Origin of the sequence: Acinetobacter sp. YH12236, assembly GCF_013417645.1 — a bacterium.
In the GTDB taxonomy this organism is placed as follows: domain Bacteria; phylum Pseudomonadota; class Gammaproteobacteria; order Pseudomonadales; family Moraxellaceae; genus Acinetobacter.
On the sequence record NZ_VPDM01000029.1, the window covers coordinates 1 to 42,510 of the forward strand.

A 42,510-nucleotide genomic window follows, 5' to 3' on the forward strand; every position below is an offset into this window, starting at 1 on the left:
TCAAACGAACAAATAGAGCAGATAGAGTTTGCACTCAACCATCGTCCTAGAAAAACACTAGGTTGGTATACACCGAGTGAAGTTATGGCTGGTTTTTATACTGTTGCACTTGCCGCTTGAATCCGCCATTCATAAAAGAAATAAAACTAGATGAAAAGGAGAAAGCAACTATTCCCGTGAGTCCAAGGATTCGTGTAGAAACTCTCGAAGAATTAAGAGCAGAGTTATTGTTCATGCTTGCTCAAGCAATACTGCGAAGTGAACTATTGCCCGTATTAAGGGTGAGGCACCAGTATGTGAAGGAATTGGGCTATTCTAATCATATTGGGTTTAAAGGAGGAGATTGGTTTACCATAACGTTTCTGCCTGTTCATAACAGTGACTACTGCGACAAAATTTATTTTGTCTCAACACCTGGGCAGAAGAAAGATTGTTTTCAGCTGGTCGAGTTTGATGAAGTTTCAAATCATCCAGTTGAATATGCAGTGAAATGTACAGAGATGGATTTAAGTTTCGAAGAACAAAAAGCTTATGGCTTATTTCGTTCGAGTTAAAGCAAAAAAGTCCCTTTTTGACTTAACTCTCGTAACGGACAGAGCGATCCAATTGCTAGCCTAGCAATTCATTCTTTCAATCATAAGGTAGGCTTACCGTGGTTACTCTTACTTGCTCAAAGTCGGTATTAAATATTATTAATTATATTAGGTTGTAAGTTCACTTAAGTCAGAATATTGAACAAGTAAACAGAAGTACATGGGATTCGTATCTCGGATACAGAGTTGAGTGTTCAGATGGCGAATATTGTTCCCTTTGACTTTCTTCTCTCCATCTGTCCTGAGTGTGTTTTAGATGAGTGCTTTTATCAATAATAAAAAAATACACGCATTCCCTTAAATATGAGTTCAATTCATATTTAAGGTCATTCAGATGTTGAGTTTTGATTTAAGCCATCAGGCTGGTGTGATGAGTGCAGTTCGTGATTTGGTCGATTATTGCAACAACCACCATATGACTAATGAGGAATTTATTTCTTCTCTTGAGATGCTGATCCCTGCTTTTAAAGCATTTGACCATGACGACATTTCTTATACCAGCACAATAGCTGCATTCCGATTGATCGTAGAACAGGTGGATAATGCCAGAGGAGAGAGACCGTACGTTGAGTATCTACATGACCTGACTTGTCGTCAGATAAAAGTCTTCAGGCAAATTCTATTGGATCAACGGTCTGCTATTCTGCAGGAAATTCGAGAGTTTTACAGTCAAGAGGCCGACAATCAGGCCTCTTTCATTTCTTATGTCAAAGAGATGATTCGTGATCATTATTGTGTATTGATGATACGGGTAGATTTGGGATATGAAAAAGCCAAGTCAGATCAAATTACAATCCGAGAGTTTTTGGATCACATCAAAAAACTCCGCTTATTGCTGAAAGATAAAAATGGCTGTTTTAAGCACTTGCTGGGCTATGGCTTAGCCTTAGAGCAAGGAGAAATGAAGGGTTATCATGCTCATTTGCTTTTAATCTACAATGGATCGGAGCTGCAGCAGGATCGATATATTGCAGACCAGGTGATTGCTAAATGGAAAGAGCTCAGTCATGGAGCTGGTTATGGGACCAATTTTAATACCAAGGAAAAGAAGGCGCAGTACAAGTACTTGGGGATTGGCAAGATTCATCGTGACAATCGTCAAGAGGTATCCAATGCTTTGAAAGTTGCAGAGTATTTGGCTGAACCCACAAAATATATCCAAATGCTACTGGTGCGCTTGAACAATAACCGTACCTTCTTGAAAGGGAGCTATAAGCCGCATGGGCGTAACTATGCGACGAACTTTAAGAAAAAGACCCTGGAGACGGAGGTTGGTATTTGGGATGCAAGCGATGTGGAAGCTTTATAGGCTGAATGTGAGAAATTAAAAAAATAAATCTTTGACTGTCTTATGTAATCAAACTACATAGGACAGCCCAAATGACCTTTTTATCACTAGAACTTTTGACCGCACCACGCCTTGAACAAGATGTTTGCACGTTTTACAAGGAGGTTCGCTTTAAGCGCCATGATCCTGCTCTTTCCTACCAAGAACAAAGTAATGCTGTTATAGGTACATTCAGAACAGCTTTATTACAGTATTTCAAGGATTGGAACCTAATGATGGTTTCACATCGAGACTATGATTTGTCTTTCTGGAGCAGCACCTTTCGAAAGGTATATACCAGTGTTTTGTATGAGCATGGCATTGCCCATTTTTATCCTGCAGGCGAAAAGAATGAGACCTGGTTGATTAATCAGATCGCATTTAAATTGCAAAAGCTTTTCAAAACTACTGGCTTTATTGAGATGTTGAATAAAGTAAACAACGACTACGAAAAAAGAGTGGACAAGATTCGGACATCTTATCGCAGTACCAGTGAGTTCAGTGTGGATGCAGTGGATTTAAGATTCAATCTTGGTTTTTATGATCAGTTTAATGAATTTATGGACATTCAACGTGTGATGAAAATGTTCAACATATTCGAGAAACAGTTAAAAATGCAGGCCTGGTATCGAGCACAGAGCGTTTTCACGCTTTATCATGTTTTTCGGGATGTTGAACAAAATCGTTATGTGATCTGCTTATTTCTGACCATCGATAAAGTTATGTACTCAGTAGACACAAAGTATGATTATTTGATTTCCCAACTATGGAATCGAGTGACGGATGGTTATGGTGGATTACTGCAGAGCACAGGCCATTTTTCGATAGATTTCAATATATCAGGGCATATCACTCCTTTAATCGTTGGCGGTAACGACATCTTTAATGCGAGCAATGCAATGAATCCTCTGGATTATCTGGATAGTCTGCCGACCAACGAAACGGCATTTGATGAGTCCTCGAAAAAAATTTGTGTCCTTAACATGGGAGCTTCAGCGTTGAAAGGGTTTTCTGCAATGAAAGGCTGTTAAGCAAGAGTTTGGTTCATCAGGTTAGAGGATCTTGTCTTCAGCAGATTGCTTTAACGTCGGGCGTACGGTGTAAGGTGAGTTAAGAATAAAGAAATTTTAAATACACAACATCAAGATGAAGACTCGGCAAGCTAAACGTTGTACAGCTGTCTGAGACCGGTAAACTAACAAGGGATATCTCAAGTATGAACTGTGAATTTACAGCCCTTTTTATTCAGTACGCCAGATAGTCCCAAATTTAACTATTGCCAACGGTAATACAGTCAATTAAAGCCCATGAGCAAAGGCTCATGGGCTTTTTTATGCGTTTGACTCAGGAAAAAATGCCCATGACCCAAATGACTTGCCCCTATTGTCATTCAGACAACATCAGCATCTTGCAAGTACAAAACCAGAGTTTTGCCCAGCTCGACATCCTTCTGCAAACCATGTCACCCGCAACCATGGCTTCTTTGGGCGTCAAAATCGCCAAGCACCTCGGTGTTCCACCAGCCATTGGTGGACTGATCGGTGTTGTGGTTGGCGGAACCCTGGTGTTTGTCAGTCAGCAAATGCTCAATAAATCTTTTCCATCCAACAGCCAATACATCTGCAACAACTGTGAACGTCACTTTGCGATTGCCGCAGCTTAAGCAAAGCATCTCATTATTTCAGGCAAAACCTCTTTGCCTTTGCATCAATTTATAAAAATACAGGTAGAAATCTTATGGCACATCTTATTGAACAAATGGCCTATGTCGGCGATACCCCTTGGCATGGTCTAGGTAATCAATTGACTCCAAATCAACCGATTGAGATTTGGGCACAACAGGCGGGTATGGACTGGTGTATCGAATCCTCGGATGTCAGTTATATGGCTAAAAATGATCGTGGACAGAGCATCATTCTGCCGTATGAAGAACAGCGGGTACTGTATCGTTCGGATACCCATGCCCCTTTATCCGTGGTGAGCCAACGTTATCAGGAAGTACAGCCCCTTGAGATTCTGGAATTTTATCGGGATCTCACCGAGCAGTCTGGCTTTGAACTGGAAACTGCTGGCGTGCTGAAAGGCGGCAAGAAGTTCTGGGCTTTGGCACGTACCGGACAAACTAGCACCTTGAAAGGCAAAGATGTCAGTAATGGTTACATCCTGCTGGCAACCGCTTGTGATGGCACCTTGGCTACCACAGCCCAATTCACTTCCATCCGTGTAGTGTGTAACAACACCTTGGCGATTGCCTTACGTGGACAGAATAGTAGTGCGGGTGTGGTCAAAGTACCGCACAGCACCAAGTTTGATGCCGACAAAGTCAAACAGCAACTGGGCATTTCTGTGCGTGCCTGGGATGAACACATGTATGAAATGAAACAGCTGAGTCAGCGTAAAGTCACCCAAGGCGAAGCCGCAGCTTTCTTTGATGCCGTGTTTAACAATACCAGCATGTCGGTACAGGATCAGGAAGAAAATATCATCCAGTTCTACCGTAACGTGGCGAATCAGGCCAGCAACAAAACTGAACCGAACGGACGAGCCATGAGCAAAGTCATGAATATGTTCAATGGTAAGGGACGGGGAGCGGACTTGTCTTCAGCCAAAGACACGGCGTATGGCTTGCTCTGTGCCATTACCGAGTTTGCCGATCATGAACGTCGTGCCATGAGTACAGATCACCGTCTGGACTCGGCATGGTTTGGAGCCGGAGCAGGACTGAAACAACGCGGACTGGAACAGGCATTGAGATTGGTTGCTTAAGACTGTTTCTTATTCCTGCTTAATGTTTGTTTAAGGTTGTCAGCCTAAAGTAGCCTACGAGGTTGAGTTCTCCAGAACCTCAGAAACACCCTTTAGCCACATCTCCCCGGATGTGGCTTTTTTTATGTCCACAGAATTGACCAGCCGCTTTTCAACAATATCTAATTCCAAGAGAACAAGCCTATGAATACCTTCGTACCGGTAGCCAATTTACCTGGCATTCCTCCACATCTGCCATTACCTCAACCCACCCAGCCAACCAAACCTACACGTTCCAGTTCAGCGAAACGCCTGGCAAACACCAAAGAACTGAACTATCAGCAATGGCTAGAAGTACGCAAGCAGGGCATTGGCAGTAGTGATGCTGCCGCGGCGTGCGGACTCAATCCTTATATGTCCATGCTGGAACTATGGATGATCAAGACGGGTCGGGTGCAGCAAAACATTCAAGATGAAAGCTCAGGCCATGCACCGCTTTATTGGGGCAAGCAACTCGAACCTTTGGTAGCGCAATATTACAGCCTGCACACCAACAACAAAGTCCGTCGGGTCAATGCCGTGTTACAGCATTCTGATCCAGACAAAGCCTTTATGCTCGCCAATCTAGACTATGCCGTAGTCGGTAGTGATGAGGTGCAGATTCTGGAATGTAAAACTGCCGGAGAATATGGTGCCAAGCTATGGCGTGATGGCGTACCGTTATATGTGCTCTGTCAGGTACAGCACCAATTAGCAGTCACCGGAAAACAGGCAGCCCATATCTGTGTTTTACTCTGTGGGCATGAAACTAAAATTTTCAAAGTCAGCCGTAATGAACAGCTGATAAAACAGATCATTCATGCGGAACGTACTTTCTGGGCATGTGTAGAAAACGATGTGCCACCCGCTGTGGATGCCAGTGAATCTGCCGCTCAGGCCTTGCAACAACTTTATCCAGAGCATATTCCACTGAGCGTGACTGATCTGAGCCAGCTTGAATCAGCCAATCAATTGTTTGATCAGCTCATTGAGGAGAAAAACCAGATTGAACAGCATCAAAACAATTTCGATGAACTGAAACATCAGATTCAGGCGTTGATGAAAGATACTGAACGTGCCACCTTTGCCACAGGTTCAGTGACCTGGAAGAAAGCCAAGGATTCAGTCGGTCTGGACAGCAAAGCCTTACTGAAATTGCATCCTGAGCTGCTTGAACAGTTTCCCATGACACGGGCAGGGACACGGCGTTTCCAGATTTACAGTAATACCTAGCCTAGTATGGGTATCAGCCAGTCTTAGCCTAAGTAAGACAGCACTGGCTTTAGTTCTCCATCGATCAACACTCAAACACCATGTATGCATACTTAAAAGAGATCCCATGCCTGAAAACGGCGTGGGATTTTTTATGCACCAAGTAAAAACCAACACGACTCAAAGCACCACATGACGATTTAGAAGAGGAACATTCCATGATTAAAGGTTTAGCGATTACACCTCCAGTCCTAGGACGTATCAGCATTGGCCGTGTCATTGAAAAGAATGGCAAAAGGCTCCCAGAGAAAGATGACCAGTTCACCATTACCAGTCAGATCCAGAGCAAGGATGGCTGGATTAAGCATCCATTAGATGAACAGCTACGTGCAGCGGCACCGAATGGAAAATTGAGATCTATCCCTGTACGGATGATCTTCAATGATCCCGAGCTTAACTTGAGAGCTGAGTACAGTTTGTTTGACCGTCAGACGGGACGTCCGATCTGTGTGGGGAATGGACAGACCTGCCAGCGCATTTCATCTCAAGGCGTAGAACAGCATCCTTGTCCATCCCCAGATCTATGCTCATTGGCACAAGGTGGACATTGCAAACCTTATGGGCGGCTGCATGTCAATCTGGATGAGTCGGATGAATTGGGGACATTCATTTTTAGAACTACAGGTTTTAATAGTATCCGGACGTTGGCTGCACGTCTGGCTTACTACCATGCGGCATCAGGAGGATTGTTGTCATGTTTACCATTGCAATTGACGCTTCGAGGGAAAAGCACCACACAAAGCTATCGCCAGCCGGTGTACTACGTGGATCTGACCTTGCGTGATGGGGTGAACTTGCAGGAGGCAATCCACTCGGCTCGACAAATGGATGAGCAGAGTAAGGCCGCCGGGTTTTATCAGGAAGCACTAGATTTTACTGCTAGAAAAGGCTTTGAGAATGCCAGATTTGAGCTGAACAGCGAGGAGGGCTTGGATGTGCTTGATGAATTTTATGCAGAAGATGAATCTGAGCAAACCCAGACTGAACTGAAAACTAATGCAAAGCCTAAATTCAATCAGAGAGAGGGTTTTGTGCAGGATATTCAGCAGGGTCTACAGGGGAGTGTAAGGGCTGTGAATTAGATGGACTTAGATAACATGGGATTCCGTAAAATTTTATTGGACTGCCATATCATCTGAGCGAATACGCGCTCGCATCAATGATCAGGAGTAAACATCATGAATGCGGTCACAGGTCAGACTTTTCAGATGAATCAAATTATTAATATTAAAGATGTTATCGATTTCACAAGTATTAGTCGTGCAAAAATTTATGAAATGATCAATCCAAACTCAAAGTACCATGATCCAACTTTTCCAAGACCAGTGCGTCTCAGTGAGTCCCGTATTGGCTGGGTGGCATGGGAAGTTAATCAGTGGATTGAGGCTAAGTTGCAAAATCGAGAATAAAAATGGGAGCTACGGCTCCCTTATTTCTAACTGAATTTTTTTATGCGCCACCAATAAGAATTTCTTTGTTATCGCTGATTAGGTAATAACTAAGAGCCACTTTTTTAAAAAGCAGATCTTTTTGACAATGAGGGCATTGTTCGATCTTGGAGTAAAAAGGAGAGTCTTTGTAGCGAGCAAGTTCGTCCATGATAGAGTCTAAGTATTCGCTATCGAGTTGATTGTTACATAAAGGGCAAGCAGTCATCTTTTTATAATCTTTAACTATTTGTCTTATCTTAGTTTTTAATTAAACTTCTGACAACCTCTGTTTATAATCACTAGGGCATGCTTATGTCACGCGTTTAAAGTGAATACCACGTCCGTCTATATTTCGAAGATCATGAATAAAACCATAAACTATTACAATCAAAATGCTGACCACTTCTTTGATACCACTTATCAAGTGGACATGACCAGTTTGTACCAATCATTTTTAAGATATTTACCCGAACATGCTTCTATTCTCGACCTGGGCTGTGGCTCGGGTCGAGATACGCTGGTTTTTAAAAATTTTGGTCATCAGGTAGAGGCAATTGATTATTCAGAAGAGTTGGTTGCAAAAGCACGTCAGCTTACCGGGCTACCCGTGCAATTCGGCAGTTTTTATGAATTGGCTGAACAAGCTAAATACGATGGAGTTTGGGCATGTGCCTCTTTGCTGCATTGTGAGCGTGATCAATTACCAGATGTCTTGCAAAGGATCATAACGGCACTAAAGCCAAATGGTGTTTGCTATATGTCCTTTAAATATGGCAGTCAAGATCGTGAAAAGGATGGGCGCAGTTTTACTGACTTAAATGAACAGCAGGCACATGAATTATTACAAGACTTTGATAATGTGCTGCTTTTACAACAGTGGATTACCATTGATAAACGCCCAGACCGAACAGAAGAATGGCTGAATATTCTTTTCAAAAAGCAAAAGGGTTAAACAATGTTTGTAAGTGATGAAGCCGTTCCAACACCTCAAGAACAATTGAAATTCCTTAAGCATATCCAGCAAATTTTGCAGTCAGGTACGTTCACTTCAACCTATAAGTTTGCCTTGCTGATAAGTATTACTCGACTTGCGATTGAACAGGGACAAGATACGGGTGCAGCTCTGCGTCTAGATTATTTGGACATTGCTGAGAAGTTTATTGATCTTTATTGGAAACAGTCACTGCCATTTCAGTTCAACCAATATGAACCTTTTACGATTCAACAAAGTACCGGTCGGCAAGCAAAGATCATCAGTGAAATTCAGAAAGCGCAGCAGCAATTTAAAACAATCGCCGCTGCAAGAAGAGATGCAACTTTTTGGTTAAAACTCAGAAAATCTGTGGCGGATACGGTGAAAAGAATGCCTGTAGTCTACTTGCAAAATCTGAATGGGCAAACTTTTGAATTTCTCTACCATTTGAATGACTCACAGGAATCTCTGCAATTATTACCGAAAGTGATGTATTGCTTGAGGCAGTTCAGCGAAATTATTGAAGAGCTGTGCCAGAAACGTTGGATTGATTTTATTCGGCTGAACAAACAAAACCTTGTTGTCTTGGATGGCCTACCTGATCTGGATGAATTTATGTTTGCCCCTAATCGTAGTCAATTAGGGCAAGTCGCAAACTTTCTCATTGACCTGCAAGAATGCCAGTGTTTCTACTGTGGTAAGAGTCTTAAAAACAATAAATACGCAGTAGATCACTTTATCCCATGGTCACTTTATCCTGCAGATACCGGGCATAACTTTGTGTTGGCAGATGACAAATGTAATTCGCAAAAAAGTAATTACCTGGCATCAGAACAATTTTTGAATCAGTGGTTGGAACGGAATTATTTACACGATCAACTGATTACACAAGAGGTCTCTCAGCTTGGTTTCTTAACCGATATGCAGCGTTCACATCGGGTAGCTGATTGGGCATACAGACAGGCAGTTGAGAATGAGTATTTGGTTTGGTTGGGGGACAATGAAAAAAAGTCATTTAGTAAAAGTAATAAATTTTTTGTTGTCTTATAAGTATTTACCCTATACAGGCATTATTATATTCACGGATTTATTTTGAATTTTTTCTAATGCTAAATAATAATTTTGTTACGCAATTACTAACACTTCCTGAAATCTTTAAAGATAATTTTTTTTATATTCCTGACTATCAACGAGGATATGCCTGGGAAAAAAAACAAGTCGAGGATCTATTAACGGATATTCGGCATCTCATGTTGGATGAAAGTGCAATTCGTCATTACACTGGAACTTTAGTTCTTTCCCCAATAGAGAATGATAAAAAAAGTTTTCAGATAGTAGATGGTCAGCAGCGTTTAACCACACTTGTAATAATATTAAAGTGTATTTCTCAGTATCTTGATGATAATACTAAAGATAAGTTCACGGAACTTTATATAAAGCGAGGTAGCATAGGGAATCAAAAAAATATTCTGACTCTTAACTCTGATACTCGAACTTTTTTTGAGAAGGTTGTGATGCATGATGGAAATACTGAACATTGCCCTATTAGTCTTGAGTCACATGAGCGATTATTAGAAGTAAGAAAAACAGTATCTATTTGGTTGAAAGAAATACAAGATCAAGGAGTTTTGATACAAGATGTTTTGTATGTTTTAGAAAATAAATTAGGATTTCTAGTTTATGCTCCTGTTGAAGATGCCGAGACTGGTATTATGTTTGAGGTTATTAATAATAGAGGTAAGTCATTAAGTGAATTAGAAAAAGTAAAAAATTATTTAATCTACTGTTCAGTGAAACTATCAGCCTCGACTTTAAGAAAAGAAATTTCAGAAAATTGGTCAGATATATTAAGGGCACTAAATAAATCAAAAAAAACCTCTGCTCAAGATGAAAGTTCCTTTTTACGTTATTGTTTAGTTGTATTTTTTAAAATAAATAAAACAGATAGTCAGTATGGTTACGATGTTCTAAAGGCTAGGATCAATTTAGATCAATGCTTAAATTTTGAAGATAAAAGAAATAAAACCATTGAAAAACTTCAAGAATTTATACATTTTCTGAAATTAGCTGCGAAGTGGTATGAACACTTGTATGCACCGAATTATGTTGGATTAGACAACTCGATAAAGCCATTGATTGAAAATATAAGAGCACAAAATGTACACGCATCAATCATGCCTTTATTCCTAGCTCTTGTAATAAAAAATAAAGGTAAGGGAGATGTTCTTGCGAGACATCTACAATTATTAGAGACCTTGAATTTCCGAGTCTATATTGCTAACAACATGACGTTTAGGAAAGACACTGGGCAAGGTGACTTATATCAATTTGCGAGTAAATACTATTACGGAAATTTATTAAATCACTACATTGCCGAAGAGAATAGAATAGTTGGTCAAATCACATTAACAAATGATGATCAGGCGCTTGAATACGTGTTAGTAAGTTTTGTACAGCGTTATGCACATGATGGCTGGTTTGAGGAGTCTTTTCGTTTGGATAATAAAAGTCCATTCGATTTTTATAATTGGCGTGGAATGCGCTATTTTTTAATGAACTATGAATCCTCTTTGCAACCCCACAAAACTATCAACATCGATAAAATTTTAAAAAGCAGATCATCTGGAAAAACAAATGACTATTTATCCATAGAGCATCTATGGGCAACAGAGAACCGAAATCTTGAAGGCCAAAATTGTAGAGAAATTGATTATTACCAGAAAAGAAGACTTGGAAATTTCGTCTTACTAGAACTTAGGTTAAATATTCAAGGTAATAATGATGATGTATGGGTCAAAGTAGATCGGTATCTTGATGGATTAGACGAAGCTCCAACTGATTTACAGCATGTCCGGAAGGTAGGGAAAAACATTCGCAAGACTGTTGAATCTATGCAAGAAATTAAGAAGACAATTAATTACTACTATGATTTTTATAATGAAATTATTAATGAACAAGAAGAACGCTACATTAAATTTGCGATGAAAAAATGGTCCTTAAAAGGCTATATAGGCTATAAAAAATATAAAGAAGAATTAGAAGAATAAAAATATTTTTTGCAGTACGAAAAAAAGTGCAAAAATAATTTGCATAAATAAGAAGGGCATCGTATAGTGAGTTCATGCAGTAGATTTTATCAGTACAAGCTCTACTGCATGAATTGAAAAGTTGAGATTTGGCGATCGAATAACTTTTCAAAACAAAATCCACTCATCAAAGGAGACTTTGTTATTTAGATTATATCTTAAAAATAACAAAGCGCTCCATGTTAAACAAAAGGAAATACGATGGAGACAAAACTAAAGAATATCGCTGAGATTTATACAGGGTTTACACAACGACCACCTGAAAAATCAGTCAATACATTTGATGTGAAAGCTATTCAAATTAAAGATTTAACAAAAGATCAAGTTGTTATTACAGATGATCAGTTGTCTGATCTTGAATGGGCTTATGATTCAAAACCACAATATTTAAAACATAATTCGATCATAGTAGTTGCTCGTGGAGAGCCGAAGGCTTATGTGTTTAAAGGCGATCAAGCTGATCAAGTGGTGGTGAGTAATCAGTTTATTGTGGTGAATCTAAATATAGATAAGCTCAAGCCAGAATTTTTAGCTTGGTACTTTAACCATTCTCAAGTCATGCGTTCATATTTTGAAATGAACAGCCGTGGATCAATGTTAATGATGCTCAGTATCTCAACTTTAAAAGAGGCATCAATCGTTATCCCATCTTTAAATCAGCAAGAAGAAATACTTCAACTTGTTCAAGAGGCAGATCAAGAGGCATTGGTGTTTCAGCAATTAACGGCCTTACGTGCTGAATATAATCAAGCGATGAGCGAACAAATTTTAATACAAGCCAAAATGGCGCAATAAACAGAATTTTTGAATTGGAGAAATGAAATGACAAATGAAGTAAATCAACACCCACAGCATTCTAAACTTGTAGGATTAGTTTGGAGTATCGCCAATATTATTCGTGGACCTTATCGTCCACCGCAGTATCGTCGTGTGATGTTGCCATTAATTGTATTAGGGCGTTTTGATGCAATTCTTGCACCGCATGCAGATGAGATGAAAGCATGCTATGAAAAAGCTGTGGCGAATTTGCAAGACAAAACCCCAAATGTCTTTTTACAAAAGCAGTTGAGCCAAATTGCGGATAAAAATCGTAAACAAAATCTTTATAACATCAGTGGTTTTAATCTACAAAAACTGTTGGATGATCCAGATCAATTTACAGCAAATTTAACAAAGTATATTGATGGTTTTTCACCTAAAGCGAAGGATATTTTTGCCAAGTTTGAATTTGCGAAAGAAATTGAAAAACTTGATGATGCAAACCGTTTATATAAAGTCTTTCAAGAGTTCCGTAATGGTTTGGTTGAATCAGGTTTAAGCCTTGCGCCTAGTAGCGTAAGTAACTTACAAATGGGCTACCTATTTGAAGAGTTAGTACGTAAGTTTAATGAACAGGCAAATGAGGAAGCAGGGGATCACTTTACCCCACGTGAAGTAATTGAACTTATGGTGAATTTGATTTTTGAGGAGGATCAGAAAGAGCTGATTAAAGCAGGCGTGCACCGTAGTATTTATGACCCAACGGCGGGTACGGGCGGGATGCTGTCTGAGTCGGAGAAATTTCTTAAGAAATACAATGAGAAGATTAGCCTTGATGTCTATGGGCAAGAATATAACCCTGAGTCTTATGCGATTTGTTGTTCTGACTTATTGATTAAAGATGAACCTGCTGAAAACATTGTGTATGGCGACACGCTTGGTGTGAAAAATGCCAAGGAAAAAGATGGGTATGTTCCGCGTGATGGTCATGCTGACAAAGACTTTCACTATATGTTCTCAAATCCTCCTTTTGGTGTGGAATGGAAAAACCAAAAAGAATTTATTGATGAGGAAGAGAAGCAAGGCTTTTCAGGTCGCTTTGGTGCAGGCTTGCCACGAATCAATGATGGATCATTATTGTTCGCTCAACACATGATTTCTAAAATGAAGCCTTCGCCTGAAAATGGTGGGGAAGGTTCACGTATTGCCGTAGTGTTTAACGGTTCGCCATTATTTACAGGTGATGCGGGCAGTGGTGAAAGTAATATTCGTCGTTGGATTATCGAAAATGATTGGCTTGAAGCGATTATCGCTTTACCTGATCAGATGTTCTATAACACGGGTATTTATACTTATGTTTGGATTATTTCAAACAAAAAATCTGAACAGCGTAAAGGCAAAGTGCAGTTGATAGATGGTACAGCACATTATCAGAAAATGGCGAAAAGTTTAGGTAACAAGCGCCATGAGTTATCTAAAGCCCATATTGCTGAACTGACTAAGTTTTATTCGAAATTTAAAGATCAAGACACCAGTGCATTGATCCAAACCAAAGCTGGTGAGGCAAAGGTGTGTTCGAAGATTTTTAATAATCAAGATTTTGGTTATTTGAAGCTGACTGTAGAACGCCCATTACGTTTGAACTTTATGATTTCTGCTGAACGCATTGCTTTGTTGGATGAACAGTCTACATTTACAAGCTTAGCCAAGAGTAAGAAAGTCAAAGATACTGCTGAAATTTCGAAAGAGGAGCAAGCAGGTCGTTTACAACAGGAAGCGATTAAAAAGGCACTTACAGCAAAAATTTCTGATCAGGTTTGGAAGAATCGTGATGAATTTTTAAAAGTCCTTGATCCAATTTTGAAGGGATTAAGCTTTAAGCTTGGCGCACCTGTGAAGAAAGCGATTTTGGAAGCATTGTCTGAACGTGATCAGACTGCGGATGTCTGCAAAGACAGTAAAGGGAATATTGAGCCAGATACGCAATTGCGTGATACAGAACTTGTTTCATTCCCTGACAATTTGACTTTACCTTTGCCTGTAAATTATGACAAAGAGCCTGACTTGTCTAAGTTATTGCCATTGGTTACAGCGCATTGCGAAGCTTATTTAAAAGCCGAAGTTTTACCGCATGTGGCTGATGCGTGGATTGACTATAGTAAAACTAAAGTCGGTTATGAAATTCCAATCAACCGTCATTTCTACGTGTATGAGCCACCACGTCCGTTAGAGGATATTAAGGCTGAGATTGTTCAGCTTGAGCAGGAGATTATGCAGATGTTAGGAGGTTTGTCTGCATGAGCAAATTACCACGTTACGAAAGTTATAAGGATAGTGGCGTGCAATGGTTAGGGGAAATCCCTAGCCATTGGGAAGTATGGAAAATTACTCATGCTATGGATTTAATTGGAAGTGGTACAACTCCAAAAAGTGACAATTTAGAATATTATGATGGAGATGTATTGTGGGTTACTACCTCGGAATTAAGAGAGTCATACATATATGATACAAAACAGAAAGTCACAGACTCAGCGATACAAGATTATAGTGCCTTAAAAAAATATCCTATCAATAGTATAGCTATAGCAATGTATGGTGCAACTATTGGGAGGTTAGGTATTTTAGCAAAAGAAGCTACTTTCAATCAGGCTTGCTGTGTATTTAGTGGTTCAAAAGTGCTAAATCATAAATTTTTATATTATTGGCTTTGGATGAGGAGACCAATTTTAATTTCCTTATCTAATGGTGGTGGTCAGCCTAATTTGAGTCAAGATGATTTAAAGAAGCTAAAGTTGGCATTGCCTCCAATGGATGAACAAAAAATCATTGCAGATTTTTTAGATAAACGCCTTGCCCAAGTTGATGCTTTAATTGCCAAGCAAGAAACTTTATTGGAAAAATTGGCTGAACAACGTGTGGCTTTAATTTCTCATGCGGTGACAAAGGGCTTAAATCCTGATGTGGAGATGAAAGAGAGTGATGTTGAATGGTTAGGTAACATTCCTAAGCACTGGGATACTAAAAAACTCAAATTTTCAGTTGGTTGTAACCTTAAGACTTTAACGGATAAAACTGATTCAGATTATGAGATTTTATATGTTGATATTTCAAATGTTTCTTTAACGGCTGGTATTAAGAATAAGGAAGAACTCTTATTTGAGAATGCGCCATCACGAGCTAGACGAGTTGTTAAAAGTGGTGATGTGCTAGTTTCTACTGTTCGTACTTATCTTAAAGCAATAACTTATGTTGAGTCTGCTGAAGATAACTTAATTGCATCAACAGGATTTGCAGTTCTCAGCCCGTTGGATATCCTAGATTCGAAATTTTTAGGATATTGGATTCAATCAGAAGGAATGATCGGTAGTATTGTAGCTAATTCAGTAGGTGTCAGTTATCCAGCTATTAACTCATCAGTCCTAGTATCATTACCAATCGTTGATATACCTTTGGAAGAGCAGAAAGCTATTAGTAGCTATTTAGATATGGAAATTGAAACGATTAATAGGCAAGTTAAATTGGTCAATTCAAGTATTGAAAAGCTGAAAGAATATCGCTCAACCTTAATCACGCAAGTGGTGACAGGGAAGATTGATGTTCGAAATCTTAAAGTAAACTAAAAACATTGGGTCATATTTTTTTGGGGGAAATGCCATGCATAGCGAATATTATTTTGAGCAAGCCATTGAACACAGCTTAACAACTGTTGGAGGCTATGTAAAAGGCAACCCGAAAGACTATGATCCAAGAATTGCTTTATTTCCTAAAGATGTGGTTGCCTTTATTCAGGAAACACAACCAAAAACTTGGGAGAAAATTCATAACTCGTGTAAAGATGAAACAGAAACTCGTATTGTCAATGATTTAGCACATGCCTTAGATACCGAAGGTGCTCTATCGGTTTTACGCCAGGGTTTCAAATGTTTTGGTAAAAAAATCAAAATGGCATACTTTGCACCCAATACCAGTATCAATAAAACCACCCAAGAACAATACGATGCCAATGTACTCAAATGTACACGTCAGCTTCATACAGAATTTAATGAAATCCCAGATATGGTACTTTCACTCAATGGTATTCCAATGATTACGCTGGAACTTAAAAATGAGTTTTCAGCATCGGGTTGGAATGTTGAGGATGCTAAAATCCAATTTAAGAAAGACCGAAATGCAAAAGGACGTTTATTTGAGTTTAAAAAACGGACTTTGGTTCATTTTGCCGTGGATACTTGTGAAGTGTATATGACCACGAAGTTGGATGGAGAAAATACATTTTTTCTACCCTTCAACAAAGGTTATTTAAATGGTAAGGGTAATCCACCTGTAGACGGTGATGTACGCACGCATTACCTGTGGACTGAAACTTTAGCGCGTCATAGCTTTATGGAAATCTTTGCGCGCTACATGCATTTGAGTGTAGAAAGCAAAAAGATTAGAACGGATACAGGTTTTCGATATATCGAAAAAGAAACCATGATTTTCCCGCGCTACCATCAATTAGATGCGGTGCGTAAACTCACGAAACACAGTAAAGCTAATGGTTCAGGTCATAACTACCTCATTCAGCATTCAGCAGGTTCAGGCAAATCAAATACCATTGCTTGGCTCGCACATCAATTGGCATCCATGCACAATGCAGATGATCAGAAAATTTTTAATTCTATTATTGTGATTACTGACCGTATTGTACTTGATCGACAGTTACAAGAAACAATTGCGCAGTTTGAGCATAAAGATGGTGTGGTACAAAAGATTGATGAGAATACCCTACAGCTCACCAATGCTTTAGCTTCGAATGTGCCTATCATTATTACTACTATCCAAAAATTCCCATACATCATGCAATCTATTCGCACCCAAGCGAAAAAGGGCATTAAGGTTGATTTGAGTACAGAAGGTAAGAATTTCGCTGTTGTTGTCGATGAAGCCCACAGTTCACAAAGTGGCGAAACGGCAATGGAATTGCGCAAAATTCTCAATAAAGATGGGATTGAATCTGCGATTGCTCAAGAGTTTTTAGATGATGGCGATGAGGATGAAAGCGAACTCACTGATGACGTGAAAAAGCATTTATTTGCAGAAGCGTCAAAACGTAGTCGCCAACCTAATTTAAGTTTCTTTGCCTTTACCGCTACACCGAAATGGAAAACGCTCGCTTGCTTTGATGAAGCAGGTGATAACGGCGAAGCTCCGTTTCATCATTACAGTATGAAACAGGCAATTCAGGAAGGCTTCATTTTAGATGTATTGGCAAACTACACGACTTATGAACAGTACTTTAAATTAATCAAAATCGCTGACAATGATCCAGAGCTTGCAAAAAATAAAACCAAAGCCTTAATGGCTCGTTTTGTTTCCATGCATCCAAGCGTGATCGCTCAGAAAGTAGAAATCATTGTCGAGCATTTTAGAACAGTGACGATGCATCGAATTGGTGGTCGTGCCAAAGCAATGGTCGTTACAAATTCCCGTGAGCAAGCGGTACGTTATAAACTTGCATTTGATGAATATATTAAAGAAAAAAAATATACAGGGATTAAGTCCTTAGTCGCTTTTTCAGGCAAACTAGAGGTTGATGGTACTGAATATACAGAACCTAAAATGAATGGTTTTAAAGAAACTGAATTACCTGATCAATTTGACACAGATGATTATCAAGTACTCTTGGTTGCTGAAAAATACCAAACAGGCTTTGACCAACCTTTACTACACACCATGTTTGTAGATAAGAAATTATCTGGAATCCAAGCAGTACAAACCTTATCGCGTTTGAACCGTTGTGCTTATGGTAAAGAAGATACTTTTGTATTGGACTTTGTGAATACTCATGAAGATATTTATAAAGCATTTAAGCCATTCTACGAGCTGACCAAACTTGGTGATATTCCAAATGAACAAAAATTGAATGAGCTTGGGCATACGTTGGATCAATGGAAGTTTTACTTTGAAGTTGATTTAAATGAGTTTGCAAATATTTGGTTTAAGGATAGAAGCAAGCTAACAGGGCATGAACATAAGCAGTTGAATAGTATTATTGATCGTGCTGTTGATAAATATAAGAAAATTCATCCTGATGACCTTGTACATCAACAAGAGCAACAAAAACTATTTAAAAGCCAATTACAAAGCTATTTAAATTTATATCTGTTTGTCTCGCAAATCATGGATTTTACAGATTCAGAGCATGAGCAACGCTATGCATATTTAAAAGCTTTACTACAAAAGTTACCGAAAGGCTCTAAGGAAAATGAAGTTGATTTATCTAAAATTGTGGAACTTCAATTTTATCGCTTACAGAAGTTAAGTGAAAATAGTATCGATTTAGGGCATGGTGAAGCGAATGCCTTGAAAGGTTCTACAGATGTGGGTACTGGGCAGGCAGAATCTACAGATAATGTATCGCATCTGATTGATGAATTGAATGAAGCTTTTGGCACTGATTTTACAGTAGCTGATCAATTGTTCTTTGACCAAATTGAAGAGGCTGCGGTTGAAAATGAAGAAATTCTTCAAGCGGTTAATGCGAATACCTTAGATAGCTTCACTGAATATTTATCAGGAAAATTGTTAGATCTCTTCCTGGAGCGTCTGTCAGGTAATGAAGATGTGTGTAATAAAGTCATGAGTGCTGAAGAGCTGCGCCAGAAAGTAGCGAAACGATTAGCGAAGCATATCTATACTCGTGCGAAAAAAAAGGCATCGTAAATTATGAGCGATTATCTTAGCTGTAAACAAATTTATGATGCGATGAAACGCATAGGTGTACGGCGGACTGATGAGCGTGAGTATGCTTATGAGTTTGAGTTGGCTAATGGTCAGGTGATTTATGTTAAACGTTTGCTAGATAAGCAATCACGTAAAAATGAACCATCTCGGCTAATGATTCATCCTGCCCTTAAAGCATTAAAAAGTGAACTTCAATGTATAGAGGATGCAGAGTTTAAATTTGGTCCTGAAGGAAACATGAGTACAGCATTTGCAAAATATCCAAAGTCTTCTATTTCAGAATGTATAGATAATCCTACTGAGTATGGGGCGGGGGTAAATTTTAAATCTGAAAAAGGTTTAACGGAATTAATTAATTTCTTGGAATCACTTTGATGAAAAGTTAAGGGCCGAAAAGGCTCTTAACTTTTTTCGATGGAATGCATTTGATATAGCCGTTCCAGCACGGTTGCTGAAAAAGGCTGCCAATAATTCCAAGATTTATATTTGTTGTTATATCGCCCACCACCTTCATTGCGCCATTGTTTTAACATCGCAATAATCTCAGGGTTGTAAGTGCAATTTACTGAAAGCATACCACCTGAAAATTTTCGAGCATGAACCCAAATCCCATTAATAGTGAATTGAAAGTCCTCCCAAGTTGGAATTGTAGTATTTGTAGTAGAAGGATCATTACTTTCAATCTTTAAAAGATTGGTTTGATTTTGATGGCCAATAGTGTCGGTTTTTATACCTTTGGATGTCTGAGGAAAAAGCCAAGTTTTAGGTTCTAAATTTTCAAGAATTAATTTTTTTGCATCCTCGCTCGGTATTGTGATGTCAGATTTTAAAAGATCAGATAAATCTATTTCGACTGTCTTTACATTCATGGACTTAATGACATTAAGCTTTATTTCATCGATAAAATGTGTGACAGCTATTTCAATAAAAATTGGTTCTTCATCTGTGTAAGCTACCAAATCTGGCCTAATTAATCCTAAAGGAAATTCAGGAATAATGCGGTCGAATGTCCACCATGAGGCTTCAATATCAGAGTCAGGAACAGCAGGCAGCAGTAATCCCATAGATTCTTGAATGATTTCTTTTGCGTATTTATGCAGAACACTCTCAGGATTAATTGCACAACTCTCTTTATTACTTGCATGGGAAAAATGATGCTCATTGATTTCTCCTTTACGCGCCAAAACAGTTTCTCCACATTCAAAACAAGTGCAATTACAAGCTAGCCCACGAACTGCTTCAGTAATGTGGATCAAATTTTTATTCTCATTCAAGGCGACAAGCATGGTCATTTTATAATTCCTTTAGGAAGTTAATTTACTCCTTCACTATGCTTGTGTTTTAATCTTCCTAACACCGTATTTAGAGGTGAAATACGGGTATATGGGGTGTTTAAGTGTCTGATAATAAATTAAAAGTATTGCTTTGCTTACAAGATGAATTGTTTACATATTTACAAAGCAGTAAAGCATATGAATGCCTAAAAATTATGTGTGATGAATCAATTCGAGCTTTACAAAGTGGTAATACTGAATTGATTGAGTTTACTCGGTGGAAATTAAAAGCAAGATATGAAGGGGAGGCTGCAGCCAATAATGCAGATCCTAAGGATCTTCAAAAATGGATAGATGATAAGCAATTGGCAACAGTGCTCAAAAATATTATTGGTGCAGAACATCAGCCTTTTAAAGAGATTGGTTATATTCCTGCCGTTAGAAAAAATCAAACAAAAGGCGGGAAAGGAAATGAACGTAGTTATTGGCTAGATATTGAGAAATATGAAGAAAATGCTGTAGAGACAGTGCGGATAGATGGTAATAAAGATGATGATGAGGTGGTTTATCATCGTGCTTCACCAGATATAATCAAAGTATCATTGCTCTATAAATGGCTTTTTCCAAAAGGTGAAATGCGTAACAGAAGTTTAAGAGGCTTAGCACTAATTACGATAGTTTTTGGGTGGTTGATTTTTTGGGTATTGTACTTAATCGTTGTTGCCCTAATAACAGTAAAAGTTGGTGAAAATTTTACTTCATGGAATATCTTTTTTTTGTTTGTTGTAGGTCTATTTTCATTAACCATGTGGCAAGCCTGGTTTAAGCCTATTTTTGATTTACCCGAGCATAGAGTTATCAAAGCACCTTTAACCTTTATCTCGATCTCTGAGCTAGATGCTGAAATTGAGATGTATCGTGATCAATATAAAAACCAAATTACACGATTTACTCGTTTTACAGGTACATGCCCTATCTGCACTGCAGATGTGGTTTTAAGGAAAGGCAAACCTGATTTTTCAGTTCCTTTGGTTGGACGCTGTGTCGAAAGTCCGTTTTCTCATGTATATAGTTTCGATCGGGTGACTATGAAAGGTAAAAAAATTTCTATTTAAGCTATTTTACTTGCTGTATTTGGGTGAAATACTGAATAGCCATCGATCTTTTACACAATCTTTCGCTTTGGAAAAGGCACAATTTTATTTCTTAAACTATCAATAAAATCTGACCATTCCTGCATCATTTTGATTCGATATTCTAAGTGCTGAGCATGGTTGTACGCTTGAGATACAGCATTACCTACTCGATGCGCTAACTGAATTTCAATCGCATCATGCATATAGCCTTGCTCATGCAATGTAGTTGATGCTAGTCCACGGAATCCGTGACCAGTCATTTTACCATTGTAGCCCATTGTGCGAATCACACAGAGTAATGCATTACTACTTATGGGTTTTGCTGTGCTGTGGTTATAAAAAACGTATTGTTTAGTACCTGTGAGAGGCCGTAACCCTTCAATTAATTCAAGTGCTTGTCTGGATAATGGAACGATGTGAGGCTGAGCCATTTTCATTTTTTCAGCTGGAATTCTCCATAAATGAGTATCAAAATCAATCTCATTCCACTCCATCATTCTGAGTTCAGCTGTGCGTACAAAAGTTAAGGTCATCAGCTGAATTGCAGTTTTGATCATTGGATTACCATGATAGCGATCCATTCGCTCAAGGAAGGGTGGAAACTCAGAAATATCCAAACGTGCCATATGCTTCACTTTGCGAGGTTTCAAAGCCTCGTGAAGATGAGGGGTTGGATCATTCTCAATGAGACCCTTACGAATCGCAAAACGAAAAATACGACCTGCTAAAGGTATGGAACGTTTCGCCATTTCCTGTGCGCCTCGTTCTTCGATTTTTTTGGCGCAGGCAAGCACATCTTTACCTTTGATCTGATCAATAGGCATATTGCCTAAAGTAGGGAAAAGGTCTTTTTCAAAGACAGATAAGTCACGTAAATAAGTATTTTCTTTAATAACCGCTTTACGGTCTTCCATCCATTCCATAGCAAGTGCTTTGAAAAGAGTATTTTCAGCGGCTTGCTGTTTCTTTTGCTTCTTCGCTTCGTTGGGATTAACCCCATCTTTTAGCTTTAACCGCGCTTCATCTCGAATTCTTCTTGCTTGAGCCAGTGAGGTTTCAGGATAGGTACCGATGCTGAAAATATTTTCTTTACCGTTAAAGCGGAACTTCATTCGCCAATACATACCACCCGATGGTGTGACTTCTAGGTACATCCCTTTCTCATCGGAATAACGAGTTTTTTTATCTGAAGGCTTAAGCTTTCGTACTTTTGCATCGGTAAGCATTTTGAAGTTCCGCAGAAAATGGGGGTATAAAAATTGGGGGTATAAATATGTACCCCCAGTTATACCCCCAACTGGAACAGGATTTCAATAGATATTGTGAGATAGCATAAGACAAAAAAAAGACCTAAACCCTTGTGGTTTAAGTCTTTTAAGATCCCATAAGACATCGTGGGAATGATATTTGGCGGTGAGAGAGGGATTCGAACCCTCGATACGCTATAAACGTATACACACTTTCCAGGCGTGCTCCTTCAGCCACTCGGACACCTCACCATGGCCGTGGATGATATAGAAAAAAAGCCAGTCTGCCAAGCTTGAAACAATTGATTTGCGGAAAAACTTTGAGCGCAATGCTATGATTCGCAAAAATGCTTGTTAAAAACGAAGACGATATATGCAAAGCACTGCACAGAAAGCAGCTCTCCCGGTAATTACGCTGGCTGCGCTTGGGGTTGTTTTTGGAGATATTGGAACCAGTCCATTGTATGCACTACGCCAATGTTTCCTGACGTCGCACCTTGCCATTAGTGAAGCTTCGGTGTTGGGCATTTTGTCCTTGATCTTCTGGTGCATCATGCTGACGGTGAGCTTCAAATACGTCACTATTATCATGCGTGCCGATAACAACGGTGAGGGCGGAATCATGTCCTTACTAGCTCTCAATTTGCGAACCACACGCATTTCTGATGACAAGAAAATTTACCTGATTGCGCTCGGCTTTATTGGGGCATCGCTGTTTTTTGGTGACGGGATCATTACCCCGGCAATTTCTGTGTTATCTGCGGTTGAAGGGCTGAGTATAGCCACACCTGTGTTTAATCAATGGTTAGAACCTCTATCGATCGGGATTATTGCGGGACTCTTTCTGGTACAACGTCATGGTACTGGAACCATGGGCAAATTTTTTGGTCCGTTGACCTTACTCTGGTTCCTGTCAATTGGTGGTTTCGGTTTGTGGAGTATTATTCAGACCCCGACAGTACTGGCTATGGTGAATCCATACTGGGCCTATCATTTTGTGGTCGATCAGCCTTTTGTAGCCTTCTTGACCATGGGCGCCGTGATTCTGACCATGACTGGTGGTGAAGCCATTTATGCCGATATGGGGCATTTTGGTCGTCTGCCGATTCGTCTGGCTTGGTTCATTATCGTATTGCCATGTTTGTTACTGAATTATGCTGGACAAGGGGCATTATTGCTGCGCCGTCCTGAAGCACTGGAAAATCCTTTTTATATGCTGCTTCCGGAATGGGGCTTATATCCAATGATTGGTTTGGCCACAGCAGCTGCTGTGATCGCCTCACAGGCCGTCATTACCGGGGTATTCTCCATGGTGAATCAGGCCATTCAACTGCGTTATTTGCCACGCCTGAGTGTAAAACATACCTCAGCCGAAGAGCGTGGCCAGATTTATCTGCCCTTCATTAACTGGATGCTGTTTATTTCTGTAGTGATTCTGATTTTACTCTTTGAAAATAGCGCCCGCTTAGCGAGTGCTTATGGGGTCGCAGTCACCATGACTATGCTGTGTGGTACCATTTTAATCAGCATTCTGGCTTATGGTTTCTGGCGCTGGCCAATCTGGAAAGTAGTGTTATTTGCCACACCATTCCTGATGCTGGATCTAGTTTTTGTAGCCTCAACTTCTTTAAAAATTGCATCAGGTGGCTGGGTGCCGATCCTGCTCGGGGCGGCATTATTTACGATTCTGATGACCTGGAAAGATGGTCGTGCACTGGTCTTGAACCGTCTGGAAAAAGATGCGCTACCAATTGACCTGTTTATTAAGAGTATCTCAATTGGGGGAGGCACCAAGTTTGTGCCGGGTGAAGCGATTTTCCTGACCGGAACTCCGACCATTGTGCCGCATGCGATGTTGCACAATATCAAGCACAACAAGGTGCTACATGAGCGCAATATTCTAGTGACGGTTATTACCCGAGATATTCCTTTTGTAGGCGATGAAGAACGGATTAAACTGGAAAAACTCAGTGAGCATTTTTATCGAGTGACAATGTATTACGGGTTTAAGGATCAGCCCAATATTCCGGAAGCATTGCAGCATGCGTATGCAGAATGGGGCTTTGAATATGACCTGATGCAGATCAGTTTCTTTATCTCCCGGGAACGGATTATGCATACGGTGGGAGAGGGAATGGCACCTTGGCGGGAAAAACTGTTTGTTTCCATGCAGCGTAATACCAGTCCGGTCAGCGACTTCTACCAGATTCCGACCAACCGGGTGGTTGAACTGGGTAGCCAGATCGAGATGTAAAAATAAAAAAACCAGAGCTAGGCTCTGGTTTTTTTAGGGGAGAGAATTTAGAAAGCTTTATAACAAATTATTGTTCTGTTGCTTCTGTCTCAACCGGCATTTCAGGGGCTGCGTTTAAAGGTGCATCTACCGCAGGATCAGCTTCAGCTTCTACTGCAATTTCAGTTTGCTCAGTCATCGCAGCCGCTTCAGGTGCAGCAGCTTGCTGTTCTTCAAGAGCTGGTTGCTCTACAGCCTCACCCATAGTCATTTCCTGTTCTGTAGCAGGGGCTGCTGGTTCAGACTCAAGATTGGCTGGAGCTGGATTGGTATCCGGCATTTCTGGTTGTGCAACAGGTGCATCAGGCATGCCTGGTGTTGGCATTGGCTGATTTGGCATTGATTGTTGTGGCTGCTGGCCTGGCTGAGCAGGTGCAGACATTGGCTGGTTTACCAGACGGATCTGTCCAGAGTTCACCAGGCTTTCCAGTGAGGCTTGCTGACCATTTACAGTGGTACTAATTTTAGCTTTAGATAAGCTTTCAAGTGTTTCACCCGCTTGTACAGGAGGCTCAGCGAATGCGCCGGCACTGATCACACTTGTAAATATTCCGAGACCTAATAACTTAGATAGTTTGGAATTCATAAATTAACTCCATTGCTAATAATTGTACGTAATTTGAGTAGTCAAATAGCTTTGCACACTCAAGACGAGGTCACAATCAAAGCTACTTAAAGGTTAAAAAACCGCGCTGAAAGCTCACTAAAAAAACGACACTTTGTTACAAGATTTAAGAATATAGGGGTAGATTGTGTAATTATTAGGCAAATAAAGAGGGTAAGATATACTTCATATACATGGCTTGTTAAGCTCGCAAAACCCCCGATTTTGATCTTAAAAGCACGTGTAGCATGGCAAAGAAGCAGCGTAAGTCGAAGAATTCAGTTTTTCAGTTTTTTAATGAAAATAGCGTGAAAGTGATCTTGGCAATGGTCGCTTCCGGGAGTTTCGCGATTGCGTTTGGCCAGGAAAAAATCAGTCAGTGGATTTCTCTGCCGTCTACATCGAATTCGAGCTGTCTGGAACAGTTTTACCGGGATATTCCGCCTTACCTGATGAAAGACAGCCTGAAAAAAGACAGTTATTCACTGTGTTTTAATGGCTTTAATGTGGGTTATTCTGGGGTATCCAAAACGCCACTTTGGGTGGCGGAGGCCTTAACACCGAAGCGTCTGAGCCAGAAAATTCCACGTGAAGACAACTTCCATGAAGAAACACGACTAAATGCTGCTCATCGTGCGACTTTGGCTGACTACCGGGGTTCAGGCTATGACCGAGGCCATATGGCGCCAAATGCGGATATGCCAAATAAAGCTGCACAGTCTGACAGTTTCTCGCTGGCCAATATGGTCCCGCAGGCACCAAAGAACAATCAGCAGGTCTGGCGCGAGCTGGAAGAAGCGACCCGAGCAATTGTGACCAAGCAGAAGCAGGACGTGTATGTAGTGACCGGGCCAGTCTTTGCTGCCAAAAAGCTGAAAACTATTGGCAAGGGTGTAATTGTACCAACTGCCGTGTATAAAGCGATCTACATGCCGAAAACTGGTGCCATTGGTGCCTACTATGCACCTAATGATAATTCGCTCAAGGTTCGCATTGTCAGTGTCTGCTATCTGGAAGAGCAGCTCGGCATTAACCTGTTTCCTCAGTTAACTGAAGAACAGAAACGCAATACCTATCATCTGCCGTTGACTGCAAATGCTGTGAAGGCCAACCAGAAAATTGCCTATTCGAATTGGGATGCAGAAAGCCAGTGTGCTGAAGATGTGCCGAAAGAAGATCTAGAAAAACTGCAGCGTGAGTTCAAACCGTTAGCCTCAAGTTCAGCCAGTACAAGCAATACCAGCTCATCAGTTAATAAGAACGGGATCGATCATGATACCCAGGACACGATTGTTAAACAGCTGATTGAGGCCTTACTGCAATACATCCTACAGCTGCTGAAATAGTGAAAAGGAGCTTGCTGTAAAAAGCAGGCTTCAGGTAGCATGCTGAAGACAGGTGAGTAAAAATAATAAAACAGAGTAGAAATTAATGTTTAAAGCATTTGAAAATGGAACCGAATCGCATGCGATTCATGATCTGACAGTTGAGAATGATCTGGACTGTGTCAGTCTGTATGGCAATCTGCAAATTACTAAAGACCAGGCTGGTCTCAAGGCGGCCAAAGTTTTGCAGGCACTGTTAAATGATATTGTGCAGCAACTCGAAGAAACACCGGATCTGCCAGAAAAAATTGAACGCAATGATGCAGATGAAATTGAAAATCCATTTTTATAGAAATTTCTTAAATCACTATTCCGGCTAGAAAAAAGCTTCTTTAATGAGGAGCTTTTTTATTTTATTCAAATTTTTAAATCTGATATGGGACATTAATCTCTGCAGTAGCAGGATAGTCCAGAAATTTTTCCTGCACCTGGGTTTCCAGGTATTCTGAGCGCCATTGTTGTGGGGTCTGAGCCGTCCACTGCTTGAAGGCACGCTGAAATGCGCTCTGCTCAGAATAGCCAAGCAGCATGCTGATTTCCTGCAGACTCAGATGAGGATCTTTCAGATATTGCATGGCCATCATGCAGCGGATTTCCTGCATACGCTGCTGATAGGTCTGGCCCTGTTTTTGCAGGTAACGTTGTAGCTGACGTACAGAAAAATTCATCTGTTTGGCGATATGTTCAATCTGGAACATATTTTTCTGCAGACCCACCAGAATCGCCTGTTGCAAGCGTTGATCAATCTGGGTGGAGTTCGGGAGTTTTTCCAGCACCGCTTCTGCCTGTTGCATCAGTAATTTCTGTAAGGTCTGATCGCCTTTCTTTAAAGGCGTAGACATTTCACTCACAGGAATCAATACCTGGTTTCTGGCCTGTCCAAAACGGACCTTGCAGCGGAAATACTGTTCATAGACCGCAATATTTTTATTGACCGGATGCTGAAAATGGACTTCATGCAGATGCAGTTGATGCTGCTCCAGAATGCTTGAGCGAATAAATTCAGTCATGAGCGCGATAGCAATCTCGTCTGTGAGTTGCGTACTCACTTTAAACGGAATCTCGCTCCAGGAAATGGACAGGTAATCTCGATCCAGACTGACCTGTAAAGGACTGCCATCATAGATCAGGCGATGATAGTCATGATAACGCATAAAGGCTTCGCCCAGCGTTTCACTGGATAATGCCAGATAGCCAATAATACCCAGATGTTTGGCCTGCACCAGTTGCGCGATTTCCAGGCCGAGTGCCGGCCGCTGCAACTCCTGGTCCAGCTGGCTGAGCAGATCGCGCCAGAGAATATAATCAAAACGCTCCAGGTTCTGGATCGCAAATAATTTCTTGGGGATGTCCAGTTGTTTGAGCTGGTAATAGTCCAAAAGCAAATGTCCTAAACCACCATATACCGAACCGACATAATCTTGGGGAACGTGCATTTTTTAATTCTTTTGTTCTGTCGTTTTTTGTCAATGATATTGAAATTATCGGTCAATATCTAGCCCTTTGTTTGACCTATAGTGTAAACAAACAGGGAGGAAAAGATCATGTGGAAAGGCTTTCTAGCAGGACTGGTCGTAGCCAATGGCTTTGAATGGTTTGCGCATAAATATGTGCTGCATGGTACGCATCGGGCAGGGCAGACGCGTTATAGCCCAGTGCCGGACAGCATGCGTTCACATTGGGAACATCATCGTGAAGTTCGCAAGACCAGATTTTCTGATTATGCCTATGTGGAAGGTTTGAAAAACTGGCGAATCCGCAATGAAATCGGTTCACTGGCCGTTGCAGCAAGCGTATTCGGGCTGGCTTTTTATCCCTTGTCCAAAGGTATGTTTTTGGCCACGCTGTATAGTGCAGGCAATTATTTCTATATGCATCGGCGAGCACATCTGGAGCCAGAATGGGCCAGAAAAAAAATTCCCTGGCATTATGATCACCATATGAATAGTAACCAAGACGCCAACTGGTGTGTAACCAAGCCCTGGTTTGATTATTTGATGGGAACCCGGGTGATTTCCTCAGCAGATTTACAGGAAAAAAATCCCCTTGGTATTGTCTTGCCGGAACAGATCTCTATGCGCTTAACCCAGCGTTATTTCCCGGCTAAATGGGCTAAAGATCGTGATTAAATAACTTAAATTTCGAGTAATCTGCCACATAAAATGTTAACCATTTCTCACTTTGGTTAACCCTGTCGTGATTTGTCAATAAATTCTGCATATATTGTCAATATTGCGCTCAGGATTTCACCTATATTTGCGTCTGTTGATGATTGAAAGTCTTATCAACCTGCATACAGATTGAGTTATATTGTAAATGTCAAAGATACCAAGTGCTGTAGTTCTTCTTGGTTTTTATAGGGAGTCGCAAGACTCCTTTTTTTTGTCCAGAATTTAAATGATTTCTAAGAATAATGCATAAAAAAAGAGCGTGATATTCACGCTCTTTTTCATTTGAAGGCTGTCGTTTAAAGACGCATTTCAATACCTTGAGCAGCTAGATAAGCCTTGGCCTCAGGAATGGTATGCTGGCCAAAGTGGAAAATAGAGGCGGCAAGTACTGCATCGGCACCACCATGGATAATCCCGTCAGCCAGATGCTGCAAGTTGCCTACGCCACCAGAGGCAATCGTTGGTACAGTGACGCGGTCATTGATAGCACGCATGAGTGGAATGTCATAACCTGCTTTGGTGCCATCGGCATCCATAGAGGTAATTAACAGTTCGCCTGCGCCGTAGCTGGCCATTTTTTCTGCCCATTCCAGGGCATCAATGCCGGTCGGTTTGCGTCCGCCGTGGGTAAAGATTTCCCATTTATTCTCGCCAGTTTTTTTGGCATCAATCGCTACCACGATACATTGCGCGCCAAAACGCTGTGAGGCTTCCTGTACAAACTCAGGGTTGAAGACGGCTGCCGAGTTGATGCTGACTTTGTCTGCACCTGCATTTAATAGTAGACGAATATCTTCGACTTTACGCACGCCACCGCCTACGGTAAGCGGTACGAATACAGATTCAGCCATACGCTCAACGGTACGGTAAGTGGTGTCGCGTCCATGATGTGTAGCGGTAATATCAAGGAAAGTAATTTCATCGGCACCTTGTTCATTATAACGGCGTGCCACTTCTACCGGGTCACCCGCATCACGAATATCAAGGAACTGAACACCCTTGACTACGCGACCGTTGTCGACGTCCAGACAAGGAATAATACGTTTAGCTAGCATAAATTTTTCCAATTATTACAGCCGATTATGAAACTCACCCACGCAAGCGCTACACCTTGGTAGATGGAAACGGTATTCTAGCAAAAATATGTAAGTTTTTTCGCAGGTTTTCTATGTCGGTTTATACCACTTTGACTTTAAAGGAAGTTCAGGATTTCGCAGCACCTTATGGACTTGAGGTGATTGATCTGATTCCCATTCAAGGAGGTATCCAGAATACGAACTATTTTCTGGTCTGCGAAAACCAGCAATATGTGCTGACCGTTTTTGAAGATATGGATGAACAGGCCGCTGGAGAACTGGTGCCGGTCTTGCAGCATCTGGGTCAGGCAGGTCTGGCCGTACCGGTGCCTTTATCCCATTCAGGCAAAGCCATTCATACGCTAAAAAATAAGCCGGCACAAATTGCACCACGCATGATGGGCGAGCATCCGATGCCATCTACCGTTGCGCAGGCGGAAGCGATTGCCATTGCTCAGGCCAAAATGCATGTCGCACTGAAAGATTTTAAACTTGAGCGCGCCTTTGTCCGTGACCATGCCTACTGGTATAACGTAGCACAGGAAATTAAACCGAGTCTGAACGCAGCAGATAAAGTCTTACTGGGTAAACTTCTGGGCCTGTATGAAGCTTTAACCGCAGTATATCCGGATCGTCCACGTGGCTTTATCCATTCGGATCTGTTCCGTGACAATACCCTGTTTGAGGGTGACCAACTGAAAGGTATTCTGGACTTTTACGAGCTGAATAAAGATGAATTCCTGTTTGATATTGCAATTACTTTAAATGACTTCTGTACCAATTATCCGGAAGTTACTTTAAATGAAGAAAAGGCCAATGCCTTTTTAAAAGCCTATGAAACTGTGCGTCCATTGACTGAGGATGAAAAATCATGTCTGGAGCTTTACCTGGCAATGGCTGCGGGCCGTTTCTGGATGATGCGTTTACAGGTGGCACAGAAAAATGCTGCTGAAGGCCGCACCGGTGAAGATATTCTGCAAAAAAATCCGGAAGAGATGCGTAACATGCTGATTGAACGTTTAAAATTTGTGACAGCTTAAATTAAAAATAAACAGGAACAGGCAAAATGCGCGATCAGGGACGTTTGGTAGAATGGTTTGATGACAAAGGCTATGGCTTTATTCAGCCCAATGATCCGGCCAAAGATCGCGTGTTTTTGCATATCAAAGATTTTGCCCGTCCCGGTCCACGGCCAATTGTTGGTTGTGCGCTAGATTATCTGGTGATTCTAGATGAGCAGGGACGTTATCGTGCCCAGCAGGTTATGTACCTGAAAGCATCACAAACCAAAACGGCAAAAACAAAAACTAAAACATCAGGCCGAAGCCAGCCAGAAAAACTACAGCCGATGCAGGTTGCTTCTGTGGCCTATATTTTGGTACTGGCGGGACTCAGTTTAGCCGGATTGTTGAGTGGAATGATCCTGTTACTGGTGAGCCTGATGAATGTTCTCAGTTACTGGCTATATGCCCAGGATAAGGAAGCGGCACAACTGGGCAATCGCCGTATTCCTGAAAACACCCTGCATTTGGTAGCTTTTCTAGGAGGATGGCCGGCAGCCTGGCTGGCACAGCAAAAATTACGTCATAAAACACAAAAACAACCCTTCCGGCAAATTTATTTTTGTACTATAGCTTTTAACATCATTTTGATTATATGGCTGATTTCTCCCTTTAACAGCCTGAATATCTAGAAACAATCACAGGAGCGTAGATGAACTATTCAATTGATAAAGACTCAAATCGCACGCTAACCCTGATTCTTTATATCTTATATATCGTGGCCATTTTTAGTGGTGGCTTGCTGGCAGTGATTGCACTGATTATTAACTATGTGAAGCGCTCGGATGTACGAGGCTCGATTTTTGAAAGCCACTTTACCTGGCAAATCCGCAGTTTCTGGTGGTATCTATTCTGGAATATTGTAGCCTTTGTGCCGTTCCTATTCCTGTTCTTTACCCATGAAGATCCGGACCTGTTTGCAGGCGTCGCTTTTGGTGCATCTACTTTCTGTCTGGTTGTGGTCTTTGTTTCCTGGATCTGGATTGTCTATCGCGCGATTCGCGGCATTATGCGTCTGAATGACAATCGACCGATGTATACCAAATAAGATTAGCTATATTTATTTCTCTAGATAAAAAACTCCCCCTTTTCTAAGAGGGGGAGTTCATAAGCTTAGGAAAGATCTTCCTTCAACTCTTCTATTTTTTCTTTTCTAAAAAACTTTGGCTTCCATTCGCTGGCAATCACCCCAAGTACCACCATCAATCCGCCTAGAAGTGCCAGCGCAGGCAAACGTTCTCCCGCCATACGTCCAAATAAACTTGCCCAGATCGGTTCACCGGCATAAATAATTGCAGCTTGGGAAGGATCTACCATTTCCTGTGCCCAGTTCATCACCAGCTGAATACAGGCACTGGCAATACCGAGACCGACCAAAATACCTGCCAGATGCCAGTGAAAGTCAGGTAACTGAGATTCACCCAGTATCGGTGCCATCAGAAAACAAAATAGCGAGGCAAAAATGAGTTGTAGCACGGTGACACGCCGGGTATTCACCTTCGGAGCAAAATGACTGATAAAAATAATCTCAAGCGCAATGGCAATCGAGCCGAGCAAAGTCAAAACCTGACCAAAATTCAGCTGGATGGCACCAAAGCCATTACCGGTTAAAAAGACCAGACCAAGAAAGGCAAACAGGGCACCGACCCAGGTCATGAAGTGCGGTTTCTTACGAAATAGCAGCCACAGCATTAGAGGCACTAAGGGAACATATAGCGCAGTCAAAAAGGCCGATTCACTGCTACTAATCGTTTGCAAGCCCACCGTTTGTGTTCCATAACCGATCGCAATCACAGCCCCAATGATGGCACCCGCTGCCACTTCTTTAAGCGTCATGCCTTTCAAGTGCTTCAGCGACAGCAGAGTTACGGCAATTGCCGCCGCTGCAAAGCGTAATCCGACAAAGATCACCGGACTACTGAAATTCAGGCCATATTGTACAGTGATAAAGCTGCCACCCCAGATGATGGTAATGAGGATCAGAGCAAGTTGAGGAACTTTCGTTCTCCAGGTAGAGGATGTTTGGGAAACGGATGTCGACATGGGAGAGAGGATCAAAAAAATTGAACAATAAAAAAAGAGGTCCACAGACCTCTTTTTCAGCAGACGCTATTATAGCGCTTCTTGTTCATCCAGCAATAATTGTGCTTCACGTAGATTTAAAGTGCCTTCATAGATCGCACGACCGGTAATCGCACCTAAAATGCCAGGCTGATCTTTCAGGTTACGCACGTCATCCATATTGGTTACACCACCTGAAGCAATTACAGGCAGACCTGAATATTGTGCCAGATGTACAGTTTGCTCAATGTTGACACCCTGCATCATGCCATCACGGGCAATATCGGTATAAACAATACTAGACACGCCTGCATCCGCAAAACGTTTTGCCAGATCAGTCGCTTTTACATCAGTCACATTCGCCCAGCCATCAGTTGCTACCATGCCGTTCATGGCATCGATACCCACAATAATGTGGCCTGCAAATTTTTTGCATGCTTCTTCTACAAATTCAGGATTTTGCACTGCTTTTGTACCAATAATCACAAAAGATACGCCTGCTTCCAGATAATGCTCAATGGTTTCCAGCGAGCGGATCCCGCCACCAATCTGGATAGGCAATTCTGGCTGTGATTTGGCAATGGCTTCTACCACTGGCTTATGAATCGGTGTACCTGCGAAAGCACCATTTAAATCTACTAAATGCAAGCGGCGAGCGCCTTCATTTACCCAATGCTGTGCTGTTGCCACTGGATCGTCAGAAAATACGGTATCGTCTTCCATACGACCTTGTTTTAAACGGACACATTTGCCATCTTTCAGGTCAATTGCAGGGATGATCAGCATGCTTTCGCTCCTTGCTCAATCTTTAGAATGAATTTCAGTGAGTTCATCTTAGCAAATAAAGTCGAAATTTCTAACTCTTAAACGGTATGAAAAAAGAAAACCTGTCTGAAGATATGCTGGAGTGACAGGATTTTATTCTTCAATTTTTTTATTCTTTGCAATACTCCTGATGGAGTCTGATATCAAAATGATATTTCATTAGAAAACTTATCTTTTGTTCGTTCAAATTTTTGAATGCGGGCGAATTTTCAATTTTAGTGAAGTATTGGGAACTTCCTTGGGGCCCAAGCCACGGTGCAGTAATTCTTCAAAAACCAGTAAAGGTGCATAGGCATCTGCAGCCGCATATTCAATCTGTGCCTGACTGAGATGTTTTTTCGCCCAGTTCGATGTCGTAACCCGTTTCGATTTAGGAAAATTCACCTGAAATAGCAAAGCCATCGCATTTTTTAATCCAAGAGGATTTTTAATGCCGAACGCACCAAAGCACTTTGACAGTTCAATCACACTGTTCAGCTCAATGCCTCTTTTACGGAAAAGATGCGCATCATTTTTCAGGCCAAAACCAACTTTAATCTGGTCTCGATTGGCAAAAATCGGTTTCAGAAAATCCCAAATGGCAGCATTCATCTGAAACAGGTAGGCCTTTTCCAGAGTGGCCAGCTGAATCAGATGCGGACCAGTGGACACTTCACCAACCTTGAAGGTCGGTTTAGACTCAGTGTCCAGACCAAAGACTGCGATCTGCCCAAGTTCTTCGCGTAGAGCTTCACATTGCTGAATGCTGTTAATCACCACAATATTTTCAGGCGCGATATTTTGAAAAGGTGGAAAAGTCGCTATTGCCTCTTTACTCGGCAGAATATCGTTAAGCTGGGTATCCATGATTAAAGCATCTTCCATTGATGAATATTCGGGTTGAATAGAGCATACCTTAGAGAAGGAAGCTTGGATGTGAATTATTTTTCAAAAATAAAATTTTAAACTGTAGCCCATAAAAAAAGCCCGCATGATGCGAGCTTTTTAAATGTATTGGATTAGATATTCCAATCCACAAAGTTTTTTAGCAATTGAAGGCCTGCAGTATGGCTCTTTTCAGGATGGAACTGAGTCGCAAACAGGTTGTCTTTATGCAGGGCAGTACAGAAATCAATACCATAGTTACAGGTCGCTGCCACGATACTTGGATCTTGTGGTTCCACATAGTAACTGTGCACGAAATAGAAACGTGCATCCTGAGCAATGTCTTTCCACATTGGATGGCTTGGATCGGCCTGATGTACCTGGTTCCAGCCCATATGCGGCACTTTTAAACCTGCCATTTCCGGGAAGTGTTTCACTTCACCTGCAAAAATGCCCAGTGCATCCGCACCGCCATTTTCTTCAGAGCGTTGCATCAGGGCCTGCATACCGACACAGATGGCCAATACCGGTTTGTTGAACACGGCATTACGTACCACTTCATCAATTCCGGCTTCATGCATGCCTTGCATGCAGTCACGCATTGCACCCACACCCGGAAAAACGATTTTGTCGGCTTGGGCAATCAGTTTTGGATCATTAGTCACATCTACCGTTGCACCGACGTGTTCAAGTGCTTTGGCTGCTGAGTGTAGGTTTCCCATGCCATAGTCAAGAAGGGCAATACGGGTCATTACAAGGTACCTTTGGTTGAAGCAACAGTATTCGCAGCACGTGGATCAACTTCACATGCCATACGCAGTGCACGGGCAAATGCCTTAAATACACTTTCGATCTGGTGGTGACTGTTTTTACCTTTCAGGTTGTCAATGTGTACAGTCATCAGCGAGTGGTTGACAAAGCCCTGGAAGAACTCAGAGAACAGGTCTACATCAAAACGGCCAATCATGGCGCGGGTAAATGGAATGTCCATAAACAGACCCGGACGGCCAGACAGATCCACCACGACACGGCTTAAAGATTCATCAAGCGGCGCATAGAAGTGTCCATAACGACGTAGGCCCTTTTTATCACCCAAAGCCTGAGCGAAGGCTTGACCTAAGGTAATACCACAGTCTTCTACGGTATGATGGTCATCAATTTCCAGATCTCCATCACAATGAATATCAATATCAAACAGACCATGTCGCTTGATTTGATCAATCATATGATCTAAAAATGGAATACCAGTGTTTAAAGTGCCTTGACCAGTACCATCGAGGTTCAAACGAACTCGAATTTTGGTTTCGTTGGTATTTCTTACCACTTCACTGATACGATCTGTCATAGACACGTTCCTCAAATACGTCAAAATGATTGATGTAGAAAATATTTTCGCCGTGACGACGTCACCGCATATTAGATTGCTCAGGAGGGTTTATCAATGCCTATTACCGTACATGCTTATACTTCTCTAGAAAACGACGAAGTGCGCAGCCAGCTTGAGCGACTGTATGACACTAGCCCTGAATTTAGTGATGGGGCAGATGCCATTGAACATCTAGAGCAAAACCTTGCACAGTATACCTTACTTTATACCGCAGAATTTAACACCAAAATCATCGGTGCCATCTGGTGCACAGGACAAGGCGAAAGCCGGACCCTGGAAAATATTGTGGTGCATCCGGCCAACCGTGGACGCGGGGTTGCAGAAAGGCTGGTGAGTGAGGCATGCCGCATGGAAAAGGAAAAAGGAGTAAAAGCATTCGTACCGGGATGCGGGGCCATTCACCGATGTCTGGCAAATCTTGAAAAAATTTAAATATAGATAAATTTCAAGCAGCCTTCGGGCTGCTTTTTTTGTAAATACCGGATTCAATTTATTTTATTAGTCAGGTATTTGCTGAAAATATGAAAATATTGCTGTATAAACATGCAAATCGATGGAAAAGTAAACATTTGATGATTTTTATACGTTATGTACTTGACGATTAAGAGCTGAAACTGTTTAATACGCGACATCGGCGTGATAGCTCAGTTGGTAGAGCAACGGATTGAAAATCCGTGTGTCCCCAGTTCGATCCTGGGTCTCGCCACCATATTCAAAACGGTTTTAAAGTTTTCAATCCCTGATCCCATCAGGGATTTTTTTTAGGCCAAAATTCAGACACTCAATCTTTTTTTTCATAATTTCGATTGACTAATGTGTCTAGATACGGCTTAATACACCGCATCGGCGTGATAGCTCAGTTGGTAGAGCAACGGATTGAAAATCCGTGTGTCCCCAGTTCGATCCTGGGTCTCGCCACCATATTCGAAAAAACCTCAAACATTGTTTGAGGTTTTTTTTCGCCTGTGATTTTTGATTCAGCCTAAGAATTAACTTGTTTTGCCATTCATCTGAGCAAGAATGAGTTCTCTAAATAATCAAGGTAATCTAATAGATAATTAAATACAGACTTTAGCAACCGATAAAGGCACTCAGGTTGTGAAATTTGAAGTAGGGGGAAAGCCCATGAATAGTCTAAAAACATCTTTATTTGGGATTCTGTTAGGTACATTGAGCATAGCAGTACATGCAGAAGAACAGAAACCGGTACTTACCTTACCGACGATGACCATTATGGCTGAACCTGAAATGAGTAATGAGACTGGCTATGTCCCGTTTATTGAGAATGAAGCCAATCGTCTTGCCTTGCAGCATCAGGTAATCCGGGGAACCAAAGATGCAGAAAATTTTATGGTCAATCCAAATGTGCTGGCAAACCTCGATATCAAGCCGACCCAAGCTCCAGATTTGAGTTTACTGTCACCTGCACTGCAACAGTATGTGATGACCATTGCCCAGGGCTTACAATCTGGTGATCCAACCCAAGGGCTGTATACACTGCTGGAGAATATCGGGATCGATCGTAGCAGCAGCTTGCAACCAGGACGCGGTCTTCAACTACAGATTAATCTGGACAAGGTGAATCTGGGCTTATTAGAAAACTACAACAATCCATCTCCTGTAGCGCAATTTCCAAGATCTCCTTAAAGGATGAGCCAGTAATGCAAATCAATCCCCATATTGGGGATTTTTGCTTTTTTAAATCTAACTTCTGAATAATTCATATTTTTTAGGAGCTTAGCTCCTGATTTGCTGGTTGGCTTTATGAGGGTGTAATGGATTCGATTGACCGTTTATCAAACTTAACAATAAGAAGCTGTATTACTTGTAAGATTTAATCTGACGCTTTCCCTTTTCCAACCGAGGGGTAATAAGATGAATCTCCTAAAATCCATTCAAAGCTTGGGCCTGATGCTGACCTGTACTGCTTTTACTCTCCCTGTACTGAGTCATGCAGCTCCTGCTCATTCTGAAGCAACGGTACTTCCCACCTTAACTGTCATGGCAGAGCCTGAAATGCGTGCTGTGACGGAAATAACGCCTTATCAGGAAGGTGCCAGCCAGCGTAAGGCTTTGCAGATGCGCCTGATGAAAATTGAACGCGATATCCAGGCTTATAGTGTCGATGGTGATGTCGTTGCAAATATTGACATGGGGGCAGCAGCGCCTAATCCAGATCTGGACAGTCTGCCTACTGTGTTCCGGGAATATGTACTGGCAGTAGCGCAAGGCTTGCAGTCCTCAGATCCAAGAAATGGAATCTATGTGATTTTGCAACCTTTTGGCATTGACCGGAATGCCACCAATGTCCAGATCGTCAGGGAGCAGTTTGATCCGAATCGGCTTGAGCTCAGGCTGCCTTTTGGTTCGCGCTAGCACACAATCCGATGGGTCAGGCTGATCAGGTCAGTCAGTTTCGGTATAGCCAGATCACGTCATGAAGAAAGGAAGTCTGAAAACTTATTTCCTTTCTTCAGGCTTTTTACTGGATTCATTTTTTCAGTATTGAGGAAGCACGTTCACAAATGTGAAAAGCTCTATGTCTTGAATTATGCTGGAAAAATAAGCATAGTGTAAAAAATCAACAAGATCTGGATGACAGACCTGGAGCGTGTAGATGCCCCGTGTTTTTATGATTATCGCTGGAGTGGTACTGGCAATTTTGATCTGGTTATTTTATCAAAATTCTGTAGAGCAGGAACAGCAGGCCGATTTGCAAGAATATGAAACGGTACTGGAAGAAAAAACTGGATCTATTTTGCAACAGGCACAGGATTGGTCTAAACCGATTCAGATTGATCTGGAAGATGATCGTCTGGATGGGGATTATGCCGTGATGGCCCAATTTATTCTGGGTCAGATGCGTGATCGTGCCGAGGCTCGCAATCAGTATTTACGTGACCTCAAAGCAGCGGACTGGGATCGTTTTCTGGACATTGACCGTTTAGCCAAAGATCAAGCCCAAGACTATAAAGAAACCGAAGCCATGCTGAAGCGTGTGCATGAAATTGTCGATGGTTATGAACAGACAATTCAACAGCGGGCAACCCAGCAGTTAGAGCAGGTGAAACAGCTGGACATAAAAAACCGCTATCGTCAGCAGCTGGCAGATAATCTGAAAGCCAATCAGCAGCAGGATAATGCTCATGCAATTTTTGAAATTGAAAAACAGAGTCTGGCCAAAGCAGACCAGCTATTTCTGGTGCTGAAAAACAATAAATGGGAAAAGAAAAACCAGACCTTTATGTTCTATGAAGATGCACCCTTAAAGCAATTCAATAAGCTGTATCAGGAAATAGTGCAGCTCAATCAGCAAATGACTCAAGTGGATCAGCAGGCACTTAAAGAGGCAGAGAACAAACTCTAAGTATAAGGATCTTATGATTTCTTATCTCTAAATGACATGATGTTTTTCTGTCAGAATTAGTCTTGTTGCATTGCTTACATCAAAGATGGGCCAGTTCTCATTGGTAAGAGAACCAGCTATGCTTAAGAAAAATGAATATCCAGAAGCATGCTTGCAGACGGAAAGCGAGAAGAGGGAGCACAATCTTTTATGCAACAATTGAAATGTTATAAAGAATTTCCGGTCTGGACGCAGCAAGCTATCCCACAAGGATTCAAGCAGCCACACAATACCAAAGCGGGCACTTGGGCAAAGCTGACCGTTCTTAAAGGTGAGCTGCATTTTGCCATGCTGGATCCGTCAGGTCATGTACAGTCTGAACATGTATTTACGCCAGAGCAGCAACCGCCGTTCATTGAGCCACAGGTCTGGCATAAGATCGTTGCGGCTAGTGAAGATGCAGAATGTCAGCTGCGTTTTTACTGCAAACCTGAGGATTACTTCACTAAGAAATATCAGCTAAGCCCGACCCATTCGGAAATTCTGGCGGCTATGCCGTATTTAAAGGGTGGTCGTGCGCTGGATGTCGGTTGTGGTTCAGGCCGCAATTCGTTGTATTTGAGTCAGAACAGTTTTGAAGTCGACGCCTGGGATGTGAATGAAAATAGTCTACAGACCTTAAGACAGATCATTCAGAATGAAGAAATCGGGAATATTCAGGTTCAGCAACGGGATTTAAATCTTGACCCCAGTATTCAGGGTCAATATGACTTCATTTGCTGTACAGTGGTGATGATGTTCCTGCAGGCCGATACCATTCCACCACTTATTGCACAGATGCAGCAGGCGACAGTGCCGGGCGGTTATAACCTGATTGTCTGTGCGATGGATACCGATGATATTCCGGTACAGCCAGACTTTCCGTTTAGTTTTAAGCCGGGACAGCTTAGTGCCTATTATGAAGGCTGGAATCTGGTGAAATATAATGAAAATGTCGGTGAATTACACCGAGTAGATGAGCAGGGCAACCGGATCAAGCAGCATTTTGCGACTATGCTAGCCCGAAAGGTCTAATAAGAGATTTATAGGTCTTTATATTTTTGACTTTAAATCTGAAAGAGCCAAAAAACAAAAAAAAGATGTCACTCGGACATCTTTTTTTATGGATTTAAAATATCTTAAGCAGATTTTTTAAACCAAGAGAACCCCCCTTTTTTCTCGGCTTTTACAGCTGCTTCGGCAGGTGCTGCTTTTACTTCTTCAGCTTTTGCTACAGTTGCTTCTTTTACTTCAGCAGTTTTTACAGCTGCATCAGTTTTCACGGCTTCTACTTTAGAATCCGCTACTTTTTTCATATCTGCAGGTGCAGCTTTTGCAGCTTCTACTTTTTGAGCCGCTTCAGTTTTTGCTGCTTCTTTAGTTTGAGCAGCTTGTTGTTGAGTTGCTTCTACTTTAGCGACAGCCGCTTGTTTCTCAGCAGTAGCTTTGGCAGCAGAGTCTTGTGCTTTAACAGTCGCAGTCGCTACTTTTGCTTGTGCAGGCGCAGTTGCTTGTTGAGCAGTTTGAGCGGCAACAGTTTTTGCTTGTTCTTTCATTGCAGCAACAGGAGAAACTGTTGCAGAAGCCATAGCAGAAGCTGAAGTTGCAACGATTGCAGTTGCTAGAAGTGTTTTAAGCATTTTCATGCATAACCCCATAAATAAAGGAGAGAAATGTGGGGTTATGATACGCCTGTCAAATATAAGTGGCTGATGGATAAGTTTTTATTGGTTGAATATTCAACTAAATTTACAAAGGGATAACATTCTTTTAAATAAAAAACCCTGTTATTAAACAGGGTTTTTTATTTATTTCTATTTTAAAGACCCAAAGGTTTTAGCATATTTGGTGTCGTTACGCTAACTGGGCCGGTCTGATAAAGTTTTCCATCGAATTTTTGATGCTTAGACCATAAAATTTGTTTCTTATCCAAATCAACATAAGAAAGTACATAGTATTGGCCTTCTGTAGGTACTGGATCATCTGCTACAACTACACCCATTGTTAAAACTGCGAAAGCAGCTGTGCCGGCAATATTACCAATCCGTTTTCCTAAAGAAGGCTGTTGTCCTAAGACCTGGATGACCAGAACCTTAGGTGTGCCTAACACAGGCTTGAGATGGTCAGTTAGGCGATCTGTAATATCAATATCTACAGGTTGATAGTTATTGCTTAACGCATAACGCCCATGGCTGGCTTTAAAACTCTTTTGAAGCAGCAGTTGGATACTTGCACCATCCAGATCAGTAATTGCAGGTTGGTTGGCTGCCAAAACAGGATAAGTGCCTAAATATTCAGGTTGCGACTCTAAAGTATTACGTTTTTTATAAGTCTGAATGGTACGCTTTTCAAAGAAACCGCAATGTGTTGGCTGGAAGGTTTTGGTCACTTGAACCGCATTCTGGTTTAACTGTTTTACCAATGATTGAGATATTGCTTCGGCAGTACGATTAGATTGATCCAGTAAAATATGACTGTCACCAAGTTCTTTACGTAGTAGGCAGGCATCTGTCAAGATAGCCACAGGTTGGGTTTTAAATTCTTTTTGAATTCTTGCAAAGTAATCAGATTGTGGTGCTTTTGGTGTGCTGGCACATCCTACCAAGCTTAGACTCAGAACTGTAAATGCTAAATATTTTTTCATAATTATTTTAAATTTATATTTAGGGTGTGTTGACACTTTTAGCTTAAAAAAATAGCGAAGTAGTAAAATCAAATCGCCAAACCCAATTTTACTATTCGCTATGACTCGTACCATGCTGACAGATCAACACTGGCAAAAGTTGAAAGT

General features: G+C 41.3%; 42 protein-coding genes, 3 tRNA genes and 1 pseudogene. 32 read left to right on the top strand and 14 right to left on the bottom strand.

Annotated elements, in window-relative coordinates; translation table 11 throughout:
* The 9 genes and pseudogenes from FTV14_RS12195 to FTV14_RS12235 all read left to right on the top strand — a co-directional run.
* Positions 1–120 (top strand): annotated as a pseudogene (locus tag FTV14_RS12195) (IS30 family transposase); the annotation flags it as partial.
* Positions 117–554, top strand: coding sequence for a hypothetical protein (locus FTV14_RS12200; RefSeq protein ID WP_180053952.1), 438 nt, complete (start codon positions 117–119; stop codon positions 552–554). The pseudogene FTV14_RS12195 and the gene FTV14_RS12200, both read left to right, overlap by 4 nt.
* Before the next feature lie 373 nt (positions 555–927).
* Positions 928–1,902, top strand: a complete 975-nt coding sequence (locus tag FTV14_RS12205; protein WP_257219783.1) for an inovirus-type Gp2 protein — start codon at positions 928–930, stop codon at positions 1,900–1,902.
* Positions 1,903–1,973: 71 nt separating this feature from the next.
* Entirely contained in the window at positions 1,974–2,951 is a 978-nt protein-coding gene (locus FTV14_RS12210) for a hypothetical protein (protein ID WP_180053953.1), read from the top strand.
* Positions 2,952–3,280: 329 nt separating this feature from the next.
* Positions 3,281–3,583: a hypothetical protein gene (locus tag FTV14_RS12215; protein WP_180053954.1), complete on the top strand. Its 303-nt coding sequence runs from the start codon at positions 3,281–3,283 to the stop codon at positions 3,581–3,583.
* Positions 3,584–3,657: 74 nt separating this feature from the next.
* Positions 3,658–4,686 carry a DUF932 domain-containing protein gene (locus tag FTV14_RS12220; protein ID WP_180053955.1) on the top strand — a complete coding sequence of 343 codons (1,029 nt, stop codon included), beginning with the start codon at positions 3,658–3,660 and terminating at the stop codon, positions 4,684–4,686.
* A gap of 183 nt (positions 4,687–4,869) precedes the next feature.
* Positions 4,870–5,937: a YqaJ viral recombinase family protein gene (locus FTV14_RS12225; protein ID WP_180053956.1), complete on the top strand. Its 1,068-nt coding sequence runs from the start codon at positions 4,870–4,872 to the stop codon at positions 5,935–5,937.
* A 197-nt stretch (positions 5,938–6,134) separates the two neighbouring features.
* Positions 6,135–7,058 (top strand): hydrolase or metal-binding protein, encoded by a 924-nt coding sequence (locus tag FTV14_RS12230; RefSeq protein ID WP_180053957.1) that lies wholly within the window; start codon positions 6,135–6,137, stop codon positions 7,056–7,058.
* A gap of 96 nt (positions 7,059–7,154) precedes the next feature.
* Positions 7,155–7,385 (top strand): AlpA family transcriptional regulator, encoded by a 231-nt coding sequence (locus FTV14_RS12235; RefSeq protein WP_180053958.1) that lies wholly within the window; start codon positions 7,155–7,157, stop codon positions 7,383–7,385.
* Between the two features lie 40 nt (positions 7,386–7,425).
* Here FTV14_RS12235 and FTV14_RS12240 read toward each other — a convergent pair whose 3' ends face one another.
* Positions 7,426–7,575 carry a hypothetical protein gene (locus tag FTV14_RS12240; protein ID WP_180053959.1) on the bottom strand — a complete coding sequence of 50 codons (150 nt, stop codon included), beginning with the start codon at positions 7,573–7,575 and terminating at the stop codon, positions 7,426–7,428.
* A 192-nt stretch (positions 7,576–7,767) separates the two neighbouring features.
* Here FTV14_RS12240 and FTV14_RS12245 point away from each other — a divergent pair, with 192 nt between their 5' ends.
* The 8 genes from FTV14_RS12245 to FTV14_RS12280 all read left to right on the top strand — a co-directional run bounded on the left by FTV14_RS12245 (position 7,768) and on the right by FTV14_RS12280 (position 19,325).
* Complete coding sequence (locus FTV14_RS12245; protein WP_180053960.1) at positions 7,768–8,358, top strand: bifunctional 2-polyprenyl-6-hydroxyphenol methylase/3-demethylubiquinol 3-O-methyltransferase UbiG; 591 nt, start codon at positions 7,768–7,770, stop codon at positions 8,356–8,358.
* A gap of 3 nt (positions 8,359–8,361) precedes the next feature.
* A complete protein-coding gene (locus FTV14_RS12250; RefSeq protein WP_180053961.1) occupies positions 8,362–9,429 on the top strand; it encodes an HNH endonuclease in 1,068 nt (355 codons plus the stop codon).
* Between the two features lie 56 nt (positions 9,430–9,485).
* Positions 9,486–11,426 carry a DUF262 domain-containing protein gene (locus FTV14_RS12255; RefSeq protein WP_120368170.1) on the top strand — a complete coding sequence of 647 codons (1,941 nt, stop codon included), beginning with the start codon at positions 9,486–9,488 and terminating at the stop codon, positions 11,424–11,426.
* 240 nt (positions 11,427–11,666) lie between these two features.
* On the top strand, positions 11,667–12,260 hold the full coding sequence (locus FTV14_RS12260; RefSeq protein ID WP_180053962.1) for a restriction endonuclease subunit S: 594 nt from the start codon (positions 11,667–11,669) through the stop codon (positions 12,258–12,260).
* Positions 12,261–12,287: 27 nt separating this feature from the next.
* A complete protein-coding gene (locus FTV14_RS12265; protein WP_180053963.1) occupies positions 12,288–14,525 on the top strand; it encodes a class I SAM-dependent DNA methyltransferase in 2,238 nt (745 codons plus the stop codon).
* The gene (locus FTV14_RS12270; protein ID WP_180053964.1) at positions 14,522–15,844 is read left to right on the top strand and encodes a restriction endonuclease subunit S; all 1,323 of its coding nucleotides are present in this window, start codon (positions 14,522–14,524) and stop codon (positions 15,842–15,844) included. Before FTV14_RS12265 ends, FTV14_RS12270 begins: the two co-directional genes overlap by 4 nt.
* 34 nt (positions 15,845–15,878) lie before the next feature.
* On the top strand, positions 15,879–18,929 hold the full coding sequence (locus FTV14_RS12275; RefSeq protein WP_180053965.1) for a type I restriction endonuclease subunit R: 3,051 nt from the start codon (positions 15,879–15,881) through the stop codon (positions 18,927–18,929).
* A gap of 3 nt (positions 18,930–18,932) precedes the next feature.
* A complete protein-coding gene (locus FTV14_RS12280; RefSeq protein WP_180053966.1) occupies positions 18,933–19,325 on the top strand; it encodes a hypothetical protein in 393 nt (130 codons plus the stop codon).
* A gap of 26 nt (positions 19,326–19,351) precedes the next feature.
* Here the strand turns inward: FTV14_RS12280 and FTV14_RS12285 are convergent, their stop codons facing one another.
* Complete coding sequence (locus tag FTV14_RS12285; protein WP_180053967.1) at positions 19,352–20,242, bottom strand: competence protein CoiA family protein; 891 nt, start codon at positions 20,240–20,242, stop codon at positions 19,352–19,354.
* Between the two features lie 104 nt (positions 20,243–20,346).
* Here FTV14_RS12285 and FTV14_RS12290 point away from each other — a divergent pair, with 104 nt between their 5' ends.
* Positions 20,347–21,339: a hypothetical protein gene (locus FTV14_RS12290; RefSeq protein WP_180053968.1), complete on the top strand. Its 993-nt coding sequence runs from the start codon at positions 20,347–20,349 to the stop codon at positions 21,337–21,339.
* Between the two features lie 50 nt (positions 21,340–21,389).
* Here FTV14_RS12290 and FTV14_RS12295 read toward each other — a convergent pair whose 3' ends face one another.
* Together FTV14_RS12295 and FTV14_RS12300 are read right to left on the bottom strand one after the other, a co-directional pair.
* Positions 21,390–22,586, bottom strand: a complete 1,197-nt coding sequence (locus tag FTV14_RS12295; protein WP_180053969.1) for an integrase arm-type DNA-binding domain-containing protein — start codon at positions 22,584–22,586, stop codon at positions 21,390–21,392.
* A 182-nt stretch (positions 22,587–22,768) separates the two neighbouring features.
* Positions 22,769–22,859, bottom strand: a tRNA-Ser gene (locus FTV14_RS12300).
* A gap of 121 nt (positions 22,860–22,980) precedes the next feature.
* On the opposite strand from FTV14_RS12300, the gene FTV14_RS12305 reads away from it, so the two are divergent.
* A complete protein-coding gene (locus FTV14_RS12305; RefSeq protein WP_104426719.1) occupies positions 22,981–24,861 on the top strand; it encodes a potassium transporter Kup in 1,881 nt (626 codons plus the stop codon).
* 67 nt (positions 24,862–24,928) lie between these two features.
* On the opposite strand, the gene FTV14_RS12310 is transcribed toward FTV14_RS12305, so the two are convergent.
* Positions 24,929–25,486 carry a hypothetical protein gene (locus FTV14_RS12310; RefSeq protein ID WP_180052761.1) on the bottom strand — a complete coding sequence of 186 codons (558 nt, stop codon included), beginning with the start codon at positions 25,484–25,486 and terminating at the stop codon, positions 24,929–24,931.
* A gap of 266 nt (positions 25,487–25,752) precedes the next feature.
* On the opposite strand from FTV14_RS12310, the gene FTV14_RS12315 reads away from it, so the two are divergent.
* Positions 25,753–26,850: a DNA/RNA non-specific endonuclease gene (locus FTV14_RS12315; protein WP_159123712.1), complete on the top strand. Its 1,098-nt coding sequence runs from the start codon at positions 25,753–25,755 to the stop codon at positions 26,848–26,850.
* A gap of 85 nt (positions 26,851–26,935) precedes the next feature.
* Complete coding sequence (locus FTV14_RS12320) at positions 26,936–27,181, top strand: hypothetical protein (protein WP_004781584.1); 246 nt, start codon at positions 26,936–26,938, stop codon at positions 27,179–27,181.
* A 73-nt stretch (positions 27,182–27,254) separates the two neighbouring features.
* Here FTV14_RS12320 and FTV14_RS12325 read toward each other — a convergent pair whose 3' ends face one another.
* Positions 27,255–28,325, bottom strand: coding sequence for an AraC family transcriptional regulator (locus FTV14_RS12325; RefSeq protein WP_179991944.1), 1,071 nt, complete (start codon positions 28,323–28,325; stop codon positions 27,255–27,257).
* A gap of 108 nt (positions 28,326–28,433) precedes the next feature.
* Here FTV14_RS12325 and FTV14_RS12330 point away from each other — a divergent pair, with 108 nt between their 5' ends.
* A complete protein-coding gene (locus tag FTV14_RS12330; RefSeq protein WP_180052762.1) occupies positions 28,434–29,018 on the top strand; it encodes a hypothetical protein in 585 nt (194 codons plus the stop codon).
* A gap of 338 nt (positions 29,019–29,356) precedes the next feature.
* On the opposite strand, the gene hisF is transcribed toward FTV14_RS12330, so the two are convergent.
* On the bottom strand, positions 29,357–30,115 hold the full coding sequence (gene hisF / locus FTV14_RS12335) for an imidazole glycerol phosphate synthase subunit HisF (protein ID WP_004781588.1): 759 nt from the start codon (positions 30,113–30,115) through the stop codon (positions 29,357–29,359).
* 113 nt (positions 30,116–30,228) lie between these two features.
* On the opposite strand from hisF, the gene FTV14_RS12340 reads away from it, so the two are divergent.
* The 3 genes from FTV14_RS12340 to FTV14_RS12350 are packed head-to-tail and all read left to right on the top strand — an operon-like array spanning position 30,229 to position 32,245.
* Complete coding sequence (locus FTV14_RS12340) at positions 30,229–31,176, top strand: homoserine kinase (RefSeq protein ID WP_034170208.1); 948 nt, start codon at positions 30,229–30,231, stop codon at positions 31,174–31,176.
* Positions 31,177–31,202: 26 nt separating this feature from the next.
* On the top strand, positions 31,203–31,829 hold the full coding sequence (locus FTV14_RS12345) for a DUF1294 domain-containing protein (protein WP_034170207.1): 627 nt from the start codon (positions 31,203–31,205) through the stop codon (positions 31,827–31,829).
* A 20-nt stretch (positions 31,830–31,849) separates the two neighbouring features.
* Positions 31,850–32,245, top strand: coding sequence for a hypothetical protein (locus FTV14_RS12350; RefSeq protein WP_004781593.1), 396 nt, complete (start codon positions 31,850–31,852; stop codon positions 32,243–32,245).
* Positions 32,246–32,310: 65 nt separating this feature from the next.
* Here the strand turns inward: FTV14_RS12350 and FTV14_RS12355 are convergent, their stop codons facing one another.
* The 5 genes from FTV14_RS12355 to hisB all read right to left on the bottom strand — a co-directional run bounded on the left by FTV14_RS12355 (position 32,311) and on the right by hisB (position 36,292).
* Positions 32,311–33,240: a DMT family transporter gene (locus FTV14_RS12355; RefSeq protein ID WP_180053970.1), complete on the bottom strand. Its 930-nt coding sequence runs from the start codon at positions 33,238–33,240 to the stop codon at positions 32,311–32,313.
* Positions 33,241–33,309: 69 nt separating this feature from the next.
* Positions 33,310–34,044, bottom strand: coding sequence for a 1-(5-phosphoribosyl)-5-[(5-phosphoribosylamino)methylideneamino]imidazole-4-carboxamide isomerase (gene hisA / locus FTV14_RS12360; RefSeq protein ID WP_005232592.1), 735 nt, complete (start codon positions 34,042–34,044; stop codon positions 33,310–33,312).
* A gap of 222 nt (positions 34,045–34,266) precedes the next feature.
* Complete coding sequence (locus FTV14_RS12365; protein WP_179991948.1) at positions 34,267–34,929, bottom strand: 3'-5' exonuclease; 663 nt, start codon at positions 34,927–34,929, stop codon at positions 34,267–34,269.
* Between the two features lie 152 nt (positions 34,930–35,081).
* Positions 35,082–35,699 carry an imidazole glycerol phosphate synthase subunit HisH gene (gene hisH, locus FTV14_RS12370; RefSeq protein WP_004781601.1) on the bottom strand — a complete coding sequence of 206 codons (618 nt, stop codon included), beginning with the start codon at positions 35,697–35,699 and terminating at the stop codon, positions 35,082–35,084.
* Complete coding sequence (gene hisB / locus FTV14_RS12375) at positions 35,699–36,292, bottom strand: imidazoleglycerol-phosphate dehydratase HisB (protein WP_005232589.1); 594 nt, start codon at positions 36,290–36,292, stop codon at positions 35,699–35,701. Before hisB ends, hisH begins: the two co-directional genes overlap by 1 nt.
* Positions 36,293–36,388: 96 nt before the next feature.
* On the opposite strand from hisB, the gene FTV14_RS12380 reads away from it, so the two are divergent.
* The 7 genes from FTV14_RS12380 to tehB all read left to right on the top strand — a co-directional run bounded on the left by FTV14_RS12380 (position 36,389) and on the right by tehB (position 40,754).
* Positions 36,389–36,766: a GNAT family N-acetyltransferase gene (locus FTV14_RS12380; protein WP_180053971.1), complete on the top strand. Its 378-nt coding sequence runs from the start codon at positions 36,389–36,391 to the stop codon at positions 36,764–36,766.
* Between the two features lie 201 nt (positions 36,767–36,967).
* Positions 36,968–37,043, top strand: a tRNA-Phe gene (locus FTV14_RS12385).
* 136 nt (positions 37,044–37,179) lie between these two features.
* Positions 37,180–37,255: transfer RNA gene (locus FTV14_RS12390), tRNA-Phe, on the top strand.
* A 204-nt stretch (positions 37,256–37,459) separates the two neighbouring features.
* Positions 37,460–37,981, top strand: a complete 522-nt coding sequence (locus tag FTV14_RS12395; protein ID WP_180053972.1) for a hypothetical protein — start codon at positions 37,460–37,462, stop codon at positions 37,979–37,981.
* A 228-nt stretch (positions 37,982–38,209) separates the two neighbouring features.
* The gene (locus tag FTV14_RS12400; protein WP_180031031.1) at positions 38,210–38,710 is read left to right on the top strand and encodes a hypothetical protein; all 501 of its coding nucleotides are present in this window, start codon (positions 38,210–38,212) and stop codon (positions 38,708–38,710) included.
* A 241-nt stretch (positions 38,711–38,951) separates the two neighbouring features.
* On the top strand, positions 38,952–39,701 hold the full coding sequence (locus FTV14_RS12405; RefSeq protein WP_180013854.1) for a hypothetical protein: 750 nt from the start codon (positions 38,952–38,954) through the stop codon (positions 39,699–39,701).
* Positions 39,702–39,890: 189 nt separating this feature from the next.
* The gene (gene tehB, locus FTV14_RS12410; protein WP_159123720.1) at positions 39,891–40,754 is read left to right on the top strand and encodes an SAM-dependent methyltransferase TehB; all 864 of its coding nucleotides are present in this window, start codon (positions 39,891–39,893) and stop codon (positions 40,752–40,754) included.
* Positions 40,755–40,858: 104 nt separating this feature from the next.
* Here tehB and FTV14_RS12415 read toward each other — a convergent pair whose 3' ends face one another.
* Positions 40,859–41,365, bottom strand: coding sequence for a hypothetical protein (locus FTV14_RS12415; RefSeq protein ID WP_180053973.1), 507 nt, complete (start codon positions 41,363–41,365; stop codon positions 40,859–40,861).
* Between the two features lie 173 nt (positions 41,366–41,538).
* Entirely contained in the window at positions 41,539–42,363 is an 825-nt protein-coding gene (locus FTV14_RS12420) for a hypothetical protein (protein ID WP_180053974.1), read from the bottom strand.
* Positions 42,364–42,510: the final 147 nt, after the last annotated feature.

What these genes read in the sequence shown, in the direction of transcription:
- FTV14_RS12245 (WP_180053960.1), top strand. Translation starts at nt 7,768, where the DNA reads ATGAATAAAACCATAAACTATTACAATCAAAATGCTGACCACTTCTTT.
- FTV14_RS12275 (WP_180053965.1), top strand. Translation starts at nt 15,879, where the DNA reads ATGCATAGCGAATATTATTTTGAGCAAGCCATTGAACACAGCTTAACA.
- FTV14_RS12285 (WP_180053967.1), bottom strand. Translation starts at nt 20,242, where the DNA reads ATGACCATGCTTGTCGCCTTGAATGAGAATAAAAATTTGATCCACATT.
- FTV14_RS12250 (WP_180053961.1), top strand. Translation starts at nt 8,362, where the DNA reads ATGTTTGTAAGTGATGAAGCCGTTCCAACACCTCAAGAACAATTGAAA.
- FTV14_RS12405 (WP_180013854.1), top strand. Translation starts at nt 38,952, where the DNA reads ATGCCCCGTGTTTTTATGATTATCGCTGGAGTGGTACTGGCAATTTTG.
- hisH (WP_004781601.1), bottom strand. Translation starts at nt 35,699, where the DNA reads ATGACCCGTATTGCCCTTCTTGACTATGGCATGGGAAACCTACACTCA.
- FTV14_RS12325 (WP_179991944.1), bottom strand. Translation starts at nt 28,325, where the DNA reads ATGCACGTTCCCCAAGATTATGTCGGTTCGGTATATGGTGGTTTAGGA.
- FTV14_RS12315 (WP_159123712.1), top strand. Translation starts at nt 25,753, where the DNA reads ATGGCAAAGAAGCAGCGTAAGTCGAAGAATTCAGTTTTTCAGTTTTTT.
- hisF (WP_004781588.1), bottom strand. Translation starts at nt 30,115, where the DNA reads ATGCTAGCTAAACGTATTATTCCTTGTCTGGACGTCGACAACGGTCGC.
- FTV14_RS12340 (WP_034170208.1), top strand. Translation starts at nt 30,229, where the DNA reads ATGTCGGTTTATACCACTTTGACTTTAAAGGAAGTTCAGGATTTCGCA.
- FTV14_RS12205 (WP_257219783.1), top strand. Translation starts at nt 928, where the DNA reads ATGTTGAGTTTTGATTTAAGCCATCAGGCTGGTGTGATGAGTGCAGTT.
- FTV14_RS12355 (WP_180053970.1), bottom strand. Translation starts at nt 33,240, where the DNA reads ATGTCGACATCCGTTTCCCAAACATCCTCTACCTGGAGAACGAAAGTT.
- FTV14_RS12350 (WP_004781593.1), top strand. Translation starts at nt 31,850, where the DNA reads ATGAACTATTCAATTGATAAAGACTCAAATCGCACGCTAACCCTGATT.
- FTV14_RS12415 (WP_180053973.1), bottom strand. Translation starts at nt 41,365, where the DNA reads ATGAAAATGCTTAAAACACTTCTAGCAACTGCAATCGTTGCAACTTCA.
- FTV14_RS12265 (WP_180053963.1), top strand. Translation starts at nt 12,288, where the DNA reads ATGACAAATGAAGTAAATCAACACCCACAGCATTCTAAACTTGTAGGA.
- FTV14_RS12345 (WP_034170207.1), top strand. Translation starts at nt 31,203, where the DNA reads ATGCGCGATCAGGGACGTTTGGTAGAATGGTTTGATGACAAAGGCTAT.
- tehB (WP_159123720.1), top strand. Translation starts at nt 39,891, where the DNA reads ATGCAACAATTGAAATGTTATAAAGAATTTCCGGTCTGGACGCAGCAA.
- FTV14_RS12230 (WP_180053957.1), top strand. Translation starts at nt 6,135, where the DNA reads ATGATTAAAGGTTTAGCGATTACACCTCCAGTCCTAGGACGTATCAGC.
- FTV14_RS12260 (WP_180053962.1), top strand. Translation starts at nt 11,667, where the DNA reads ATGGAGACAAAACTAAAGAATATCGCTGAGATTTATACAGGGTTTACA.
- FTV14_RS12255 (WP_120368170.1), top strand. Translation starts at nt 9,486, where the DNA reads ATGCTAAATAATAATTTTGTTACGCAATTACTAACACTTCCTGAAATC.
- FTV14_RS12320 (WP_004781584.1), top strand. Translation starts at nt 26,936, where the DNA reads ATGTTTAAAGCATTTGAAAATGGAACCGAATCGCATGCGATTCATGAT.
- FTV14_RS12240 (WP_180053959.1), bottom strand. Translation starts at nt 7,575, where the DNA reads ATGGACGAACTTGCTCGCTACAAAGACTCTCCTTTTTACTCCAAGATC.
- FTV14_RS12270 (WP_180053964.1), top strand. Translation starts at nt 14,522, where the DNA reads ATGAGCAAATTACCACGTTACGAAAGTTATAAGGATAGTGGCGTGCAA.
- FTV14_RS12400 (WP_180031031.1), top strand. Translation starts at nt 38,210, where the DNA reads ATGAATCTCCTAAAATCCATTCAAAGCTTGGGCCTGATGCTGACCTGT.
- FTV14_RS12220 (WP_180053955.1), top strand. Translation starts at nt 3,658, where the DNA reads ATGGCACATCTTATTGAACAAATGGCCTATGTCGGCGATACCCCTTGG.
- hisA (WP_005232592.1), bottom strand. Translation starts at nt 34,044, where the DNA reads ATGCTGATCATCCCTGCAATTGACCTGAAAGATGGCAAATGTGTCCGT.
- FTV14_RS12295 (WP_180053969.1), bottom strand. Translation starts at nt 22,586, where the DNA reads ATGCTTACCGATGCAAAAGTACGAAAGCTTAAGCCTTCAGATAAAAAA.
- FTV14_RS12395 (WP_180053972.1), top strand. Translation starts at nt 37,460, where the DNA reads ATGAATAGTCTAAAAACATCTTTATTTGGGATTCTGTTAGGTACATTG.
- FTV14_RS12280 (WP_180053966.1), top strand. Translation starts at nt 18,933, where the DNA reads ATGAGCGATTATCTTAGCTGTAAACAAATTTATGATGCGATGAAACGC.
- FTV14_RS12210 (WP_180053953.1), top strand. Translation starts at nt 1,974, where the DNA reads ATGACCTTTTTATCACTAGAACTTTTGACCGCACCACGCCTTGAACAA.
- FTV14_RS12380 (WP_180053971.1), top strand. Translation starts at nt 36,389, where the DNA reads ATGCCTATTACCGTACATGCTTATACTTCTCTAGAAAACGACGAAGTG.
- FTV14_RS12305 (WP_104426719.1), top strand. Translation starts at nt 22,981, where the DNA reads ATGCAAAGCACTGCACAGAAAGCAGCTCTCCCGGTAATTACGCTGGCT.
- FTV14_RS12310 (WP_180052761.1), bottom strand. Translation starts at nt 25,486, where the DNA reads ATGAATTCCAAACTATCTAAGTTATTAGGTCTCGGAATATTTACAAGT.
- FTV14_RS12235 (WP_180053958.1), top strand. Translation starts at nt 7,155, where the DNA reads ATGAATGCGGTCACAGGTCAGACTTTTCAGATGAATCAAATTATTAAT.
- FTV14_RS12225 (WP_180053956.1), top strand. Translation starts at nt 4,870, where the DNA reads ATGAATACCTTCGTACCGGTAGCCAATTTACCTGGCATTCCTCCACAT.
- FTV14_RS12365 (WP_179991948.1), bottom strand. Translation starts at nt 34,929, where the DNA reads ATGGATACCCAGCTTAACGATATTCTGCCGAGTAAAGAGGCAATAGCG.
- FTV14_RS12330 (WP_180052762.1), top strand. Translation starts at nt 28,434, where the DNA reads ATGTGGAAAGGCTTTCTAGCAGGACTGGTCGTAGCCAATGGCTTTGAA.
- FTV14_RS12420 (WP_180053974.1), bottom strand. Translation starts at nt 42,363, where the DNA reads ATGAAAAAATATTTAGCATTTACAGTTCTGAGTCTAAGCTTGGTAGGA.
- hisB (WP_005232589.1), bottom strand. Translation starts at nt 36,292, where the DNA reads ATGACAGATCGTATCAGTGAAGTGGTAAGAAATACCAACGAAACCAAA.
- FTV14_RS12215 (WP_180053954.1), top strand. Translation starts at nt 3,281, where the DNA reads ATGACCCAAATGACTTGCCCCTATTGTCATTCAGACAACATCAGCATC.